At 33.4% G+C, this 40470-nt stretch carries 34 protein-coding genes; 27 read left to right on the top strand and 7 right to left on the bottom strand.

Features of this window, described 5'->3' with window-relative positions:
• Positions 1 to 92: 92 nt before the first annotated feature.
• Positions 93 to 875, bottom strand: a complete 783-nt coding sequence (locus FEM21_RS12915; protein WP_035661030.1) for a sulfite exporter TauE/SafE family protein — start codon at positions 873 to 875, stop codon at positions 93 to 95.
• A gap of 282 nt (positions 876 to 1157) precedes the next feature.
• Between FEM21_RS12915 and FEM21_RS12920 the strand changes: the two genes are divergently transcribed.
• From FEM21_RS12920 to FEM21_RS12975, 12 genes are all read left to right on the top strand, one after another.
• Complete coding sequence (locus FEM21_RS12920; RefSeq protein WP_035661031.1) at positions 1158 to 2048, top strand: sulfite exporter TauE/SafE family protein; 891 nt, start codon at positions 1158 to 1160, stop codon at positions 2046 to 2048.
• Between the two features lie 14 nt (positions 2049 to 2062).
• Positions 2063 to 2764: a phosphoadenylyl-sulfate reductase gene (locus tag FEM21_RS12925; RefSeq protein WP_035661035.1), complete on the top strand. Its 702-nt coding sequence runs from the start codon at positions 2063 to 2065 to the stop codon at positions 2762 to 2764.
• Between the two features lie 56 nt (positions 2765 to 2820).
• On the top strand, positions 2821 to 3720 hold the full coding sequence (cysD, locus tag FEM21_RS12930; protein WP_035661038.1) for a sulfate adenylyltransferase subunit CysD: 900 nt from the start codon (positions 2821 to 2823) through the stop codon (positions 3718 to 3720).
• Positions 3721 to 3820: 100 nt separating this feature from the next.
• Positions 3821 to 5065: a sulfate adenylyltransferase subunit 1 gene (locus tag FEM21_RS12935; RefSeq protein ID WP_035661040.1), complete on the top strand. Its 1245-nt coding sequence runs from the start codon at positions 3821 to 3823 to the stop codon at positions 5063 to 5065.
• Positions 5066 to 5146: 81 nt separating this feature from the next.
• Positions 5147 to 7237 (top strand): HEPN domain-containing protein, encoded by a 2091-nt coding sequence (locus tag FEM21_RS12940; RefSeq protein WP_035661043.1) that lies wholly within the window; start codon positions 5147 to 5149, stop codon positions 7235 to 7237.
• A 9-nt stretch (positions 7238 to 7246) separates the two neighbouring features.
• Positions 7247 to 7870 carry a precorrin-2 dehydrogenase/sirohydrochlorin ferrochelatase family protein gene (locus FEM21_RS12945; protein ID WP_051627595.1) on the top strand — a complete coding sequence of 208 codons (624 nt, stop codon included), beginning with the start codon at positions 7247 to 7249 and terminating at the stop codon, positions 7868 to 7870.
• Between the two features lie 106 nt (positions 7871 to 7976).
• Positions 7977 to 9029 (top strand): NAD(P)/FAD-dependent oxidoreductase, encoded by a 1053-nt coding sequence (locus FEM21_RS12950; RefSeq protein WP_035661045.1) that lies wholly within the window; start codon positions 7977 to 7979, stop codon positions 9027 to 9029.
• 357 nt (positions 9030 to 9386) lie between these two features.
• Positions 9387 to 10388 carry a homocysteine S-methyltransferase family protein gene (locus FEM21_RS12955; protein ID WP_035661047.1) on the top strand — a complete coding sequence of 334 codons (1002 nt, stop codon included), beginning with the start codon at positions 9387 to 9389 and terminating at the stop codon, positions 10386 to 10388.
• A gap of 22 nt (positions 10389 to 10410) precedes the next feature.
• The gene (locus FEM21_RS12960) at positions 10411 to 10767 is read left to right on the top strand and encodes a lysozyme inhibitor LprI family protein (RefSeq protein ID WP_035661049.1); all 357 of its coding nucleotides are present in this window, start codon (positions 10411 to 10413) and stop codon (positions 10765 to 10767) included.
• 151 nt (positions 10768 to 10918) lie between these two features.
• Entirely contained in the window at positions 10919 to 13600 is a 2682-nt protein-coding gene (gene metH / locus FEM21_RS12965) for a methionine synthase (protein WP_081824703.1), read from the top strand.
• An 83-nt stretch (positions 13601 to 13683) separates the two neighbouring features.
• A complete protein-coding gene (metF, locus tag FEM21_RS12970) occupies positions 13684 to 14637 on the top strand; it encodes a methylenetetrahydrofolate reductase [NAD(P)H] (RefSeq protein ID WP_035661103.1) in 954 nt (317 codons plus the stop codon).
• Positions 14638 to 14698: 61 nt separating this feature from the next.
• Complete coding sequence (locus FEM21_RS12975) at positions 14699 to 15793, top strand: DUF6563 family protein (RefSeq protein ID WP_035661050.1); 1095 nt, start codon at positions 14699 to 14701, stop codon at positions 15791 to 15793.
• A 64-nt stretch (positions 15794 to 15857) separates the two neighbouring features.
• On the opposite strand, the gene FEM21_RS12980 is transcribed toward FEM21_RS12975, so the two are convergent.
• Together FEM21_RS12980 and gldA are read right to left on the bottom strand one after the other, a co-directional pair.
• Complete coding sequence (locus FEM21_RS12980; RefSeq protein WP_051627597.1) at positions 15858 to 16259, bottom strand: energy transducer TonB; 402 nt, start codon at positions 16257 to 16259, stop codon at positions 15858 to 15860.
• Positions 16260 to 16392: 133 nt separating this feature from the next.
• Complete coding sequence (gene gldA / locus FEM21_RS12985; protein ID WP_035661052.1) at positions 16393 to 17289, bottom strand: gliding motility-associated ABC transporter ATP-binding subunit GldA; 897 nt, start codon at positions 17287 to 17289, stop codon at positions 16393 to 16395.
• A gap of 296 nt (positions 17290 to 17585) precedes the next feature.
• Here gldA and FEM21_RS12990 point away from each other — a divergent pair, with 296 nt between their 5' ends.
• From FEM21_RS12990 to queA, 13 genes are all read left to right on the top strand, one after another.
• Complete coding sequence (locus FEM21_RS12990) at positions 17586 to 18428, top strand: prephenate dehydratase (RefSeq protein WP_035661054.1); 843 nt, start codon at positions 17586 to 17588, stop codon at positions 18426 to 18428.
• A 55-nt stretch (positions 18429 to 18483) separates the two neighbouring features.
• Positions 18484 to 19629, top strand: coding sequence for a pyridoxal phosphate-dependent aminotransferase (locus tag FEM21_RS12995; protein ID WP_035661056.1), 1146 nt, complete (start codon positions 18484 to 18486; stop codon positions 19627 to 19629).
• 48 nt (positions 19630 to 19677) lie between these two features.
• Positions 19678 to 20535 carry a prephenate dehydrogenase gene (locus tag FEM21_RS13000; protein ID WP_035661058.1) on the top strand — a complete coding sequence of 286 codons (858 nt, stop codon included), beginning with the start codon at positions 19678 to 19680 and terminating at the stop codon, positions 20533 to 20535.
• 54 nt (positions 20536 to 20589) lie between these two features.
• On the top strand, positions 20590 to 21672 hold the full coding sequence (locus FEM21_RS13005) for a bifunctional 3-deoxy-7-phosphoheptulonate synthase/chorismate mutase type II (RefSeq protein WP_035661061.1): 1083 nt from the start codon (positions 20590 to 20592) through the stop codon (positions 21670 to 21672).
• Positions 21673 to 21761: 89 nt separating this feature from the next.
• On the top strand, positions 21762 to 22286 hold the full coding sequence (locus FEM21_RS13010; RefSeq protein ID WP_035661063.1) for a hypothetical protein: 525 nt from the start codon (positions 21762 to 21764) through the stop codon (positions 22284 to 22286).
• 175 nt (positions 22287 to 22461) lie between these two features.
• Positions 22462 to 23439: a ribosome small subunit-dependent GTPase A gene (rsgA, locus tag FEM21_RS13015; protein WP_035661066.1), complete on the top strand. Its 978-nt coding sequence runs from the start codon at positions 22462 to 22464 to the stop codon at positions 23437 to 23439.
• On the top strand, positions 23439 to 23891 hold the full coding sequence (dtd, locus tag FEM21_RS13020) for a D-aminoacyl-tRNA deacylase (RefSeq protein WP_035661069.1): 453 nt from the start codon (positions 23439 to 23441) through the stop codon (positions 23889 to 23891). The genes rsgA and dtd overlap by 1 nt, the downstream gene beginning before the upstream one ends.
• 196 nt (positions 23892 to 24087) lie before the next feature.
• Positions 24088 to 26499, top strand: coding sequence for an aminotransferase class I/II-fold pyridoxal phosphate-dependent enzyme (locus FEM21_RS13025; protein ID WP_035661072.1), 2412 nt, complete (start codon positions 24088 to 24090; stop codon positions 26497 to 26499).
• A gap of 99 nt (positions 26500 to 26598) precedes the next feature.
• Positions 26599 to 26994, top strand: coding sequence for a DUF7793 family protein (locus FEM21_RS13030; protein WP_035661074.1), 396 nt, complete (start codon positions 26599 to 26601; stop codon positions 26992 to 26994).
• A 262-nt stretch (positions 26995 to 27256) separates the two neighbouring features.
• Entirely contained in the window at positions 27257 to 28747 is a 1491-nt protein-coding gene (locus FEM21_RS13035) for an ATP-binding protein (RefSeq protein WP_051627598.1), read from the top strand.
• A gap of 41 nt (positions 28748 to 28788) precedes the next feature.
• Positions 28789 to 29115, top strand: a complete 327-nt coding sequence (locus tag FEM21_RS13040; protein ID WP_035661076.1) for a nucleotide pyrophosphohydrolase — start codon at positions 28789 to 28791, stop codon at positions 29113 to 29115.
• 123 nt (positions 29116 to 29238) lie between these two features.
• A complete protein-coding gene (gene aroA / locus FEM21_RS13045) occupies positions 29239 to 30468 on the top strand; it encodes a 3-phosphoshikimate 1-carboxyvinyltransferase (RefSeq protein ID WP_035661077.1) in 1230 nt (409 codons plus the stop codon).
• Between the two features lie 173 nt (positions 30469 to 30641).
• Entirely contained in the window at positions 30642 to 31691 is a 1050-nt protein-coding gene (gene queA, locus FEM21_RS13050) for a tRNA preQ1(34) S-adenosylmethionine ribosyltransferase-isomerase QueA (protein WP_035661080.1), read from the top strand.
• An 80-nt stretch (positions 31692 to 31771) separates the two neighbouring features.
• Here queA and FEM21_RS13055 read toward each other — a convergent pair whose 3' ends face one another.
• Complete coding sequence (locus FEM21_RS13055) at positions 31772 to 32506, bottom strand: SIMPL domain-containing protein (protein WP_035661082.1); 735 nt, start codon at positions 32504 to 32506, stop codon at positions 31772 to 31774.
• Positions 32507 to 32652: 146 nt separating this feature from the next.
• Here FEM21_RS13055 and kynU point away from each other — a divergent pair, with 146 nt between their 5' ends.
• On the top strand, positions 32653 to 33930 hold the full coding sequence (kynU, locus tag FEM21_RS13060) for a kynureninase (protein WP_035661085.1): 1278 nt from the start codon (positions 32653 to 32655) through the stop codon (positions 33928 to 33930).
• A gap of 79 nt (positions 33931 to 34009) precedes the next feature.
• On the opposite strand, the gene FEM21_RS13065 is transcribed toward kynU, so the two are convergent.
• Positions 34010 to 35827 carry a hypothetical protein gene (locus FEM21_RS13065; RefSeq protein WP_035661087.1) on the bottom strand — a complete coding sequence of 606 codons (1818 nt, stop codon included), beginning with the start codon at positions 35825 to 35827 and terminating at the stop codon, positions 34010 to 34012.
• A gap of 268 nt (positions 35828 to 36095) precedes the next feature.
• Here FEM21_RS13065 and FEM21_RS13070 point away from each other — a divergent pair, with 268 nt between their 5' ends.
• Entirely contained in the window at positions 36096 to 37436 is a 1341-nt protein-coding gene (locus FEM21_RS13070) for an FAD-dependent oxidoreductase (RefSeq protein ID WP_035661090.1), read from the top strand.
• A 148-nt stretch (positions 37437 to 37584) separates the two neighbouring features.
• Here the strand turns inward: FEM21_RS13070 and FEM21_RS13075 are convergent, their stop codons facing one another.
• Both FEM21_RS13075 and rpsO read right to left on the bottom strand, forming a co-directional pair.
• On the bottom strand, positions 37585 to 39729 hold the full coding sequence (locus FEM21_RS13075; RefSeq protein WP_035661092.1) for a polyribonucleotide nucleotidyltransferase: 2145 nt from the start codon (positions 39727 to 39729) through the stop codon (positions 37585 to 37587).
• Between the two features lie 149 nt (positions 39730 to 39878).
• Positions 39879 to 40148 carry a 30S ribosomal protein S15 gene (gene rpsO, locus FEM21_RS13080; RefSeq protein ID WP_035661095.1) on the bottom strand — a complete coding sequence of 90 codons (270 nt, stop codon included), beginning with the start codon at positions 40146 to 40148 and terminating at the stop codon, positions 39879 to 39881.
• Positions 40149 to 40470 lie beyond the last annotated feature (322 nt).

The following is a 40470-nucleotide window of genomic DNA, read 5'->3' on the forward strand; positions in this document are numbered from 1 at the left end:
TGCTGATATAGCTTTCTAAAGGTTATTTGATATAAAAAAAGAGCTCATTTATTATCGAATAAATGAGCTCTTTTTTTATGATTATTTCTGGATTAGAAAATTAATTTATATCCTGCAAAGAATAACATAATTGCTATGGCATTACGTAGGTACAGGTCTGGAATTTTTCCGCTCAGCATACTTCCTACAAAGATTCCGGGAAGTGATCCCATTAACAATTGACCTAATAAGGAGTAATCTAAATTTCCCATAGAAGCATGTCCTATTCCTGCAACAAGGGTTAAAGGAACGGCGTGAGCAATTTCAGTTCCTACTAATCGGGGAGTTGGTAAAAGAGGGTAAAGGAAAAATAAAGTTACTGTTCCTAATGCACCTGCTCCAATTGAAGTAAGGGTTACTGTTGCGCCTAATAAAATTCCAATGCCTATTGTAAGCATATTTTGAGTCGTACTCTCACTATGAAATTTATCACCAGCATGTTTCTTAGAAAATTTAGCAATTTTGTTTTTGAATAAAATAGCTATTGAGGTAAAAAGAAGTGCCCAACCCAAACTGGTTTTTATAACAGCATTGATTGTAGTGATATCAGTTTTAATATTATCAAGTATCCATAAGGTTACAGCTGCTGCCGGAAGACTTCCTAATGATAGCCAGCCTGTAATTTTCCAGTTGATGTTACTTTTTTTATTGTGAACAAATACACCTGCCATTTTTGTAAATGCAGCATATAATAAATCAGTTCCTACAGCAGTTGTTGGTGGGATGCCAAACCATAATAAAATAGGAGTCATTAAAGAGCCTCCGCCTACACCTGTTAATCCAACTACAAAACCTACTACCAAACCAGCAATTACCAGTCCTATTTGAAAATCCATATTTTAAAATTTTTGGCAAAAATAGAAACTATTTTATTATTATCCTATTGGATTAATAGAGTTTAATGGTTTTATTTTTATTAGAAGTTATGCTGTTTGATTTTGTCTATAATACAAAATTTTAATTGTAATCTTTTTCTAGGATATATAGTATTAGATAGTTAGATAGCTGTAAAAAAGCAAGATATTGTTTTTTTATTCTGTAAATATGTGGTAAATTTGCCGAGTAATCTAGTAAACCGATAGGGTAATAGATTTACAGTTGGTTTAAATCTAAAAAATATGGTAGAAAACACTAATGCAGTTAAGTTTAATTTCTCTTTGAATGGTCGTTTATTGGTAGTGGTACCATTAGTTTTATTGATAGGGTTAATAGTGATGCTGGTTTGTAATCATTATGATGAGTTTACATGGGATGGTTTTGTGTCGGGGTTTGATCAGGAATTAGTAGTGTTTTTTGCAATTGGTGTTTTTGCACAATTAGTAGATGGAACTTTAGGAATGGGTTATGGGGCGACATCTAGTTCTTTTTTATTGGCTTATGGAATTTCGCCGGCAATCAGCAGTACAGGAGTACATGTTGCAGAGATGTTTACTACAGGAGCCTCGGCAATTTCGCATCATAAATTTGGGAATATTAATAAAAAGTTGTTGAAGAATCTTTTAATTCCGGGAGTTATTGGTTCTATTACTGGAGCTTATTTGTTGTCAGATGTCATTGATGGCGATGTAATAAAGCCTTTTATAGCAGTTTATATGATGATTTTAGCGGTTGTTATCGTTATTAAAGCAACCAGAAAAAATATAACTAAAAAGAAGACGAAAAAATTAGGAATTCTAGCTATCTTTGGCGGTTTTATGGATTCTGTTGGCGGAGGCGGTTGGGGACCAATTGTTACATCAACTTTATTAGGGCGTGGAAGAAATCCTCGTTACACTATTGGGTCTGTAAATGCAGCTGAATTTGCAGTGTCATTTGCCAGTGGAATTACCTTTATGTTATTTGGAGGAATACAAGGTTGGCAGGTGATATTAGGATTAATATTAGGAGGTGTGATTGCAGCTCCTCTTGCAGCTTATTTAGTGAATAAAATTCAAAGAAAACCTATGATGATTGTTGTAGGGATTTTAATTATTGTTTTGAGTTTGAAAACACTTTCAAAATATTTTTAAATTATAAATATAATATGAGTACAGCTATAGTTCAAGCATTGTTAGAAAAAACTAAGGATTTATCTATTGAAGAGACTTTTGCTTTTTTAGCAAATGAATACAAGGATAAAGTAGTTTTTTCAACTTCTTTTGGACAAGAAGATCAGGTGATTACGGCAATGATTGCTAAAGCAGAAGCACCGATCACGATTTTCACCCTTGATACAGGGCGTCTTTTTCAGGAAACCTATGATGTTTTTCATAGAACACAAAAAAAATACAAATTACTTATCAAAGTTTATTTTCCGGAAGCTAAAGCAGTTGAAGAATTGCTGGAGAAAAAAGGACCAAATAGCTTTTTTGAGTCGGTTGAAAACAGAAAAGAATGTTGTTTTATTCGAAAAGTAGTGCCGCTTAAAAAAGCATTGGCAGGAAATAAAATCTGGATAACAGGTTTAAGAGCAGAACAATCAGAAAACAGAAGCGATTTGCATTTGTTTGAATATGATGCTAATTTTGACCTCGTAAAATTCAATCCATTATTAAAATGGACTTTAGAAGATGTTCAAAAATATATTGATGATAATAATGTGCCACAAAACAGTTTACATAAAAAAGGATTTGTAAGTATTGGTTGTGCGCCTTGTACCAGAGCAATTGTAGAAGGAGAAGATATTAGAGCAGGAAGATGGTATTGGGAACAAAGCCATAAAGAATGTGGATTACATGGAAAATAAAAGATAGAATTTTTATGTTTTATCGAATTAATAAATAAACAAATTACCAAATAATAATGAGTTCAGTTTTAAAAACAAATGCTTTAGAAAGCGAAGCGATTTACATTTTTAGAGAAGTTATTTCTCAATTTGAAAAGCCGGTGTTGCTTTTTTCAGGAGGAAAAGATTCAATTACCTTAGTGAGATTAGCACAAAAAGCTTTTTTTCCGGCTAAGATTCCTTTTCCATTGTTGCACGTAGACACAGGACATAACTTTCCTGAAACTATCGAATTTAGAGATAAATTAGTTAAAGAATTAGGATTAGAGTTAATCGTTCGTAATGTACAAGACGCTATTGATGAGGGGAAAGTTGTTGAAGAAACTGGTCGTTACGCAAGTAGAAACAGTTTACAAACTACAACACTTTTAGATGCTATTGAAGAATTTAAATTTGATGCTTGTATTGGTGGAGCACGTCGTGATGAAGAAAAAGCTAGAGCTAAAGAACGTATTTTCTCTGTTCGTGATGATTTTGGTCAATGGGATGAAAAAAACCAACGTCCGGAATTATTTGATTTATTAAATGGTAAAATTGAGTTAGGACAAAACGTACGTGTGTTTCCTATTTCAAACTGGACAGAATTAGATGTTTGGAGTTATATTGAACAAGAGCAAATTGAAATTCCATCTATTTACTTCTCTCACACTCGTAAAGTATTTGTAAGAGACGGAATGATTTGGTCTCACTCGCCATTTGTTTATCAGGATGAAGACGAGGAAATTGAAGAAAGAGTAGTTCGTTTTAGAACTGTTGGAGATATGAGTTGTACTGCTGCTGTTGAGTCTTATGCAGGAACTATTGCAGAAGTTGTTGGCGAAATCAGACAATCTACAATTTCTGAAAGAGGAGCTCGTATTGACGATAAACGTTCGGAAGCTGCAATGGAGAAAAGAAAACAACAAGGATACTTTTAAGAAGTTAGTAGTTAAGAGTCAGAAGTTAGAAGAATCAAAAAAACATACAGATTTAAGTTTCGAAAGAACCTGAAATTTTAAACCTGAAACAAAATATAAAATGGAAGTTTTAAAAATAGCAACGGCGGGGAGTGTAGATGACGGAAAGAGTACATTAATTGGAAGATTATTATACGATACACAATCGCTTACTACAGATAAATTAGAAGCAATTGAAAAAAGCAGTAAACAAAAAGGATATGATTATTTAGATTTCTCTTTGGCTACTGACGGATTAGTGGCAGAGAGAGAACAAGGAATCACTATTGATGTGGCTCACATTTATTTTTCTACAGCTAAGAAAAGTTACATCATTGCTGATACTCCTGGTCACGTAGAATATACCCGTAACATGGTTACTGGGGCTTCTACTTCACAAGTTTCAATCATTTTGATTGATGCTCGTAAAGGAGTAATTGAGCAAACATACCGTCACTTTTTTATCAATAATTTATTGAGAGTAAAAGATGTGATTGTTGCTGTAAACAAAATGGATTTAGTTGATTATTCAGAGGAAGTTTTCAATAAAATCAAAGCTGATTTTCAGGCATTGAATGCAAAAAGTTCTTATAAAGAGCAAAACGTAAGTTATATTCCTTTGAGTGCTTTAACTGGAGACAATGTGGTGGAAAGTTTAGGAAAAATGCCTTGGTACACAGGTCAAACTATCCTTCAGCATTTAGAAGAATTAGATTCGAAAGATGTTTATGATAACGGAAAAGCTCGTTTTCCTGTTCAAACAGTAATTCGTCCAAAAACTGAAGAATACCACGATTTTAGAGGATATGCAGGTAAATTATACGGAAATAATATTAAGGTAGGAGATGCTGTTACAGTTTTACCTTCTTTAACAGAATCTAAAGTAACTAATATTCATTTCTTTGATAAACAATTTGATGAAGCAGTTGCAGGTTCGTCTATTACAATTGAGTTGGAAAATGACATCAATGTAACCAGAGGTGATATGATTGTAAAATCGAATGAATTGCCTAAAGTTGAAAAAGAGATTACTACTACAGTTTGCTGGATGGATAGCAAAAAATTAGTAGCAGGAACTAAATATTTAGTGCAACACAATACTAATAGAGTTTTAGCAAAAGTGGATAGCATTAAAAATGTTATTGCAACTGATTATTCAGGAGAAACTCCGGCAACTCAATTAGGGATTAACGAAATTGGTGAAGTAAATATCAAATTAAGCAAAGCGTTATATTTTGATGCTTACGATGATAATAAATCAAATGGAGCTTTTATTTTAATTGATCCATCAACAAACACAACAGCAGGAGTAGGATTTATTAGATAATCCTGTTTCGCTAAAGCAAACACACAACACACAAAGTAAAAAAGCTGTAAGCTGTAAGCTTAAAGCCCAAAGCCAAGAGAAATGGAAAGTTTTAGAACAGAAATAGAAAATCCGATTGTCCAAAAAGAGATTATCGATTTAGAGAAAAAAATACACGCATTCCGTGGAGGTAAAATTGATGACGAACGTTTTCGTAGTCTTCGTTTAGCTCGTGGTATCTATGGTCAGCGTCAGGAAGGCGTACAAATGATTCGTATTAAATTACCTTACGGAAAGGTAAGCAGTGAGCAATTAAGAAGAATAACTGATGTTTCAGAAAAATATTCTACAGGTCGTTTGCACATTACTACGCGTCAGGATATTCAAATTCACTATGTGAGTTTAGACAGAACTCCTGAACTTTGGGCAGATTTGGCTAAAGATGATATCACTTTAAGAGAAGCTTGTGGAAATACCGTTCGTAATATTACAGGAAGTGAATTAGCAGGAGTTGATGTTGATGAGCCATTTGATGTAACTCCTTATGCTCACGCATTGTTCCAATATTTGTTGCGTAACCCAATTTGTCAGGAAATGGGACGTAAATTTAAAATCTCATTCTCTTCATCTGATAAGGATACGGCTTTGAGTTATTTACATGATTTAGGATTTATTCCTAAAATTGTAAATGGACAAAAAGGATTCAAAGTAATGTTAGGTGGAGGATTAGGTTCTCAGCCTTCTCACGCTGAATTACTTTCGGAATTTATTCCTGTAAACCAAATTATTCCAACTGCCGAAGGTGTAATTCGTGTTTTTGACCGTCATGGGGAAAGAGCAAAACGTTTAAAAGCACGTTTGAAATTCTTAATCAAAGATTTAGGTCGTGACGAATTTTTACGTTTAGTTGACGAAGAGAAAAAAGCATTGCCTTTTCACTCTTACGAAATAGATACAACTGCTTTTGAAGGACCTATTACTGAACCTTTATTAGAAGTACCAACAGTTACAATTGAAGATGTTGCAGCTTATGAAGCCTGGAAAAAATCAAATGTAATTGCTCAAAAACAAGCGGGTTATGTAGCTATTGGGGTAAAAGTACTTTTAGGAGATTTTTATATCGATAAAGCAAGGTTATTAGCTGATTTAATCAAAAACTACGGAGCAAATGAATTGCGTTTTTCATTACGTCAAAACATTGTAATCCGTAATATTAAAGAAGAGAATTTACCATTCTTCTATCAGGAATTAGCCAAATTAGATATGGTTAATTTAGGTTATGATACTGTTGGTGATATTACGGCTTGTCCGGGTACAGATACTTGTAACTTAGGTATTGCAAGTAGTACTGGTATTGCTGATGAATTAGAAAGAGTATTAAAAGCAGAGTTTCCACAATTTGCAAACAACAAAGAAATCACAATCAAAATTAGTGGTTGTATGAATGCTTGTGGACAACATAATATGGCCGAAATTGGTTTCCAGGGAATGTCAATAAATTCAGGGAAATTAGTAGCGCCAGCATTACAAGTATTGTTAGGTGGAGGAAATTTAGGAGATGGAAAAGGACGTTTTGCTGATAAAGTTATCAAAATTCCTAGCCGTCGTGGACCAGAAGCTTTACGTTTAATTTTAAATGATTTTGAAGCTAATGCTAACGGAGCTACATTTTTAGATTATTATGATGCAAACGGAGAGAAATATTTCTACGAATTCTTAAAACCTCTTGCGGATGTTACTAATCTTACCGAAGCTGATTTTGTTGACTGGGGTAATGCTGACAACTATGTAAAAGCGGTAGGTGTAGGAGAATGTGCTGGTGTTGTTATCGATTTAGTAGCTACATTATTGTATGAAGCTAAAGACAAATTAATAGTGGCTCAGGAATCTTTCGAAGAAGGAAAATGGTCTGATTCTATTTATCAGGCGTATGCAGGTTTTGTTAACGGAGCAAAAGCTTTATTATTGGCTGAAAAGCAAAAAACAAATACTCATGCCGGAATCATTGATTCATTCGATACAGTTTTCGTTGAAGGAAATAAAATTGAATTAGCAACTTCTTTTAGAGATTTAGTATACCAAATCAATAAAAATGAGCCTTCTGAAGCTTTTGCTAAACAATACATTCAGGAAGCAATTACTTTCTTCGAAAAATTAGAAGCATACAGAGAGCAGGATTTAGCTAAAGCATAAGCATAAAAAATGAGTGAAAATAACAACACAAATAGTATTGATTTACAGTCAGAAGCGCAGGAACGTAATGAATTGTATCCAATATTTTTAAAACTACATAATCTAAGTGTGCTTATTGTAGGCGGAGGAAATGTAGGTTTAGAAAAGTTATCTTTTTTACTCAAGTCAAGTCCTAATGCAAAAGTTGAGGTTGTTGCGCCACGTTTTATTGATGAATTAGTTGAATTAGCCGCAAAACATCCTGCTGTAAAATTGACTAAAAAAAGATTCAGAAAAAAAATGCTGAAAAAGCGTAATATGGTAATAGCCTGTACAGATGATTTGAAAGTAAATAAACGCGTATACGAATTGTCCCGAAAAAGATATTTGATATGCAATATTGCTGATACACCTGATTTATGCGATTATTATTTAGGAGGAATTGTGACAAAAGGAAACGTAAAGATTGCCATTTCGACTAATGGGAAATCACCTACAACAGCCAAACGCTTGAGAGAGTTTTTTGAGGAAGTAATACCGGAAGATATTAATCAAATGGTTCAAAACCTCAATGATTATCGAAATACTCTTAAAGGAGATTTTGAAGAAAAGGTTCAAAAAATGAATGAGATTACTCAATCATTAAAAAAATAAATAGAAAAGTGTAATTGTTAGAAAAACGATGACCGAAATCATGTAATACTTTTGATTTTTTTCGTTTCTTTGCAATTATTAAGAATGATTATAAATAAATTACAAAATGATAGAAACAGATATCCTTATAATAGGAGCCGGTCCAACTGGTTTATTTGCAGTTTTTGAAGCAGGTTTATTAAAATTAAAATGTCATATCCTTGATGCTTTACCGCAGCCAGGAGGTCAGCTTTCAGAATTATATCCTAAAAAACCAATTTATGATATTCCAGGTTTTCCAGAAGTATTAGCTGGAGATTTAGTACATGGATTGATGGAGCAAATTAAACAATTTGAACCAGGTTTTACATTAGGAGAGCGTGCTGAAACAATTGTTAAACAAGAAGACGGTAGTTTTATTGTAACTTCTAACGAAGGAACTGAATTTCATGCTAAAGTAATTGCTATTGCTGGTGGATTAGGAAGTTTTGAACCTAGAAAGCCTTTAATTGAGGATATCGAGTTTTACGAAAACAAAGGAGTAAAATACTTTATCAAAAACCCGGAAGACTTTAGAAATAAAAGAGTAGTTATTGCCGGAGGAGGAGATTCAGCATTAGACTGGAGTATCTTCTTGGCTGATGTTGCTTCAGAAGTAACTTTAGTTCACCGTCGTAACGAATTCCGTGGTGCTTTAGACTCAGTAGAAAAAGTACAGGAATTAAAAAATGCTGGAAAAATTCACTTAATTACTCCTGCTGAAGTAGTAGGTGTTAATGGAGCTGAGCATGTAGAATCTATTGATTTAGACGAAAACGGAGCGCACCGTAACATTCCTTGTGATTTCTTTATTCCACTTTTCGGATTAACGCCTAAATTAGGACCTATCGGAGACTGGGGATTAGAAATCGAGAAAAATGCAATCAAAGTAAATAACGCTTTAGATTACCAAACTAATATTCCTGGAATCTTCGCTATCGGAGATATTAATACGTATCCAGGTAAATTAAAGTTAATCCTTTGTGGATTCCACGAGGCGACTTTAATGTGTCAATCTGCTTACCAAATCATTAATCCAGGTAAAAAATATGTATTGAAATATACTACTGTTTCTGGAGTTGATGGATTTGACGGAACTCGTAAAGAAGCGCCAAAAGCGGTTGTAAAAGCAATTAACTAAAATAAAGTTATTAAGTTTCTAAGGTTCTGAGTTTCTAAGTTTGAAATTCAGAACCTTTTTTTTCTTAGAAACTTAGCGACTTAGTTGCTTAGCAACTTTAAAAAAACACTTGCAAGTGGTAAGGCTATTGCTTTACTTTGCATTTCCAAATTATAAAAATAAATAGGAGCAAAACACAGGGATTTTCAGTTAATATGGTTTCCTGCTGTTCGCTACTATCTATTGCATTTGCTTAGCGCAAATGCAATAGGATAACCGCTGCCATCAGGGCTAAAGAGCTTTGAATAGTGATTTTTTTGGAAAAATATAAAAACAAAAGCTTAGTGCCTTAGTGCCTTAGCGGCAAAAAAATAAGTTATGCCAAGCATTCAAGAAGAAATCAAAAAAAGAATACTCGTTCTCGATGGAGCAATGGGAACCATGTTGCAACGCTATAATTTTTCGGAAGAAGATTTTAGAGGCGAACGTTTCAAGGATTTTCCACATTCGCTAAAAGGAAATAACGATTTGTTGTCACTGACCCAACCTAAAGCCATTGCCGAAGTGCATGCTGCTTATTTTGACGCTGGTGCTGATATTGTAGAAACCAATACGTTCTCAGGAACGACAATTGGTATGGCCGATTATCATATGGAAGATTTGGTATACGAATTGAACTATGAGTCGGCAAAAATTGCCCGTCAGGTAGCCGATGAATTTACAGCCAAAAATCCGGAAAAACCTCGTTTTGTGGCGGGTTCAATTGGGCCAACAAACCGTACAGCGAGTATGTCACCTGATGTGAATGATCCGGGATACAGAGCCGTAACTTTTGATGATTTACGCATTGCTTACAAGGAGCAGGTAGAAGCTTTAATGGATGGAGGATGTGATTTACTTTTAGTAGAAACAATTTTTGATACGTTGAATGCAAAAGCAGCACTTTTTGCTATAGAAGAAGTAAAAGACGAACGCAATATTGATATTCCTATCATGGTTTCGGGAACTATTACTGATGCTTCAGGAAGAACACTTTCGGGACAAACGGTAGAAGCATTCCTGATTTCAGTATCTCATATTCCGTTGTTGAGTGTAGGTTTCAATTGTGCTTTGGGTGCCGATTTGTTGAAACCTTATTTACAAACATTATCACACAATACATCATTTAATGTTTCGGCGCATCCTAATGCAGGATTGCCTAATGCTTTTGGAGAATACGATGAAACGCCAGCGCAAACTCAGGCTTTAATTCGTGAATATTTAGAAGATAATTTAGTAAATATTATTGGTGGTTGTTGCGGTACAACTCCGGATCACATCCGATTGATTGCTGAGGCCGCAGCAGAATATAAACCGAGAGTATCGACGGCTAGTTTATAGTCGTTAAATAAATATCAATAATATGAGAAAGTTTATTTTTTTAGTTTCCGTTTGTATGTTTTTTTCTTGTTCGGGTTTGATGGCACAAACGCAGATGGAAATGAATGCAAAAGCTCAAAAAGAGTATCAAAAAGCAGATGCTGAATTGAATAAAGTATATCAGAAATTGATGAAAATTTTGAGTAAAGAAGATAAGAAATTATTAATTACTGCTCAAAAAGATTGGTTGAAATTTAGAGACTCACATTGTAAATTTGAATCACAACAATATGATGGCGGAAGTATTCAGCCATTAATTATAGCAACTTGTTTGAGTCAGCAAACTACAAAGAGAGTAAATGATTTGAAGGCGAGTTTGAAAGAAAGAAGTTCAAGATAATGTTTTTTAAGAGGGAAATCTTAAAAAGCATTTTCAAAATAAAATCTTTAGAAAATAGACCTACAAGGTTTTTAGAAACCTCGCAGGAACTAAATAAATAAAAAATAACTCAGTATCTAAGCAACTTAGAAACTCAGTAACTTAAAAGAAAATGGCAGAAGTAGAAGCAAGAAGGAATTTAGTTTTATCGGGATTAGAACCTTTGATTATTACGCCCGAAAGCGTTTTTGTAAACGTTGGGGAGCGTACGAATGTTACAGGTTCCAGAAAATTTCTTCGATTGATTAAAGAGGAGAAATACGATGAAGCGCTTAGTATTGCTAAAGAGCAGGTAGAAGGAGGAGCGCAAATCATCGATATTAATATGGATGAGGGAATGCTTGATGGTGAGTATGCTATGGTAAAATTCCTGAATTTGATTGCTGCCGAACCGGATATTGCCCGTGTGCCTATTATGATTGATAGTTCGAAATGGCATATTATCGAAGCTGGATTGAAAGTGGTTCAGGGAAAATGTGTGGTAAATTCGATTTCGTTAAAAGAAGGTGAAGAACAATTTATTCATCATGCTAAACTAATCAAACGTTACGGAGCTGCGGCTATCGTAATGGCTTTTGATGAAGTAGGACAGGCCGATAATTATGACCGAAGAGTCGAAATTTGCCAGCGTTCGTATGATATTTTGGTTAATAAAGTTGGTTTTCCTCCGCAGGATATTATTTTCGATTTGAATATTTTCCCGGTTGCAACCGGAATGGAAGAGCACCGATTAAATGCCTTGGATTTCTTTAGAGGAACGAAATGGGTTCGTGAAAATTTACCGCACGCACATATTAGTGGTGGGGTGAGTAACGTTTCTTTCTCTTTCCGTGGAAATGATGTAGTAAGAGAGGCGATGCATTCGGTTTTCCTGTATCATGCAATTAAAGAGGGAATGACAATGGGTATTGTAAACCCGGAAATGTTAACCATTTATGATGATATCCCAAAGGATTTATTAGAATATGTTGAAGATGTAATTTTAGATAGAAGAGACGATGCAACGGAGCGTTTACTGGATTTTGCCGAAAGCGTAAAAGGAGAAGGTAAAACCAATGAAAAAGCGGTTCAGGAATGGAGAAATGGAACTTTTCAGGAACGAATTACACATGCTTTAGTAAAAGGAATTGACCAGTTTATCGAAGAAGACGTTGAGGAGGCAAGATTGGCAGCTACAAAACCTATCGAAGTTATCGAAATCAACTTGATGGCGGGAATGAATGTAGTAGGAGATTTATTTGGTAGCGGGAAAATGTTCTTGCCGCAGGTAGTAAAATCAGCACGTGTAATGAAAAAAGCGGTGGCTTATTTATTACCATTTATTGAAGCTTCAAAACAAGCTGGAGACAAAGAAGGTAACGGAAAAATATTGATGGCAACCGTAAAAGGAGATGTTCATGATATTGGAAAAAATATTGTTTCGGTAGTATTGGCTTGTAATAATTATGAGATTATCGATTTAGGGGTAATGGTTGCTCCTGAGAAAATTATTGCGGCTGCCATAGAACATGATGTAGATATTATTGGATTAAGCGGTTTAATTACACCTTCGCTGGATGAAATGGTATTTTTAGCCAAAGAATTAGATAAGCGAGACATGCAAATTCCAGTAATGATTGGTGGGGCAACCACTTCGCGTGCACATACTGCTGTGAAAATTGCGCCGCAATATCGTGCTACAGCAATTCACGTAAATGATGCGTCAAGAGCTGTAACTGTGGCTGGAAATTTATTAGATCAAAATAAAGAGTCTTATATGAACGGTATTCGTGAAGAATACGATGCTTTTAGAGAAACGTTTTTAAATCGTTCGAGAGATAAAAATTTCTTATCGATTGAAGACGCCCGTAAAAATAAATTGCAATTGGACTGGAACGAATTTACTCCTGTGAAACCAAATGTAATTGGTGAGCAGGTAGTCGAAGTAGATTTGGATGTTTTAGTCCCTTATATCGACTGGACTCCGTTTTTTCAAACTTGGGAATTGTACGGAAAATATCCGGCTATTTTGACCGATGAGGTTGTTGGTGAACAGGCAACTTCTGTATTTGCAGATGCTCAGGCGATGTTGGAAGTAATTTTAAAAGAAAAGAAATTTTCAGCTAAAGGAATTTACGGAATTTTCCCTGCTAACCAAATCAATGATGACGACATTGAATTGACAGACGAAAACGGAAAACCGTTGCAAACGTTCCTGACTTTGCGTCAGCAGTCGCAGAAAACTAAAGGAGCTCCAAATATTGCTCTTGCCGATTTTATTGCGCCAAAAGAATCCGGAAAAGTGGATTATATGGGGGCTTTTTGTGTAACAACAGGTTTTGGTGTTGACGAATGGGCAGCTGAATTCGAAAAAGATTTGGATGATTATAATTCGATTATGGTAAAAGCCTTAGCCGATCGTTTTGCTGAAGCTTTCGCTGAATATTTGCATGAAAGAATTCGTAAAGAAATTTGGGGTTATGCAGCAGATGAATCATTATCGAATGCTGAATTGATTAAAGAAACGTATAAAGGAATTCGTCCGGCGCCAGGTTATCCGGCTTGTCCTGATCATTTAGAAAAACCAACGATTTGGAAATTACTGAATGTTGAGAAGGAAATAGGTGTGACTTTGACTGAAAGTATGGCAATGTGGCCGGCGGCTTCGGTATCAGGTTATTATTTTGGAAATCCTGAAAGTAGGTATTTCGGATTAGGGAAAATAAAAGAAGATCAGGTGATTGATTATGCCAAACGTAGAAGTATTTCGACTGATTTGGCAATGAAATGGTTGGGACCTAACATAGCAGATTAAAAAGATAGTTTATGGTTGTTGGTTTGTCGTATGGTTTTAAACCAGAACGAAAAACAACAAACAATAAACAACAAACAACAAAGATGAAAGTAACACAGCATATAGAAAACGCAAAAGGAAAACCATTGTTTTCCTTCGAAATTGTTCCGCCTCAAAAAGGGAGTAATATTAAAGACTTGTATGAAAATATAGATCCTTTGATGGATTTTAAGCCGCCATTTATAGATGTAACTACTTCGAGAGAAGAGTATGTGTATATTGAAAAAGATGGGCTTTTTGACCGTCGCATTACACGTATGCGTCCGGGTACAGTTGGGATTTGCGCTTCTATTCAGCATAAATACGGAGTAGATGCTATTCCGCATGTATTGTGTGGCGGATTTACTAAAGAAGAAACCGAATACTTATTGGTGGATTGTCATTATTTAGGAATTGAAAATTTAGTAGCACTTCGTGGTGATCCTATGAAAGGTGAAAAATATTTCGAGCCAATGAAAGGTGGAAATACTTATGCTGTAGATTTGGTTAGACAGATCAAGGCTATGAATTCTGGTAAGTTTTTACATGGTGAATTACCAATAACGAATGCGCCTGATTTTTGTGTAGGTGTAGCTGGATATCCTGAAAAACATATTGAAGCTCCAAGTCTTGAAGCCGATTTGAAACGATTAAAAGAAAAAGTAGATGCTGGGGCAGATTATATTGTAACCCAAATGTTTTTTGATAATCAGCGTTATTTCAAGTTTGTAGAAGCCGCCCGAGCAATTGGAATTACAGTGCCAATTATTCCTGGGATTAAACCAGTCGCTGTGAAACGTCATTTACAGTTATTACCACAGGTTTTTTGGTTAGATATGCCGGAAAGTTTAATTAATGAAATTGAAAATGCTAAGGATAATGCAGCAGTTCGTCAGATAGGAGTAGAATTTGCTGTTCAGCAATCTAAGGAGTTGATGGAATTTGGGGTGCCTTGTTTGCATTATTATTCGATGGGAAAATCAGATAATATCCATCAAATAGCAAGTCAGTTGTTTTAGAACTTTAATAGTATTATGTTGAAGTTTTGTTAAAATTATAAAGTCTTTAAAATTTATAAATATGAAGCTAAAATTAACATTGTTATTTGTTGTATTTACAACTTTGGTGTTTTCGCAAACTGATGATTTACATAAAATATCTTTAAAAGATAAAAAAGATGTTGCTTTAGATTATGCTTTTTCTGTAGAGAATGTAATCGATGGACGTCAATTTAAACATAATATAGGAACAGTTCAAAAAGGAGCGTTTAACAGAAAAGTTTTAGCCGATTTTGAAACTTCTTTGCCAGAGGAATTTTTAAGTTATTTTGCTGTAATTTGCCCTAAGAAAGATAATAAACCTGCAATAGTTGTAAGGATAAACGATTTATATGTTTCAGAACTTACTCGTGCTTTTTCAGAAACGGGTTACGCTACAGTAGTGATTGATGTAATAGAAATAAAAAATGGAGTGAGTTATGTAGTTGGAACCTATACTGCTTCTACAGAAAGTAATGGTGTGGATGTTACTAACAAGCATGATGAAAGATTAAAATCAGTTATTCAACAATGTCTTAATGACTATGTTAAAACAAGCGAAAAAGACAAAACGAATATAGTTTATGATTCAGCTTTAATTACTACAGTGAATGAAAAGACTTTTAGTGTTCCCAAAAAGGGAGTCTATTTATCTTATTCAGATGTTTTTAATGATAAACCTATAAGTGATAATAACTTTGAAATTTCTAATAAAAATGATAAGTTTTATTTGATAAATAAAAAGTCTAATGAGAAAGAGTTGAATTATTATGGATTCAGTGATGGTGACGTATTTTATATTAACGTTTCAAAATATGCAAACTCAAAATATTATGCTAAAACGGAAATTATTGCAGATAAATATTTTATTGAAAATGTTGTTTATAATCAAGCCAATGCGAATGCTATGGCAGCAATGTTTGGATTAGTTGGAGCATTAATTGCAACTTCTGATACTTCTGTGCCAATGTTAATAGATTGTAATACTGGACAGCCTTCTTTTTTATCTAAAAGTGAAATAAAAATTATGTTAGGACGTTATCCGGAACTTTTAAAAGAGTATAAGAAAAGTGATAAAACTAATTCTGATATAAAAAATATCTTGACTAAATATTATAAAGAGACTAAATCTTTATAAAACAAAAAAAGCATCGTCTCTACTGAAACGATGCTTTTTTTGTTTAATTTATAAAACCAACTTTTTAAAAACCATTAATTGAGATCGGTAAAGTAAAAAGACTTCTAACTTGCATTCCTTTTTGTTGGCCCGGAATCCATTTTGGAGATAGTTTTAAAACCCGAATAGCCTCTTCGCTAGTACCAAAGCCTAAATCTCTTAACACTTTTATGTCGGTTAGGCTTCCATCTATTTCAACAATAAAAGTTACATATATTTTTCCTTTTATTTCTTTTGCTTCACGAGGGGTTATGTAATTTTTTGCAATGTATTTATGAAACTCTTTGATTCCTCCTGGGAAATCTGGTTTTACTTCTATTCCAGCTGAACTATAAAGAGAATTCTGATTGGGGTGTATTGTTTTTTCTTGTCCGTAGCCTAATTGTATTGAAAAGAACAAAACTGCAAGTAATAAAAAGTTTTTCATTTTTAAGAGGTTTTTAAAAAGGTTGATTTTTTTTTATAAATATATTCTTTGTTTTGAAATATTTATTACTTTATTAAAAACAAGTGTATTGTTTTTTGTACAGACTGAACACTAAAAACTAAATACTGAGAATTTATTTAGTGATTTCTCTAAAAACGGCTTCCAGATTTTTGTTCTTTTGGTTGAGTTGTAATGTTTTTAATCCATTTTCGGTAGCAAAATCAAAAACGGCTGGACGCATGTCTTTATCGGTTTTGAAAGTTAATTCCCAGGTCATATCATGGGTGTTTTTGTACGAAATAAGATTTTCAATTTTGGCTATAGACTGTTCTTCGATTTTATAATCAAATTCAACTTCGATAACTTGTTCTTTGTCGGTTGCAATTAGATTATCCAGTTTTTTATCGGTAACTATTTTTCCCTTATTAATGATAATTACGCGATCGCAAATGGCTTCTACTTCCTGCATAATGTGAGTAGAAAGGAAAACGGTTTTGTCTTTTCCTGCGTTTTTAATCACGTTGCGAATTTCTAATAATTGATTAGGGTCTAATCCTGTTGTGGGTTCGTCCAGAATTAATACGTCAGGATTGTGAAGTAAAGCATTAGCTAATCCTACACGCTGGCGATATCCTTTAGATAATTCTCCTATTTTTTTATGACTTTCGTTAGTCAAACCTGTTAATTGAATTACTTCTTCAATTCTAGATTTAGGTGCTTTGTAAACATCGGCATTAAAAGCCAGGTATTCTCTAACGTATAAATCCAGATATAACGGATTGTGTTCTGGCAAATAGCCAATAGAAAGCTGAACTGCTTTTGGATTAGTATTAACATCTTGTTGGTTAACCAGAGCGGTACCTTCATCGGCAGTAAGGTAAGTTGTCAATATTTTCATCAAGGTCGATTTTCCGGCTCCGTTAGGTCCCAGGAAACCTACAATTTCTCCTTTTTGTATAGAAAACGAAATGTTGTCCAATGCCTTTTGGTCACCATAACTTTTAGATATATTTTTTACTGCTATTGACATGTTCCTTTGTTATTTAGGGCAAAAATAAAGAGAAAAAGCGTTGCTTTATTTTTTTTATAAAAAAAACGAAATATTCTTTGTGTTGTTGGAAATAAGTTATATATTTGCCAGCGTTAAAAATAATAATTCATAGAGAATAATATTTATCAAAATGTCAAATAACCGTTTCTATTTTAGTACTTCTTTTTATTTCTTTAGCGAGAGATAAGGATTGTGCTATGGTAATTTGAGAATATAAGATAACAAATAAAACTAATATACAATCCTGATGAAAATCAGGATTTTTTTTTGAATAAATGGAAGCAAAAATTGCGATACAAGGTATAGTAGGTTCTTTTCATCATCAGGTGGCTCAGGAGTATTACGATCAGGATGTGGTTGTTGATGAGTGTTTGTCCTTTGATGAATTAGTAGATAGTCTTTTGTCAGGTAAATCAACTCAGGCAGTGATGGCTATTGAAAATTCTATTGCAGGACCAATTATTCCAAATTATGCCTTAATCGACAAGAATAATTTACATATTATAGGAGAGCATTACTTGAGAATTCATCAAAACCTGATGGCATTAAAAGGACAAAGTATCGCTGATATAAAAGAAGTGTATTCGCATCCAATGGCATTATTACAATGTATGGATTTCTTAAAGCAATATCCGCACATTAAATTAGTTGAAGATAAAGATACGGCTGAAACAGCCCGCAGAATCCAGGAAAATCAACTAAAAGGCGTTGCAGCAATTGCGAGTAAAACCGCAGCGAAGATGTATGATTTAGAAATTTTGGCTCCCGAAATTCAAACGATAAAAAATAACATGACTCGTTTTGTTATTATCAATAAAGAGAATTCGTTTGTTCCAGAAAACGAAATTAACAGAGCTTCAATGAAATTCGAATTGGATCATAAACGTGGAAGTTTAGCGGCAGTTTTGAATGTAATGAGTGATTGTAAAATGAATTTGACTAAAATTCAATCGTTGCCAAAAATTGAAACACCTTGGAAATATTCTTTTTTCGTAGATGTTACTTTCGAAAAATATGAAGATTACGCCAAAGCAAAATCGTTACTAGCTATTATGGCAGAATATTTTAAAGTTTTGGGAGAATATAGAAATACCAAACCTCTAATCAGTTTAGATTAAAAGGAAAAATAAAGCAGATTTTAAATTCGGGAATAGTTCAAAGTCAAAGAATAAAATGATTACAACAGCAAACAGATTAAATACAGTTGAGGAATACTACTTTTCATCAAAATTGAGAGAAGTGAGACAATTGGCATCAGAAGGAAAACCAATAATCAATATGGGAATTGGTAGTCCTGATTTGGCTCCATCACAAGCTGTTGTTGATGCTGTTGCCCTGGCTATGCAGGATCCTAATGCACATGGTTATCAAAGTTATCAGGGATTGCCTGAATTGAGAGCTAGCATGGCTGATTTTTACAAGAATAATTTTCAGGTAGCATTAAATCCAAATACAGAGATTTTGCCTTTGATGGGTTCGAAAGAAGGAATCATGCATATTTCATTGGCATTTTTGAATGAAGGAGATCAGGTTTTGATTCCTAATCCGGGATATCCTACCTATACTTCGGTAACTAATTTAGTGGGAGCTGAGGCTGTTTATTATGATTTGGCTGAAGTAAATAACTGGGAACCTGATTTTGAAGCTTTAGAAAAATTAGATTTATCAAGAGTAAAATTGATGTGGATAGGTTATCCACACATGCCTACAGGAGCCAGAGGAAGTTTAGAGCTATTTGAAAAGTTAGTGGCTTTCGCCAAAAAATATCAAATATTGTTAGTGAATGACAATCCGTACAGTTTTGTGTTGAATGACAATCCGATGAGTTTGTTGCAGGTTGAAGGAGCTAAAGATGTGGCTTTAGAATTGAACTCATTGAGTAAGACTTTTAATATGGCAGGATGGCGAGTAGGAATGGTTTCAGGAAATGCGGAGCTTATCGATGCTGTTTTAAGAGTAAAAAGTAATATGGATAGCGGAATGTTTTTTGGAATTCAAAAAGGAGCTATCGAAGCATTAAAAAGTGATCAGTCATGGTTTGATTCCATGAATGAAATATATAAAAAACGCCGCGTTTTAACAGAGCAATTAGCTGAAAAATTAGGTTGTAAAGTTTATAAAGAAGGAGTTGGTTTATTTGTTTGGGCAAAATTGCCTGAAGGAATAGCATCAGCAGAAAAGTTCATCGATCAGATTTTGCATGAAAAATATATTTTTATTGCGCCGGGAACTATTTTTGGTTCTAATGGCGAGGGATATATTCGATTTGCATTATGTGTAAAAGAACAAAAAGTACAGGAAGCAATAGATAGATTTTAGATTATAATTGTTATTGATTTTTTGTCATTGATATTGAAATTGAAGAAAATGAAAGTATTTGTAATAGGCATAGGTTTAATAGGTGGTTCGATGGTTTTAGACATCAAAGCGCTTTATCCGGAAGCTACTATTTACGGAATAGACAATAACGAAAAGCACTTGCAGCAAGCATTAGAGTTAGGAGTTATTGACATAGCAGCTACAATGGAAGATTTGCATGAAGCAGATTTTGTAATTGTATCGGTTCCTGTAAATGTTGCACTTGGTTTACTGCCTCAGGTATTGGATTTAGTTGGAGAGAATGCCATTGTTTTAGAAGTAGGTTCGACTAAGAATCCAATTTGCAAAGCGATAGCAAATCATCCAAAGAGAAGAAATTTTATTGCAACACATCCTATTGCAGGAACTGAATTTTCTGGACCTTTAGCAGCTTTGAGAAATTTGTTTAGAGATAAAACAAATATTATTTGCGAAGTAGAAAAAACGGCTTTCAAGTTACAGGAAAAAGCTTTGGAAGTGTTTAAAAGTTTAGGAATGCGCATTCGATACATGGATCCAAAATCGCATGATAAGCATATTGCTTATGTTTCACATTTATCGCATATCAGTTCGTTTATGTTAGGGAAAACGGTGATTAATAAAGAAAAACACGAGCAGGATATTTTTGATATGGCAGGTTCCGGTTTTGAAAGTACGGTGCGTTTAGCTAAAAGTTCACCTGCAATGTGGACGCCAATTTTTGAACAAAATAAAGCACAGGTATTAGAATCATTAGAAGAATATATTTCGAATCTGACTCAGTTTAGGGATTTATTAGTGCAAGATGATTACAATGCAATTTATGACGAAATGACGAGCGTGAACAAAATAAGAGAAATATTAAACGGAATAAGCGTTAAGAAATAGAGTAAAAAGAATAGATATACACAACACAAATTAAAAAAGAATAAATTTTAAAAGATGGAAAACAAGAAAGAAATGAGAAATTGGTTGGATGCATTCAAATTAGATCATCCATTTGTGATAGCAGGACCTTGTAGTGCTGAAACTGAAGAGCAAGTATTAAAAATTGCTCACGAATTGAAAAATTCAGATGTAAGCGTATTCAGAGCAGGAATTTGGAAACCAAGAACTCGTCCGGGAGGATTTGAAGGAATTGGAGAAATTGGATTAAAATGGTTGAAAAAAGCTAAAGAAGAAACAGGATTGTTGATGGGAACAGAGGTTGCTACTGCTGCTCACTGTAAATTAGCTTTAGAATATGATATCGATGTATTATGGGTTGGAGCTCGTACAACTGCAAATCCATTCGCAGTTCAGGAAATTGCTGATACATTAGCAGGAACAGATAAAATTGTTTTGGTTAAAAACCCGGTAAACCCTGATATGGCTTTATGGTTAGGTGGTGTGGAGCGTTTACACATGGCTGGAATCAAAAACTTAGGGGTTATCCATAGAGGTTTCTCTACTTATGAGAAAACGAAATACAGAAACATTCCAGAATGGCAAATTGCTATCGAATTACAAAATAAATTCCCTGATTTACCATTAATCATCGATCCATCTCACATTACAGGAAACCGTAACATGATTCAGGAAGTGACTCAGGAAGCTTTAGATTTGAATTATGATGGTATGATTATCGAAACGCATATTGATCCGGATAACGCTTGGTCTGATGCTGCTCAACAAGTTACTCCAGATACTTTGAAACAAATTCTTAAAGATTTGAAAGTGAGAAAGGTAAGTGGAGATACTGCTGATTTCGAACAAAAAATGACTAAATTAAGAGCTAATATCGATGTGTTAGACACTAACTTGTTAGAGCTTTTAGGAAAAAGAATGAAAGTTGCTGACGAAATTGGTCAGGTGAAAAAAGATAATAACGTAGCTGTATTGCAAAATTCTCGTTGGAATGAAATCCAGGAGAAAATGGTTGCTGAAGGAGCTAAAAAAGGATTGACAGAAGAATTTATCGTTAAATTATTCAAATCTATTCACCAGGAAAGTATTGAGCACCAAGAAAAAATTATCAACGGATAATTAATTTTTGATTATTATTTTATAAAAACCTACAAGTGATTGTAGGTTTTTTTATATCATTGCATTGTCAAAATAATTAGAAAATAACTATGAAAAAGATTTTACTAGTCGGTGCCTTGATTTTAGGTTTGAATGTTGCACATGCTCAGCTTGATGTGATTACAAAACATAATGGAGAAAATGTAAACGGAAAAGTTGTAAAACTTGAAGAATATACAATTATCTTTAAATATGACGGAGAGGATGCAGAGAATACTTTAAGTAAATATGCAGTTGAAAAAATTGTTTATGGGAAAAGTGGTCGAGTTGAGAATGTTACAGATAAAATAGAAGTTAAAGGAGAAGAAGATTGGGAGAAAGTAGTTATTTTAGAAGATAAAGGATATGCAGCTGGTCTTAAAAAAGGAGAAGAAGTTAGAGGTAAAACGGGTTTGATCAATTATCATACTGGAAATAGCGCAGATAAAAAGGCAGAAATGAAATTAAAGAAAGCAGCTGCAATTGTAGGTTGCCCTTTTATATTAATGACTGCAGACAAGACAACAGTTGGTTTTAATTCTAATCAATTAGGAGGGTCTCAAGCTATTAAAAAAGGTATTGGATATAAATACTAATTTGATTTTGTAAAATATATAAAGGTCCCTGTGCTTTTTGAGTGCAGGGATTTTTCCGTTTATTTTGAAAGACTTTTAAAATCGTTAGCCTACAATGATAAATCATTTTATCTTTGTAAGTTCTAGATTTAAAATCATAAATCTAAACTCGTTAATCTTCAATCATAAACCCTCTATGACAGGAATCGTTTATAAATCAACAGGAAGCTGGTACACGGTAAAATCCGAAGAAGGGAATTTTGTGGAGTGTAGAATCAAAGGAAAGTTTAGGATGAAAGGTATTAAAAGTACCAATCCTATTGCTGTGGGCGATCGTGTTGAATATGAATTAGAAGAGGCAAATAATCAAATTACGGGAGTAATTAATACTATTGAAGATAGGAAGAATTATATTGTTCGAAAATCGGTTAATCTGTCTAAGCAAACTCATATTATTGCTTCTAATATTGATATTGTTTTCTTGTTAGTGACGATTAATAATCCCCCTACCACTACAAGTTTTATAGATCGTTTTTTGGTAACCGCCGAAGCTTACGGAATCGAAGCTGTCTTGGTTTTTAATAAAATTGATACTTTTGATGAAGAGGCTTTAGATGAACAATTATTTCTACAATATACGTATGAAAATATTGGTTACCAGTGTTTAAGAGTTTCTGCTCAGGAGCATAAAGGTTTAGATAAATTGACTGCTTTGATGAAAGACAAGGTAAGTATGTTTTCGGGGCATTCCGGTGTTGGGAAATCTACTTTGGTGAATGCTATCGAACCAACTTTAAATCTGAAAACCAAACAAATTTCCGATTCACATTCGCAAGGACAGCACACCACTACTTTTGCTGAAATGTTTGATCTTTCTTTTGGTGCCAAAATTATTGATACGCCCGGAATTCGTGGTTTTGGAGTTGTAGATATGGAGAAAGAAGAAATTGGCGATTATTTTCCGGAATTTTTTAAGCTAAAAGAGAAATGCAAGTTCAATAATTGCCTGCATAAAGAAGAACCTAAATGTGCTGTAAAAGAAGCCTTGGAAAACGAAGAAATTGCCTGGTCGCGTTACAATAGTTATCTGAAATTATTAGAAGGTGATGACGAACATTATCGAACTGATATTTATGGTGAAGATAGAAAAGACAGCGATAAATCAAGAGGTTAATGAGAGTTGTAATCCAAAGAGTTTCCGAAGCATCGGTAACTATAGAAAATAAAATTTTTGCTTCAATTCAAAAAGGTTTATTAATTCTTGTAGGTATTGAAGATGCCGATACGCAGGAAGATATTAATTGGCTATGCCAAAAAATTGCAAAAATTCGCATTTTTGGAGATGAAAATGATATTATGAACTTATCTGTTCAGGATATTAACGGAGATATTGTTGTGGTGAGTCAGTTTACACTTCATGCTGCTACCAAAAAAGGAAACCGACCTTCTTATATAAAGGCTTCAAAGCCCGAAATTGCCATTCCGCTTTATGAGCAATTTATTCGAAAATTAGAATTAGAGATTGGTAAAAAAGTCCAAACGGGACAGTTTGGAGCTGATATGGAAGTAAGCTTAGTCAATGACGGTCCTGTTACCATTATTATTGATAGCAAGAACAAAGAATAATTGGTTTAAAGTTCTATTAACTACTGTGGGCTATACTTTTTTTGCTATATTTGGTTATATTACTTATGAATTATAAGTTAATGTAAATCAATACTGTTTTTGCTCCAAATAGTTTTGTGTTTATTCTTAGGATTATCGATATGGTAACTTAAAGAAATGCTTGTAAGAATTTTTAATCAATTAAATTTTTAAGATTTTGGCAAAAATAAATCACAATAATTATTTGGACGTTGTTGACAGCGTTTGGACTTCTGCAAAGCAAAAAGGAATTATGCATATTAACTCTGAAGAACAGAGTTTTAATGGTGAAAAATTCACAATTAAAGGAAGAGACTTAATTAATTTTGGTACTTGCGGCTATTTAGGTTTAGAAACTCACCCTGATTTAATCGCTCATTCAATAGAGTTAACTAAAAAATTCGGAACTCAATTGTCTATGTCAAGAGCATATATCCGGCCTACATACATTCAGGAATTAGAGGAATTGATGTCGCAAATATTTGATGGCAATAAGGTAATTTGTTATACATCTACTTCAAATGCACATATCTCAGTTATAGCTACAATTATTAAATCAGACGATTTAATAATACTTGATCAACAAGTACATTTTAGTGTTCAGTTTCCTTGTAAAAATACAAAGTTGCAAGGAACTGAAGTAAAAATGGTACGGCACTCTAATTATGAAATGTTAGAGGAAATGATTAAGGAAAACTACAATAAATACAAGCGTATTTGGTATATGGCCGATGGAGTTTATTCCATGCATGGTGATTTGCCTGATACAGTTATTTTAAAAAACTTATTAGATAAATACCCAAAACTACATTTGTATTTTGATGATGCGCATGGAATGGGTTGGGATGGAAAAAATGGTGCTGGCTATATTTATGATCGATTAGGAGTTAGTGAACGTATTGTTATAATATCAACATTAGCTAAAGGTTTTGGCTGTGTAGGAGGAACTGCTATTTTTTCGGATCCTGAAATGTATCGAAGAACTGATATTTTTGGAGGACCGCTTAGTTATTCTCATCCATTGTCTCCGGCAAATGTAGGTGCTGCAATAGCTTCTGCAAAAATTCATCTTTCAAAAGATATTTATAACTATCAATCTGAATTAAAAGAATTGATGCAGTATATGAATAGGAGATTGAAAGAAAAAAATCTTACCAATATTTCATCGCCTGATTCTCCTATTTATTTCATTGGTAGTGGTTTAAATAAAGTAACACGCAATTTTGTGCATCGTGTTCTACGAGAAGGAATTTATGTGAACACGGCAACATTCCCAGTTGTTCCTAATGATAGATCAGGTTTACGATTCACATTAACCAGACATAATACTAAAGCCGATATTGATTTATTGACTGATGTTATGGCTTATCATTTGCCTAAAGCAATTGAGGAAGAAGGAGATAATATTGAAAGAGTGTACGGAGAATTTGGTTGCTATTTGCCAAAAAATGAAAATAATTTAGCAGTCAATCTGATAAATAATTCGAATTTGATTATTGAAGAATACACAACGATTCATGATGTCAATGCTGAAGAATGGGATTTTATGTTTAAAGATAGAGGAAATATTACTCATTTAGCCATGCAGGCTATGGAAGAAATATTTTCGAATAATGAAAAGCTAGAAGAAAACTGGAGTTTTCATTATATTATAATTAAGGATAAAGAAGGAAAATTAGTTTTGTCTACCTTTTTCACAGGAGCTATCTATAAAGATGATATTGTTTCTCCCGAAAATGTCTCAAAACAAATTGAAGAAGCGCGTAAAAATGATCCTTATTATTTGTGTTCAAAAACATTAGCAATGGGATCTTTATTTTGTGAGGGAGATTTAATTTATCAAGATACAGAACATCCTGAATGGAGAAAATCGATTAATCATTTATTTGATTTTGTTTCAAAAGTAAAAAAAGAGATTGACGCAACGGTAGTTATTTTTAGAGATTTTGAAGAAGATAGTCCTTTAAATCAAATTATAGAAGAGGAAGGTTTTGCTAAAATGCGAATGCCCAATACTAATATTGTCAGTCATCCAAAATGGGATACAAAAGAAGAATTATTAGCTCTTTTAAATTCAAAAAATAGTATAAGTAACATTAAACGCTATGTTTTTAAATATGAAGATCAGTTTAATGTAACTATTAAAAAAACACTGACAGAAGATGAGGCTGAAAAGCATTATCAGTTATTTTTAAACATCAAAAAAGCGAATCATGCATTTAACTTTTTTGCTTATCCTGAAAAAACGGCCAAAATTTTATCTAAATATGATAACTGGGAATTTATAGAATTTCGACTTAAAGACTCTGATGAATTAATTGGGTGTATTTGGTTTTTTATTGGAGATAATCATGCGAGTCCTCTTATTGTGGGTTTAAATTATGATTATGTTATATCACATCATCTGTATAAACAAGTTATGTATTATATGGTAAAAAGAGGTAATGATTTAGGAAAAGCAAAAACTTATTTAGGTTTAACTTCTGATTATGAAAAGAAAAAATATGGTGCAAAATCAATAGCTCTGTTTGGTTACATCAAAGTTGATAATATGTATAATTTAGATTTATTATCTTCGTTGAGCAATTGAAAATTAATTGTTATAATTTTCCCAAATTATGCTTAATTAGATATTCAAAAAAAAAGTTGGCTTACGATAAAATGTTTATTGTTTTAAAAACATAAAATAATGATTACGAAAGAAAAAGAAAATGATTTTATTAAATTTTGGATAGAGGACGGTATTATGTATTCTCAATTTAAAAAGCCAGTCATTATGGATATAGAAAAAATTAAAGCACTAATTGATTTACGTCATGAAATTTCAAATGGCGAAAAACAATATTGGTGTTATGATTTTGATGGAATTAAATCGTATGATAAAGATGCACGTGATTATGCCGAAATTCATGGTCAGGAATATTTATATGCATGTGCGGCCATATTTAATTCTCATATTACAAAATTTACTCTTAATACATTTATGATACTGAAAACTCCTCTAATTCCTTTAAAAGGTTTTACTAAAAAAGATGCAGCTGCTAATTGGTTGAAAGAGTTAAAAAAGGAAAACGAAAAGTTTTAATTTTTTTGTATTAATGTTCTAGTTAAAAGGATAATTATTTCTTTTAAGTTTTTTATTGAAATAAAATTAAGTTGTTGGTTGTCAGTTTTTGATAAAAAAAATTAGTAGAAAAAAGTATCTTTTTAAGATTTAATAATACTATTGAGTACTAGATTTAAAAGATATTTCTTATATTTATTCCCTGATAAGTAATAATTGTTTTACTTTTTCGTTAGAATGTGAAAAATAATTAATTACACTATACATTCCAATATAAACAAGTATGTCTAAATTAGAAAAAATATTAGCCTTAGTGCGCTCCATAAACGAAGATGAGTTTCAGGAGCAACTCACTCATGGAGATAGTTTAGATGATGTTTATGAGGAATTATTATTTTTAGCAGAAAAAATTGAATCTAAGAAAAAAAGAACTGCTGTTATCGTTGATCATATATCTAATTGTTTTGCAGGTGATTTTTTTAATTATTTACCAATTTCAGATGCACATGACGAATTAGATGTTTTCTGCATGGGTTTTAATACTTATATTGAAGAGTTAAAATCGGCAATGGTTTCTAAGAAATTAGTAGAAACTATAAATGAAAAACTAGTCGAAGAAAAAGAACGTACAGAAGAATTGACAATTTCCAGAGATCAGTTTCTGTCAAATGTAAGCCATGAAATTCGCACTCCGCTTAATGGAGTTATAGGTTTTACTGATTTGTTGTTAAAAAATGCCACATTAGGACCAGAAGAAAAGAGCCAATTAGAATACATCAAAATGTCTGGTGATATTTTGTTAGTTATTATTAATGATATCTTGGATTTGGCTAAAATGGAATCTAAACAGGTTGAGTTTTTAAATAAACCTTTCAACTTGAATCAGCTTACACGATTAGTACATGATACTTTTTCGTTAAAAGCAGCGGAAAAAGAAATAGATTTTAAAATTTCTATTGACGAAGAATTACCAGCTATTTTAAATGGTGATTCGGTTAGAGTTACTCAAATCCTATTTAATTTAATCAATAATGCTATTAAGTTTACGCCTGTAAACGGAAAGATTAAATTAAAACTTCAGTTTCAGGATGAAGAAGATGATTTTTACATTGTTAGAATTGTTGTAAAAGATACCGGAATTGGGATTCCTGCGGATAAATTACATGATATTTTTACTCCCTTTATTCAGCTTGGTAACAACTCAGGAGCAGGTCTAGGATTGACAATTATCAAGAAAATTATCGATATGATGAAAGGAGATATTCAGGTCGAGAGTAAAGTAGGAGTCGGAACTAAATTTACAGTAACGCTCCCGTTTCCTAAAACGGATTATTTTTCTGACTCAAAATTATTACTAAATAAGGATAAATCTGTTCTAGCTCCAGTTGATAAAGATAAAAAAATTAAAATCTTATTAGCAGAGGATAATCGAATTAATCAAATTCTGGTGCAAAAAGTACTGTCAAAATTTAATATGGAATGTATAGCTGTAGCTAATGGTCAACAGGCTATTGATGCAATTACTCATGAAGATTTTGATTTGATTTTAATGGATTTGATGATGCCGGTTATGAATGGTTACGAAGCTACTTCGGCTATTCGTAATATGAGAAGTCATGCTAAAAAAAATGTTCCAATTGTGGCATTGTCTGCAGTAGTAACTTCTTCGGTTACTGAGGCATGCAAAGCAGTTGGTATTAATAAATACATTTCTAAACCCTTCGACTCCGAAGAATTATATAATGTTATAATAGAGATGCTTGAAAAAGAATAATTTGCTTTTCTTTGTAGATTCTAATTTAATTACAAAGAATAATGAATCTAAAAAACGCCCAATTAGACGTAGATACCTGGATTAAAGAACACGGTGTTCGTTATTTTAATGAGTTGACTAATATGGCTCAGCTTACAGAAGAAGTAGGTGAAGTAGCCCGAATTATAGCTCGTCGTTACGGAGAACAATCAGAAAAAGAAAGTGATAAAAACAAAGATCTTGGCGAAGAATTAGCCGATGTAGTTTTTGTGGTTTTATGTTTAGCTAATCAAACAGGAATTGATTTGCAGGCTGCTTTTGATAAAAAAATGGATTTAAAGTCTGTTCGCGATAAAGACCGTCATAAAAACAACGAAAAGTTAAAATAATTGTGAGTTCTGAATTATGAATTGTGAATGAGGAGTGGTAAATTGCGCCCGCAAATTATTTGAGTTATAAGGTATAAACAAATAACCACATAATTTACAATTCAAAACTAACAAACTTTAAAAATGAATTTACTACTACAAACAACTCATTCTAATTTAAATGCTCAAATAGCAGTTACAGGATCAAAAAGTGAGACTAATAGATTGTTATTATTGCAGGCTTTATTTCCTAATATTACTTTGGCTAACACTTCTAATTCTGATGATAGTGAGGTAATGCAAATGGCTTTGAGTGGCAATGAGGAAGTAGTAGATATTCATCATGCAGGAACAGCAATGCGTTTTCTTACCGCTTATTTTGCTGTAAAAGACGGTCGTGAAGTGGTTTTAACTGGTTCTAGCCGTATGCAGGAGCGTCCGGTTAAAATTCTGGTAGAAGCATTACGTCAGTTAGGAGCTGATATTTCTTTCCTGAAAGAAGAAGGTTATCCGCCTATTCGAATTAAAGGACAAAAAATCACCAATTCTAAAGTTACTATGGCTGCTAATGTAAGTAGTCAGTACATTTCGGCACTTTTGTTAGTTGCTCCAAAATTAGAAAATGGTATCGAATTGACATTAGAAGGCGAAATCACTTCTATTCCTTATATCAAAATGACTTTGGCTTTGTTGAATGATTTAGATATTCAAACCAGTTTTGAAGGAAATATAATTAAAGTATATCCAAAACAAGCGGTAGAATCTAAAGTTATGACGGTAGAGTCTGACTGGAGTTCGGCTTCTTACTTTTTTAGTTTAGCGGCTTTGTCTGATGAAGCGAATATTTCATTGACAAGTTACAAAGAATCAAGTTTACAAGGAGATTCTGCTTTGGTTTCCATCTATAAAGAAATGGGTGTAGAAACTCAGTTTAACGACGGTACAATTACTTTGACTAAAACTAAAAAGTTCAAACATAATGATGTGACTTTCGATTTGAATAACACACCAGATATTGCTCAAACTATTGTAGTTACTTGTCTTGGACTAGGAATTGGTTGTCACCTGACAGGTCTTCATACTTTAAAAATTAAAGAAACAGACCGATTAGAAGCTTTACGAATTGAATTAAGCAAACTAGGCGCTAACATTTCTGTTACGAATGATAGTTTGACGCTTGTTGCTACTTCAGAAATTAATTCGAATATAAAAATTGGAACTTATAATGATCATAGAATGGCAATGGCTTTTGCTCCATTAGCTTTGAAAGTGCCAATTATTATTGAAAATGCCGATGTGGTTTCAAAATCATATCCGGATTTTTGGGATGATATGGAAAAATTAGGCTACAAAGTTTCTGATTTAGTAGGTTAATCTTTTTTATTAATTGTCTAAAGTGTTGGTAATTTGCGGTTTTCTTGTTTTAATTCTAAATTAAACTGCAAAATACTTGACAACGCCTATCTCACAATCGTATATTTGCACTCGTTAAAAGTTGAAGCTAAAAAAAACTTCTACTTCTAACTCCTAACTTCTAATTTTTTCAAATGAAATTATCACATTTTAATTTTGATTTACCTAAAGAACTTTTAGCTGAATTTCCAGCAGAAAACAGAGACGAAGCTCGCTTAATGGTTATTGATCGTAAAAAACAAACTATAGAACACAAAATGTTCAAAGATGTTATCGATTATTTTGACGATGGAGATGTAATGATTTTGAATAATACCAAAGTTTTTCCTGCCCGTTTATACGGTAATAAAGAAAAAACAGGAGCCAGAATTGAGGTTTTCTTATTAAGAGAATTAAATGCAGAACAACGCCTTTGGGACGTATTAGTTGATCCGGCTCGTAAAATCAGAATTGGAAATAAATTATATTTTGGTGACGATGATTCATTGGTTGCTGAGGTAATTGATAACACCACTTCTCGTGGAAGAACTTTACGTTTTCTTTACGATGGTTCTTACGAAGAATTTAGAAATAAATTGACAGAACTTGGGGAAACTCCAATTCCTAAATACATCAATAGAGAAGTGACTCCGGAAGATGCTGAGCGTTACCAAACTATTTATGCTAAAGAAGAAGGAGCTGTAGCAGCACCAACTGCTGGATTGCACTTCTCTAAACATTTGTTAAAACGTTTAGAAATTAAAGGAGTAAATTTTGCTGAAGTTACACTTCACGTAGGTTTAGGAACTTTTAACCCGGTTGAGGTTGAGGATTTGTCTAAGCATAAAATGGATTCTGAAGAGTTGAAAATTACTCAGGAAGCTTGTGATATTGTTAACGAAGCTAAAGGAAAAAGAAAGCGTGTTTGTGCAGTAGGAACAACTTCTATGCGTGCTATCGAAAGTTCGGTTTCTTCTCAAAACACATTAAATCCTTATGAAGGATGGACTAATAAATTTATTTTTCCTCCACACGATTTTAGCGTTGCAACTTGTATGATTACTAATTTCCACACACCAAAATCAACATTATTAATGATGATTTCAGCATTTTGTGGACATGATTTGATGAAAAAAGCATACGAAGAAGCAATTAAAGAAAAATATAAATTCTATTCTTACGGTGATGCAATGTTAATTTTGTAATCTCCAAAAAAGGTTAATTCAATAAAAAAACTCGTCCCGATAGCTCGGGACGAGTTTTTTGTTTTTAAAGCATATCAAAATTAATCTACCTGATAGACTAATTTTACAGTAATCGTTGCCGTTTTGTTTTTAGACTGAGTGTTAAAAGAACCGCCGTACGAATAATCCTCGGAGGAGTTTTGACCAATAATCTGGAAAACACCCATATCTGATTTCTTTAAATTTCCTAAACTGGCATCGGCATTTTCAGCGATGCTTTTAGCTCGAGTGCTGGCGTCTTTAGTCGCTTCGGCAATCATTTTTATTTTTAATTCAGCCAGTTTAGTATAATAATATTCAGGAGCGCTGGAGTAAAATTCGATGCCGGAATTAATTAATTCGCTCGATTGTCGGGATAATTCTTCAATTTTATTCACTTCTTTAGATTGAATGCTTACACTTTGCGTTAGGCTAAAACCGGTAAAGATATTTTCTCTAAGCGTTCCGTTTTCATTATAGGTGCTTTGGTATTCTTTATTAAAATTTACCGCCGAAAAGACAATTTCATTTGGAGCAATTCCTTTGCTGGACAAGTAGCTTTTAATCTTATCTCTATCAGCATCTAATGAAGCATAGGCTTCTTTTAGCGTACTGCTTTTTCGGGAGAAGGAACCATTCCAAACAATTAAATCCGAAACAAAATCGGTTTTTCCTAAACCGGTAACACTTATTGTATCGGTATTTTTATTCCGATTTTGAAAAGCATTCGAAAATAAATAAGACGAAGTTATAATTGCAACAGCAATAATAATCACATTTAGATTATTTTTAAGCATGGCTAAATATTTTAGATTCAATCAAATATAATCAATAAGAAATTACAATGTAATATTTTAACTGCATTTTTAGTTTTCGCTAAATTCTTTATGATTTAGTTTTTTCTTTTTTAATTACTTTTACAAAACAAATGCAAAACCACATTATGATTTTCGAAAATACTAAAGCTTTTGCCCAAAAGTTAGATTCTCAGGACAGTTTACGTAAATACAGAAACGAATTTTATTTTCCGAAAGTGAATGATAAAGAAGTCATTTATTTCACCGGAAATTCACTGGGTTTACAGCCTAAAAGTGCTAAAAACTATGTAGATGAAATAATGAATGACTGGGCAAATCTGGCAGTTGAAGGGCACTTTTATGCCGAAAAACCATGGTGGGATTATCAGGAGCGTTTTGCTGAACCATTGAGTAAAATTGTAGGAGCAAAACCGCTTGAAGTTACGGTAATGAATACGCTTACGGTAAATCTTCATTTACTGATGGTTTCTTTTTATAGACCTACAAAATCCAGATTTAAGATTATTTGCGAAGAAAAAGCCTTTCCTTCCGATCAGTATATGTTTCAAAGTCAGGTCAATTTTCATGGTTTTAAACCCGAAGATGTAATTGTTGAGGTAAAACGTCGTGAAGGCGAACATAATATTCGAACAGAAGATATAATTGCCAAAATAAATGAAGTAGGAGACGAATTAGCTTTGGTTTTAATAGGCGGAGTGAATTATTACACAGGTCAGGTTTTTGATATGAAAACTATTACTGCTGCTGGACATAAAGTGGGAGCTTATGTAGGTTGGGATTTGGCGCATGCAGCCGGAAATATTAAATTGAAATTGCACGATTGGAATGTCGATTTTGCTGCCTGGTGCAGTTACAAATACATGAATTCAGGACCAGGAAATGCTTCGGGATGTTTTGTACACGAAAAGCATCATAATAATCCCGATTTGCCGAGATTTGCCGGATGGTGGGGACATAATAAGGAAAGACGTTTTAAAATGGAGCCTACATTTGATCCTATTCAGGGAGCTGATGGCTGGCAAATTAGTAATTTACCGGTTTTGTCTTTAGCGCCTTATCTGGCTTCGGTAGAAATGTTTGCCGAAATAGGAATGGATGCTTTGATTGAAAAAAGAGATCAAATTACAGCTTATTTAGAGTTTATTCTTCATGAAATTGATAAAGAAATAAGTAGTAATTTCGAAATTATTACACCTTCAAATCCCGCTGAAAGAGCTTGTCAATTATCGGTTTTTCTTCATGGCGAAGGTCGTAGCCTGTTTGATTATTTAATGAAAAATGGTGTAATTACCGATTGGAGAGAGCCAAATGTAATTCGTCTTGCACCGGTTCCATTGTATTGTTCTTTTGAAGATATGTACAATTTTGGACAAATATTAAAAAAAGGAATTTTAGAAAAGTAACTAAATTGTAGCCACGAATTCACGAATGATTAAGTCTCTTTAAATTAGTTTTATTCGTGAATTCGTGGCTGTTTTTAGGTTAAGCTATTTGGAGTTTGGGAATTTCCATAGATTGTATTTCATTTTTATAAAATTCGAATTGCTGAACAATTTCTTTTTTAATGGTTTCGAAATTAGGAATGCTGGCGAATAGATTTTGGTAATATTCAATTCCTTCCAAAAGATTATTTTTAAAAGATTCCAGCTTTTTTGTTTTAGCATTGTTGATTTCTTCGGCAATCGATTGAATGTCATTTTTTAAATAATCAATGTACATTTTCAATTCTTTTACAAATAAATTAGGGCGATGATTATCTTTTAAAATGTTTGTATTTCCATAAATATGCTGAATCATTTTTGAAAGTGAAATTTCCTGATCAAAATAAGCAATATTTGGCCCTGGACAAATTACAACACCCTGATCCTGTCCTTTTATTTCGATATTGTTTTCAAGATAAGAAGCATTGGCTAAACCAACACAAAGGCATGATTTTTCGGTAATGCTTTGTTTTGTTTTTTCATAATTTTCAAATGATATATAGTTTCTGTTTGCTTCTAGTTCTTCCAGTTTTTCGTCCTGATATTTTTTAGAAGCAGTACAAATTCCTTTACCTTCCGAATCTTTATTCAGAGCCAGAAATTTTTTTGGACAAGAGCTTCCAGCTTTATTTTCCTGAATGCGTTTTTGTTTTATTTTTTCATTAGTTGTGCCTCTTAAGGTGTTAAAAGGAACTCCCAACGGCGAAATATGGCTTAAATACAAATCATCTTCTTTGGCATTGATTAGTAAATTACGGGTAGCCTGATCGACAGATGTCGCTTCAGGAACCAATAAAAAAGGAGTTCCCCAACCTACAGAATCTGCTTGGTAATAATCCAGTAAAAATTCGTGTTCTTCCGAAGTTCCTACACCGCCTTGCACCGTGATTTTTAAATCTAAGGGCTGTTGCGGAATTAATTTTCCTTTTTGTTCCAATGCTTTTATCATTAATTCATGAGCCGATTGAATAAGTTGTGTTTTCTTTTGTTTGAATTCTTCCATGATGGGACCTAATAAAAGACCGTCGGTAGCAAAAGCATGTCCGCCACAATTTAATCCGGATTCAATGCGGTATTCGGAAACCCATAGACCTTTTTTAGCTAAAAAATTACCCTGAATCATTGCCGATCGAAAGTCACTTACTTTTAAAGTAATTTTCTTTTTGAGCTGATTATTTTCGTCTGGATAAAAATCATCAAAGTTTTCAAAATAGCTGTATAATCTTGGATTCATTCCGGCCGAAAGTACCACAGATGAATTTACAGTACTATTGGCAAAACCTCTCAGGGCAGCATGTGCATCATTAAAACTAACAGGCAATTGTTCGTTTTTGTCAAAATTGTCTTTGTCTAATTTGGTCATGATGTTCACATCAATTGCTCCAGCATGAAGCTGTTTTTCGATGTAGTTTTTAATGTTCTCTTTCCAATGAAATCCTTCGTCAATAAAAGATTGTAATCCCTTTTTGATTTCGGATTTATTAGGTAAAAGAGCAATGTAGTTTTCTAGTGATTCTTTGCTTTCAGTAAGTTCAGTTTTAAAATTTTCGAATTTTTCTTTGACTATTTTATCAACGAAATTTAAATAAGAAGTGATACGTTTGGCTCTGTAATCGGATACTTTTTGAGATATTTCCTGATATGGAAGATTGAATTTTTGATGGTAAAAAGCATTCATTTTTTCGATTAGTTCGTCATCTGCAATCGAAATTACCGAAGAAATTCCATATTTTGCTACACGTATTGGACTATCAATTGTGTAAGCTAATCCCATTACTGGAATGTGAAAGTTGTGTAATGGTTCTGTTTTTTCTGTCATGGCAATACAAACATTATAATTTATGCAAAGTTTGTAAAAACCATTCGCTTAAAAACTGATAAATATCATGTGCGGTTTTAATGTGGTATAATACTTTTATTTTTTTAACTTGTACAACCTATTAATTTTTTAAATCCTAATATTAAATGGCTTTAAGAATTGTAGTTATGCAACAAAATAGCGGTTTAAAACGAGTAAAAACTGAGGCTTTTAAACGTTGTTAAGATAATAAATCAGTAATTTTGCCTAACTTTTTATAAAATAAACAATGCAAACTCCCAAAAAAATAGCGATAGTAGGTTCTGGTTTAGTAGGTTCTTTATTGGCTATTTACTTAAAAAAGGCAGGACATACTGTTCATATTTATGATAGAAGTCCGGATATCAGGAAAATAGAATTTTCGGGACGTTCTATTAATTTAGCGATGTCAAACCGTGGATGGAAAGCATTAGACGGAGTAGGTGTTGGTGATGCAGTGCGTGAAATTGCAATTCCGATGGATAAGCGTGCGATACATCTTGTCGATAATTTGAAGTTTCAAAATTACGGACAAGAAGGGGAGTCTATTTATTCTATTTCCAGAGGAACTTTGAATAGAAAAATGATTGACCTTGCCGAGCAGGCTGGAGCTGAATTTTTCTTTGAACAAAAAATTTGGGATGTAACCTTGTCAACAGCAACTTTGCATATTGGAGAAACCGAAAGAGGTGAGTGGGAAGAGCGAAAATACGATATGGTTTTTGGAGCCGATGGTGCTTTTTCAAGAATCCGTCATCGTATGCAGCGTCAAAGTATGTTTAATTATTCGCAGGAATTTTTGAATATTGGCTATAAAGAATTGAATATTCCGGCAAATGCGGATGGTTCTCATAAATTAGATAAATATTCGTTTCATATTTGGCCTCGTGGCGAATACATGTTGATTGCTTTGCCTAATTTAGACGGAAGTTTTACCTGTACTTTGTTTATGCCTTTTGAAGGCGAAAACTCATTTGCTTCCTTAAAAGATCGAAAAGAAGTAGACGCTTTTTTCGAAAAAAACTTTCCGGATTCTATAGAGGTAATTCCGAATTTAGCCGAAGATTTTTTCAAAAACCCGACTAGTACATTGGTAACAATGAAATGTTTTCCGTGGACTTATGAAGATAAAATTGCTTTAATAGGCGATGCTTGTCATGCTATCGTTCCGTTTTATGGTCAGGGAATGAATGCGGGTTTTGAAGATATAACAGTGCTTTACGAAATGATTTTAGAGTATGGTGAAGACTGGGAACGTATTTTTTCAGAATACCAAAAATCCCGTAAACCAAATGCAGATGCCATTGCCGAACTTTCATACCGAAATTTTATAGAAATGAGCTCTAAAACAGCTGATGATCAGTTTTTATTACAAAAGAAAATCGAAAAATGGTTCTCAGAAAAACATCCTGATAAATGGATTCCATTATACAGCAGAGTCACTTTTAGTGATCGTCCTTATGTAGAAGCTTTGGCGATAGGTGATTTTCAGAATACTATTATGGAAGAAGTTTTAAAAATCGATAATATTGAAGCAATTTGGAATACTGAAGTAGTTGAAAATAAAATCTTAGAGTTGCTGCAACAGTAATTTTATTCGAAATATATAACTCATGAAGCTATGATTTAATTCATAGCTTTTTTTGTTTTTAAAATAATTTCTAAAAACAAAAATCCCGTCTCGTTTTTAGAACGAGACAGGATTTTATATAATAAACCTTTAGTAAACTAAGATCTGATTACTCTTTTTTCTCCTCACGTGGAGGTCTTGGAACAAGTGCTTTTTTAGACACTTTTTCTTTTTTAGTTTTTGGGTCAACTCCTAAGTATTTTACTTGGAAAACATCTCCCATTTTAACAACATCGGCAACGTTTTCAGTACGTTCCCAAGCTAATTCAGATACGTGTAATAAAACTTCGTTTCCTGGAGCAGCAGTATATTCAACTACAGCGCCAAAATCTAACATCTTAATTACTTTTACTTCATAAGCTTCTCCCATTTGTGGTTTGAATGTAATAGAATCAATTTTAGCTAATACTGCTTTAATTCCAGCAGGATCAGTTCCTAAAATTTCAACTACTCCTTGCTCATCAACTTCGTTAATAACGATAGTAGTACCTGTAGCTTTTTGTAAATCCTGAATTACTTTTCCACCAGGACCAATTAAAGCTCCAATGAAGTTTCCAGGAATTGTTCTTGTAATGATTTTTGGAGAATGAGCTTTTACTTCTTCTCTTGGAGCAGGGATAGTCTCAGTCAATTTTCCTAAAATATGTAAACGTCCATCACGAGCCTGGCTTAAAGCTTGTTCCATGATGTCATAACGTAATCCGTCAATTTTGATGTCCATTTGACAAGCGGTGATTCCGTCAGCAGTTCCGGTTACTTTAAAGTCCATGTCTCCTAAGTGATCTTCGTCTCCTAAGATATCTGACAATACAGCGAATTTTTCACCATCTGTAATTAATCCCATAGCAATTCCAGAAACTGGTTTTATCATTTGAACTCCAGCATCCATCAAAGCCATAGTTCCTGCACAAACAGTTGCCATAGATGATGAACCATTTGATTCTAAAACTTCAGAAACTACACGAATTGTATAAGGACAATCAGCAGGAATCATGTTTTTTAATGCTCTTTGAGCTAAGTTTCCGTGACCAACTTCTCTTCTTGAAGTTCCTCTTAACGGACGAGCTTCACCAGTTGAGAATGGAGGGAAGTTGTAGTGTAAGTAGAATTTTTCTTCTCCTTGTTCTGATGGAGAATCAATTTGGTTAGCTTCTCTTGAAGTTCCAAGAGTTACAGTTGCCAAAGCCTGAGTTTCTCCACGGGTAAATAATGAAGATCCGTGTACAGAAGGTAAATAATCAGTTTCACACCAGATTGGTCTGATTTCTGTTGTTTTTCTTCCGTCTAAACGAATTCCTTGTTCAAGGATTACATTACGAACGGCTTCTTTATTAGTTTTATAGAAATATTTTCCAACTAATCCTGCTAAGTCAGCATTTTCAGCATATTCTTCTTCTGTAAACAAAGCCTGGCATTCTGCTTTTACAATAGCAAATTTCTCGCCTCTTTCTGCTTTTCCTGAAGCTTCACCAGCAATAGTGTAGCATTTTTCATAAGCAGCAGCTTTTACTTTTGCGTAAACTGCTTCGTCTTCGATTTCGCCTTCATATGTTCTGTATTCCGGAGAACCTATAGCTGCTCTTAGACGCTGTTGAGCCTGAATTTGAACTTTGATAGCTTCGTGAGCAAACTTAATAGCTTCAATCATTTCAGCTTCTGAGATTTCTTTCATCTCACCTTCAACCATCGCAACAGAATCCATAGAAGCTCCAATCATCATATCGATGTCTGATTTTTCTAATTCTTCTCTGCTTGGGTTGATTACTAATTTTCCGTCGATACGTGCAACACGTACTTCAGAAATTAAGTTGTAAAATGGAATGTCAGAAACCGCTAATGCTGCTGATGCTGCTAAACCTGCCAATGCATCCGGCATTACATTTTCGTCATGAGACATTAATTGAATCATAACCTGAGTTTCAGCATGGTAATCGTCTGGGAAAAGCGGACGCAATACACGGTCTACTAAACGCATTGTTAATACCTCACTGTCGCTTGGACGAGCTTCTCTCTTGAAGAAACCTCCAGGGAAACGACCTGCTGCTGCAAATTTTTCACGATAATCTACCGTTAATGGTAAAAAGTCAACTCCCGGGTTTGCTGTTCTTGCTGAAACGGCTGTTGCTAAAAGCATACAGTTTCCTGAACGCACAACAACTGAACCATCGGCTTGTTTAGCTAATTTACCAGTTTCGATTGAGATGCTTCTTCCATCTCCTAAATCGATAATTTCTTGTTTTACTTGTGGAATCATAAATTTTCCTTGTTTTGGTTTATACTATGGGTGATAGTTGTGTTGTAGTTGTTGCGCGTAGTTAATGCGAATACCCAATGAAAAACCAAACTTTTTTATTGTTGTATAAAAATAAAAAGAGGTACTTGCGCACCTCTTTTTTATATTGACTATTTTCTGATACCCAATACTTTGATAATTTCACGATATCTGTTGATATCTTTCTTTTTCAAGTAGTCAAGTAAAGATCTTCTTTTACCTACTAATTTCACAAGAGAACGCTCAGTGTTGTAATCGTGACGATTTTTTTTCAAGTGTTCAGTCAAGTGGTTGATTCTGAATGAGAACAAAGCGATTTGTCCTTCTGCAGATCCTGTGTTTTCTGCTTTTCCTCCGTGTTGAGCGAAAATTTCCGCTTTTCCTTCTTTAGTTAAATACATGCTAATATTTTTTTAAATGATTTTTATGTATGTCAGACAGTTATTGTAAGACGGCTGCAAAAATATAAAATTATTATAGAATATAAATGATGATGAGTCAATTATTTTCTTCTTTTTTATTTTATTCGAATAATTCTCAATCTATATATTTGTGAAATAATTAACAATAAGTATAGTATTAATTAACATCATTGTAAAAATGAATAAATTATTTTTTTTAAAAGTAAAAGACAAAGTATTTCGATTCGTATTAACCATCGGTTTTGTCATGGGACATTTAGTTGTTCTGGCTCAAAATGGAGGAAGTATTAGAGGAACAGTT

Origin of the sequence: Flavobacterium seoulense (assembly GCF_000695795.1) — a bacterium.
GTDB classification, from domain to species: Bacteria; Bacteroidota; Bacteroidia; order Flavobacteriales; family Flavobacteriaceae; genus Flavobacterium; species Flavobacterium seoulense.

Bases quoted from the DNA above. Each gene is read 5' to 3' on its own strand.
- FEM21_RS12945 (WP_051627595.1), top strand. From the start codon at position 7,247: ATGAGTGAAAATAACAACACAAATAGTATTGATTTACAGTCAGAAGCG.
- FEM21_RS12950 (WP_035661045.1), top strand. From the start codon at position 7,977: ATGATAGAAACAGATATCCTTATAATAGGAGCCGGTCCAACTGGTTTA.
- FEM21_RS13030 (WP_035661074.1), top strand. From the start codon at position 26,599: ATGATTACGAAAGAAAAAGAAAATGATTTTATTAAATTTTGGATAGAG.
- FEM21_RS13010 (WP_035661063.1), top strand. From the start codon at position 21,762: ATGAAAAAGATTTTACTAGTCGGTGCCTTGATTTTAGGTTTGAATGTT.
- FEM21_RS12955 (WP_035661047.1), top strand. From the start codon at position 9,387: ATGCCAAGCATTCAAGAAGAAATCAAAAAAAGAATACTCGTTCTCGAT.
- FEM21_RS13065 (WP_035661087.1), bottom strand. From the start codon at position 35,827: ATGACAGAAAAAACAGAACCATTACACAACTTTCACATTCCAGTAATG.
- FEM21_RS13005 (WP_035661061.1), top strand. From the start codon at position 20,590: ATGGAAAACAAGAAAGAAATGAGAAATTGGTTGGATGCATTCAAATTA.
- FEM21_RS13055 (WP_035661082.1), bottom strand. From the start codon at position 32,506: ATGCTTAAAAATAATCTAAATGTGATTATTATTGCTGTTGCAATTATA.
- metF (WP_035661103.1), top strand. From the start codon at position 13,684: ATGAAAGTAACACAGCATATAGAAAACGCAAAAGGAAAACCATTGTTT.
- FEM21_RS12925 (WP_035661035.1), top strand. From the start codon at position 2,063: ATGAGTACAGCTATAGTTCAAGCATTGTTAGAAAAAACTAAGGATTTA.
- dtd (WP_035661069.1), top strand. From the start codon at position 23,439: ATGAGAGTTGTAATCCAAAGAGTTTCCGAAGCATCGGTAACTATAGAA.
- rsgA (WP_035661066.1), top strand. From the start codon at position 22,462: ATGACAGGAATCGTTTATAAATCAACAGGAAGCTGGTACACGGTAAAA.
- FEM21_RS13040 (WP_035661076.1), top strand. From the start codon at position 28,789: ATGAATCTAAAAAACGCCCAATTAGACGTAGATACCTGGATTAAAGAA.
- FEM21_RS12960 (WP_035661049.1), top strand. From the start codon at position 10,411: ATGAGAAAGTTTATTTTTTTAGTTTCCGTTTGTATGTTTTTTTCTTGT.
- metH (WP_081824703.1), top strand. From the start codon at position 10,919: ATGGCAGAAGTAGAAGCAAGAAGGAATTTAGTTTTATCGGGATTAGAA.
- FEM21_RS12995 (WP_035661056.1), top strand. From the start codon at position 18,484: ATGATTACAACAGCAAACAGATTAAATACAGTTGAGGAATACTACTTT.
- FEM21_RS12940 (WP_035661043.1), top strand. From the start codon at position 5,147: ATGGAAAGTTTTAGAACAGAAATAGAAAATCCGATTGTCCAAAAAGAG.
- FEM21_RS13000 (WP_035661058.1), top strand. From the start codon at position 19,678: ATGAAAGTATTTGTAATAGGCATAGGTTTAATAGGTGGTTCGATGGTT.
- FEM21_RS13070 (WP_035661090.1), top strand. From the start codon at position 36,096: ATGCAAACTCCCAAAAAAATAGCGATAGTAGGTTCTGGTTTAGTAGGT.
- FEM21_RS12980 (WP_051627597.1), bottom strand. From the start codon at position 16,259: ATGAAAAACTTTTTATTACTTGCAGTTTTGTTCTTTTCAATACAATTA.
- FEM21_RS12935 (WP_035661040.1), top strand. From the start codon at position 3,821: ATGGAAGTTTTAAAAATAGCAACGGCGGGGAGTGTAGATGACGGAAAG.
- rpsO (WP_035661095.1), bottom strand. From the start codon at position 40,148: ATGTATTTAACTAAAGAAGGAAAAGCGGAAATTTTCGCTCAACACGGA.
- FEM21_RS12920 (WP_035661031.1), top strand. From the start codon at position 1,158: ATGGTAGAAAACACTAATGCAGTTAAGTTTAATTTCTCTTTGAATGGT.
- queA (WP_035661080.1), top strand. From the start codon at position 30,642: ATGAAATTATCACATTTTAATTTTGATTTACCTAAAGAACTTTTAGCT.
- cysD (WP_035661038.1), top strand. From the start codon at position 2,821: ATGAGTTCAGTTTTAAAAACAAATGCTTTAGAAAGCGAAGCGATTTAC.
- FEM21_RS13075 (WP_035661092.1), bottom strand. From the start codon at position 39,729: ATGATTCCACAAGTAAAACAAGAAATTATCGATTTAGGAGATGGAAGA.
- kynU (WP_035661085.1), top strand. From the start codon at position 32,653: ATGATTTTCGAAAATACTAAAGCTTTTGCCCAAAAGTTAGATTCTCAG.
- gldA (WP_035661052.1), bottom strand. From the start codon at position 17,289: ATGTCAATAGCAGTAAAAAATATATCTAAAAGTTATGGTGACCAAAAG.
- FEM21_RS12990 (WP_035661054.1), top strand. From the start codon at position 17,586: ATGGAAGCAAAAATTGCGATACAAGGTATAGTAGGTTCTTTTCATCAT.
- FEM21_RS12915 (WP_035661030.1), bottom strand. From the start codon at position 875: ATGGATTTTCAAATAGGACTGGTAATTGCTGGTTTGGTAGTAGGTTTT.
- aroA (WP_035661077.1), top strand. From the start codon at position 29,239: ATGAATTTACTACTACAAACAACTCATTCTAATTTAAATGCTCAAATA.
- FEM21_RS12975 (WP_035661050.1), top strand. From the start codon at position 14,699: ATGAAGCTAAAATTAACATTGTTATTTGTTGTATTTACAACTTTGGTG.
- FEM21_RS13035 (WP_051627598.1), top strand. From the start codon at position 27,257: ATGTCTAAATTAGAAAAAATATTAGCCTTAGTGCGCTCCATAAACGAA.